Raw genomic sequence first — 57,671 nt, 5'->3', positions numbered from 1 at the left:
AATAAAAAAATTGGGGTGGTCTGATCAATCAGGCAAGCGGGGCGGCGGACCGCCGCCCCGCCCTTGCCTGTTTACTGCGCGAGGTCGCGCGCCGGGGCGAACTGTTTGGCGGTGAGGCCTTTCAGCGTGGCCAGCGGACGGTACGCAGCCGGGCCGAAGGCGCCATCGGCGTCGATCTGCAGGCTGATGCCGCCGGTCACGTCGACCACACGCACGTAGCCGTCGGCCACCGCGTCGCTGCCGCTGTAGCCCAAGCTGGCGAGCAGGCCGCCAAGCTGGATACGGTCGGCATACGGCGTGAAGTCGACAATCGTGTCGCCGGCATCGCGCATTGAGGTGTAGACGAAGGTGTCGCCACCGGCGCCGCCGGTCAGCGTGTCGGCGGACAAGCCGCCGCCGATGATGTCGTCGCCTGCGGTACCAACGATGACATTCCGGGCGGCATTGCCGTTGAAACTCTGGCCGGCGACGATTGCGCTGACGTTGAGGTCGATCAGGCGGCCGTAGCGGTCGAAAGCGTTTTCTTCGCCGTACAGGTTCACCGTGATTTCATCGCCATCGGTTGCGCTCGCGCGCTGCAGACCGCCAATGGATTTGGACGCCTGGATGAAGTTGGACAGTGCTTCCTGATAGGTGATGCTGAAGGGGTCGTTTTCGAACACCACGCCATTGACGGCAAACGGATAGTTGTCGCCGCCGTTGGCGGTGAAGTCGATGGTGGTGAAAGAGAAGCTACGGCTGGGGTTGACCACGACGCCGTTGTCGATCAGCACGGTACCGTCGTCGAGTACCACGCGGCGGATGCGGTCGCCGGTGCCGACATTGCTCACCACGGTGCTGCGCGCGGTCTTGCTGGTGTCGTAGATCACCTGCATGCCGGAGATCTGCGCGAACTTGCCATTGGCCGCGCCGGTCGCACTGGCTGCACCGACGGCGTGTTCGAGGATGTCCTTCAGTTGCGTGGCGTTCATCGCCGGTGCGCGCTTGACCAGATTGGTAAAGGTCAGGATGTTGAACGTGTCGCCTACGGTGACGTTGCCCGGCACGCCGATGCTGGCGCGAATGCCGCCGCCGTTCTGGATGGCGACGTCGGTATGGCCGGCAAAGCGCATCGCGTCGGCGACCAGGTTGCCCATGCCGGTTTCGGCGTTACGCACGCCTTCGCTGAACTGGCAGGTCGTGGCCGGTGCAACCGGGGTGCAGGACGCATGGGTCGGTCCGTTGAGCTTGGTCGCAGTGCTGCCGATGATCTGTGCATTGAGCGCGGTGACATAGTTCAGTACCGGGGTAACCACAGTGGCGTTGAGGGTGGCGTCGGGCGTCACCTTGTCGGCATCGGCGGCAGCGCCCGATACGCGGATCATGCGGGTATTGTCGAGGCTGGTCACCAGGCCGGTGGCATCGTCGAGGGTGAAGCTGACTTCGCCGACGTAGCGGTTGCCGAAGTGGCCGGTGACGACCGGGATGGATTTGCCGTCGAGGTCGGTCGAGTAAACCGGGTGGGTATTGAACGTGGGGGCGATGACCGGCGCGCCGTAGCTCAGGATGTGCGCATCGTCGGGGTCGGACATCAACTCGTGGCCGCCGCCGGAAATCACCAGATCGACGCCGCGCAGGCCGGGCACCAGGGTGTTGATTTCGTTCTGAGCGCCTTGCAAGTGGCTCATGACGACGATCACGCTCACGCCTTCGTTGTTGCGCAGGCGGTCGATCTCGGCCTGCACCAGCGGAATCATGTTGGCGAGGTTTTGCGCTTCGGTATTGAGCGCGCTCCAGTTTTTCATGATGCCGGCGGGCGGCGAAGAAATGCCGGGCAGCAGCGGCGTGGTAGCGCCGACGATGCCGACCTTCTTGCCGCCGGCAGTGGTGATGATCTTGGACGGTGCGACCACACCCTCTGCAACCAGACCGGCCAGCTCGGGCGACACGTTGAAGTCCAGGTTCACCGACAGGTAGGTGGTGCCGGACACTTCGGCGAAACGGGCGGCGACCGGGCCGGTGTTGTCGAGGTCGAATTCGTGGTTGCCGAAGGTCGTGGCGTCGAAGCCGATCTGGCGGCTGGCGATGGCGTCGTAGAAATCCTGGCCGCCGTCGGGGTGGGCCGTGGCGAGATTGACGAAGCTGGCGTTGAGGCGCGGCCCCGGCAAAAACGAATCGCCGGCGTTGAGGGTGATCACGGTACCGGGCGCGGCGGCCTTGCGGGCGGCAATCACGCTGGCCAGGCGGTCGACGCCGCCGTAGAACGAAATGCCCTGGCTGGCGTTGTCGCGCAGGTTGCCCTGGGCCGAAATCAGCCAGGATTCCTGGTCGCCGATGTGCAACACGGTCAGGCTTTCCGCCCATGCCGGGTTGAAGCTCAGAACCGAAAACGATACCGCGAGCGAGAGAGACTTGAGTGCGAACTTCATTGCTGAAACTCCATTGAATTAACCGGCAACAGGACAGCCACACAAGCGGGGCTGGACGAAACATTCGACGCACAAGTCGCGCCATCACGCCAGCAATGTACGGATCGCGCGTGACATTTCGTACCGGTCAAAATGGAATTCACATGAGCCGTTCGGCGCAGAAAAAACGGGCGACCCGCAGGTCGCCCGTTCTTACTGTTCACGACTTACCGCTCACCGATTCGTCTTGCGGCGCGCAGCAGCAAAGCCCACCAACCCCAGGCCCGCCAGCATCATGGCGTAGGTCTCGGCTTCGGGAACGGCCTGCACATACAGGCCCGACGCGCTCTGCAGGCTCACCCCCAGCGGCAACACCAGGCTGTGGCTCAGGGTATCGAAACTGACATCCGCCAGGCTGCCGTTGGACGCGCCGACATTCAGCGAAGCCGTCAGCCGGAACGGCGTGTCATAGGCAAAAGTGAACTCGCCTTCGATGCCCTGCGACAGCGTGGTCTTGCTTTTGCCCGACAGGCTGGTGCTCTGGCTGACCAGAGTCTGGTTCTGATCGGCCGCGGTACAGGTGTTGTACCAGTAGTAGCAATAGGTATTCGTCGAATAACCGACGGTCAGGCCGAAATTGGCTGAGCCGTTCGCGGTCGATTGCAGCGTGCCGTTCAACTGCGCCATGAAGCTGGCGGTGCCGAGGCCGGTGCCGCCCGAGATCACGAACCAGTCGCTCCAGTTCGATGTGGCGGACGCCGAGCTGCTGCCGTAACCGGTGCTGTTGCCATTGCTGTCGGTGTTTTGCGTCCACTGCGTTTCGGCGTGCGCCTTGAGCCGGGTGCCGGTTGATGCGGCCTCGGACTGGTAACCAAAGCCCTTGCGGCTCAGCGCCAGCGCCACGGTCGAACCGTCCGCACTCTGGTCGCTTTCACTGAAATTTCCGTAGCTCGAACCCACCGAATAATTCATGTTGCCGCTGACCTGCGACGAAGCCGAGGCATTGCCGAGCGAGGCGGCGGGCGGGGTGACCGTGGTCGGGAGGCTCGGCTGTCGAATGACGATATTGCCGCCAATCTGGATGACCCCCGAATCATTTCTGAGCGTCACGCTCGCCTGCGCACCGGTGCTGGCCATAGCCAGCACCGCCAGCAGCAAAGCGGAACGAAGAGGGAATGACTGGATTGCTTTCACGCGCTTCATGGAACGATTCCTTTAATAATTGTGATGGCGGTGGACAAGACAAACGCTGCCGCTCCGCCCACCTGCGACGCGGCGCGACACTGGAAATCGAATGGCGACCGTTGCGGTCCGACCGGCTTGCCGGGAGAAAACCCGGCAAACAAATTCCCGCGCTCGCCAGAATGGAAACTGCAATAGGTAATGCCGCGCAGCACCGTTCCGGCGAGCGCGTGAGATGTCGTTGAGCGAATCAACGACGACAGGAGTGAGCAGCCTTGCGGCTGTTCTGGCTTCGGGGAACCCGAGGCCGACTGCTTTTCACGCGCACTATGTGTTGCTTTATTTTGTAAGGCTTTTTATGGTCGTGGCGGCACTGAATCTATGCCCGGTTGCTCTGCCCGACTGTGATGCATCGTAGCGGGTGAATATGTCAGGGCTTCGCGCTGAAATGGCGCACCCGATAAGCCGGTTGGCTCATACCCCCACGCTGGGACAAAAAAAAGCGGCCGTCTGCAGACGGCCGCCCTTTCTAGCCGGGCCCCTGCCCGGCTGCCGCATCGCGCTTACAAGCCGAGATCGCGCTCCGGATCAACCGCCGCCGCGCTCACGCCCCTGAGCGTGGCCAGCGGACGATAGGCACCCGTACCGACTGCGCCGTCAGCATCGATCTGCACGCTGGCGCCACCGCTGACGCTGACCACGCGCACATGGCCGTTAGCGAACGCCGTGGCCTGGCTGATGCCGAGGCTGGCCAGCAGGGCCGACAGATCGAGGCGATCGAGGCTGGGAGCGAAGTCGGTGACGCTGTCGCCGGCATCGCGCATCGAGGCATAGACGATCACGTCGTTGCCCGCGCCGCTGCTGATCGTGTCGGCGCCGATGCCGCCGCTGATGACGTCGTCGCCCGGCGTGCCGCTGATGACATCACGGCCGGCGGTGCCGGTCAGCGATTTCAGCAAGCTGAGGCCGACCACCACCGGGTCGTGATCGGACGAGCGGTACGCCGTGGCGGTGTAGTAGTCGGGGCCGCAGGTGGGGCACGCGGGCTGCTTGTACTCGGTGTTGTAGTCGATGATCGAGGGCTCGTCGGCGTTGATGTGCCAGCCGGCCGTGCCACTGATCAGCAATGCCAGATTCGGCGTCGCCAGCGCGTGGTCGAGGTAGCCCGACTCGCCATCGAATACGTAGGAATAACCGGCGTTGCCGCTGAAGCGCGAGACCTGGTCGGCGTAGCCGCTGTTCAGCAATTCGATCACCGGTTCTTCGCGGCCGTAGGCATTGAGGTCGCCCATGATCAGGACGCGCGACTCGCTGCTGGCGCCGACGCTGGCGGCGAAGCCATGCAGGGCCTGCGCCTGCTGCACGCGCAGATCGTTCCAGCAACCCTGGCCGTCGCCCTGGTCGGCATCGGCCCCGCCGCCGCTCGGGCAGCTGCCCTTGGACTTGAAGTGATTGACGATGAGGGTGAACTTTTCGCCGTTCGCCGCCGCAAAAGTCTGCGCCAGCGGCGGACGGTTGTGGATCGCCGCGGTATCGCTCTGCGCGCCGCCGACCGGAGCCAGTTTTGCCGGCTTGTAGATCATGGCCATGCGGATGGCGTCGGTGCCGGTGCCGCCCGTCGGCAAGCCCACGCTGGCGTACGTGCCTGCGCCCAGAACCGCGTTGAGTGCCGCCACCAGATTGGCGACCGCTGTCTCGCCGTTGTTCTCGATTTCGATCAGGCCCACGGCGTCGGCATTGATTGCCGCCATCGCCGCGACGATCTTGTCGCGCTGGCGGATGAATTCCGCAGCGTTGTTGGCGCCGCGGCAATTGCCGGCCGACACTGCGCCGCCGAGCGAGCAGCCCTGCCCGCTCTGGCCGTCGGCGGTGGTGCCGTCGATGAACGTGGTGAAGTAGTTGAGCACGTTGAAGCTCGCGACCCGCAGGTTGCCGCCCACGGCCGGCGGGGTGGCGGTACGCGGATTGGAACGGGTGAAGTTCAGCGCACCCACCGGATGGATGCGGTAATCGGCGATGCCGGTGTTGCTGCTGGTGGCCAGGCCGTAGTCGACCACGCCGACCAGGCCGGGCAGCGTGTCGCCCGCGCGCAGCGTGTTGTCGTCGCCGATGTAGGGCGTGGGGTTGGGATTCTGCAGGCTGGTGCCGTCGTCGAGCAGGATGCGGCGGCGCGCGTTGTCGTCAGCCAAGTTCTGCGCATCGACGCTGCCGGCCGGATACAGATTGGTCGGCTTGATCAGGCGGCCTTCGGCGGCGAGCGTGATCTGGCCATAACGGCCCTGGAAGTAATTCTGCGAAGCGGTGAGCGGCGTGGCGATTTCCACCAGCATGCCTTCGACGCGTTCGAGATCGCCTTCGCTCGCTTCCGGGAACACGATCGGCGTCGGCGCAATGGCGAGGCCGCTGGCGAGCACGGTGAGCCCGCTCACGTTGGACAGTTCGGTCAGCGGGTTGGCCAGCGTCTTCGCATTGCTGGCCGCACCGGTGTTGAATTCCACCACTTTGGCGGTCAGGCGCACGCGGTCGCCCACGCTCACGGTCGGCGCCGTGCTGGTGAACACGAACACGCCGTCCGAGGTGGCGGCGTCGCTGTCGCCCGTTTCGTCCTGCAGGTAGAAACCGTTGTTGTTGAGTTTGGTGACCAGGCCTTCGGTCGTCACGGTCTGCCCGGCCAGCGGACTGGAGCTGCCGCTACCCTGGATCGCCGGGATGCGGGTGAGGCCGGTGGCGGTCACCGTCACGGTGCAGGTGGTGGTTTGCGCTTCGTTGTTGGCAAAGCTGATCTGCACCGGATAGCTGCCGGCGGCCAGCCCCGACACGTCGAGCGACACGCTGGCCGCTTCGCCGTCCGCCGTCGCGGCGGAGAAGCTGCCGAGCGAAATCCCGGCCAGCGCACCGGCACTGATGCTTGCGCTGTCGACCACGCTGTCGGCGTCGCTGGCGGCGAGCATGACGCTACCCGATCCCGCTGCCACCACCGACAAGCCGGCTGGGCAGGATGCCACGATGGGCAGGTTGACCGCGCCGCCGCTGGGCGTGCCGGTGACGCTCAGGTTGTCGACCCCCACCCATTCGTCGTTGCCGCCGGCGTTGCTGGTGATCACGCGCAGCTGCAGCAGCGGCTGGTTCTCAGCTGCCGCCGGCAAAACCACGCTGACCGGTGTGGTCTGCGTGGCGAGGCTGGGGCCGCTGGTCGCATCGGCCACGTAAGCGGCCGGCACATCGGTGAAGTTGCCGCTGGCGCCGACGCGATATTGCAGTGCCACCGGCTGGATGGCGTTGTCGGCCGAGCCGTCCAGATCGCGCAACAGATAGCCGACCTGGATCGCCTGCCAGCCGCTGGTGTTGAGGTTCAGCAGGATGAAAGGCGCATCGGCGGTGCCGGAACCCGTCAGCGCAATGCTCGGATCGGCCAGCTCGAATTCGGCGACACCGCCAGTATTGAAGGTATTGGGCGCAGTCTGGTTGGCGTTGATATCCAGCACGCCGGTGCCGTCAGCCAGGATCGTTTGCGGGTTGGCGCCGGTTGCGCCGGTGAGCGTATCGCCGCGATAGCCCATCACGCCCGGCACGCCGCTCCAGTCGTCGGTCGTGGTGATCAGGCCGGTATTCGACCAGTCCTGCGCATACGGCAGCAACTGCGGCGTGACGTCCGCCAGCGCTGCATTCGAAACCAGCGCGCCCGACAGGAACAGACTTCCCAGCGCAACAGACAACGGAACACGTTTGAAACGATGCATGGCACAACCCTTGATCAAGTGGAAGGAATCCACGAAGACTAAGCGCCGCATGTTGTCGCATCATGTCGCCAGCATGCTCGCCAGCTGACCCGTTCGGCTCATGGAACAGAATCCTGAATCTTGCTAACAGGGTCCCGCCTCGCATTACAATTTCGCTAAATCCCAACCGAGCCGCCATGCCGCCGATCACCTTCACCCTCATCCTGCTGAATGTCCTGATCTATGCATTGGGGATCTTCACCGGCCCCGACATCGTCCGCACCTTCGGCCTGTGGCCGCCGGGCTCGGGCGGCGCGTTCCATTACTGGCAGCTGATCACCTACAGTTTCCTGCACGGCTCGCTGCTGCATCTGGGATTCAACATGGCGGCGATCTGGATGTTCGGCGCCGAGCTGGAAAAACGCTGGAACGACCTGCGCTATCTGCTGACCTACCTGCTCAGCGTGGCGGTCGCCGCGATGACGCAAATCGCCGTCAGTGGCTTTTTCCTGCACGCGACCGGGCCGGTGATCGGTGCGTCCGGCGGCGTGTTCGGGCTGCTGCTGGCCTACGCGCTGTACTTTCCCAACCGCGTCATCAGCATCATCTTTCTGCCCTTCATCCAGATCCCCGCGCGCACCTTCGTGTTCGGCTACGGCCTGATCGAACTGTTTCTCGGGGTCACCAACACCGCAGCGGGCGTCGCCCATTTCGCCCACCTGGGCGGGCTGTTCGGCGGCTGGCTGGGGGTACAGTATTTCCGCGGACGCGGCATTTTCGGCAAGCGCTAAGCGCTCACCGCTCACCTTTTTTCAAGCGTAGCCGTCCGGATTACCCGCCTGCCAGCGCCAGGCATCGGCGCACATCCGCGGCAAATCGTATTCCGCACGCCAGCCCAGTTCCTGCGCAGCACGTGCCGGGTCGGCCCAGCACTGCGCCACGTCGCCGGCGCGGCGCGCCCCGATCTGATACGGCACCGGTTTGCCGCTGGCTGCTTCGAATGCACGCACCATGTCGAGCACGCTGACGCCACAGCCGGTGCCCAGATTCCAGATTTTTACCCCGCCCAACCCAAGCAGCTTGTTCAGCGCCGCCACGTGCCCGCGCGCCAGATCGACCACGTGAATGTAGTCGCGTACCCCGGTGCCGTCCGGCGTCGGATAGTCGCCGCCGAACACGTTCAGATGCGCGCGACGTCCCACCGCCACCTGCGCCACAAACGGCATCAGGTTGTTGGGGATACCCTGCGGATCTTCGCCGATCAAGCCTGATTCATGCGCGCCCACCGGGTTGAAGTAACGCAGCAAGGCCACATTCCAGGCCTTGTCCGACAGCGCGATATCGCCAAGGATTTCCTCGATGAACAGTTTGGAGCGGCCATACGGATTGGTGGCCGACAGCGGGAAATCCTCGGTGATCGGCACCGTCGCCGGATCGCCGTACACCGTGGCCGACGACGAGAACACCACCGCCTTCACGCCCGCCTCCGCCATCACCTCGAACAGCGCGATGCTGCCGGCGATGTTGTTGTCGTAGTACAGCAGCGGTTTTTCGACCGACTCGCCCACCGCCTTCAACCCGGCGAAATGCACCACCGCGTCAATGGCGTGCTCGGCGAACAACTTGCGCAAAGCCGCGCGGTCGCGAATATCGCCCTGCACAAAGGCCACCGGCTTGCCGCTGATCTGCGCCACGCGGTCGAGCGATTTCACGCTGCTGTTCGACAGGTTGTCGAACACCACCACCTCGTGTCCCGCCGCCAGGCATTCCACTGCAGTGTGCGAACCGATATAGCCGGCGCCGCCGGTCAGCAAGACTTTCAATTCAATTTCTCCTGATTTCTTGTGGGCGGGTGTCTGATCAATTCATCACCAAACAAACATCCTGATCCCATAACGTTGCAGTTTGATTCCGGCGTTTGACGGACTCACGATTCGCCAGACTCGAACGGGAACATCAGGCCGCCTCAAGTTCAACATGCACCCGACGGCCAATCGCAGTGGCGATATTCACCAGCGCATCCAACGAAAAACGCGACACACGTCCGCGTAAAAGATCGTTCATACGCGGTTGGGTCACACCGCAGCGCGTAGCTGCCTCCACCTGAGTCCAGCCGCTTTCCTGCACGATGGCCGCGATTTTTTGCATGAGTTCGGCCCTGGCGCGCAAATTCGCTGCCTGCTCAGGGGTATCGACGATGGCATCCCATACACTCGCGTACGTTTCTGACTTGCTCATTTTCGGCCTTTCACTAATTGGGTGAAGCGCTCCCTGGCAGTTTCCAGATCTCGCTTCGACGTCGTCTGCGTCTTCTTCTGAAAAGCATGCAATACAACTACGGCATCAGCCATACGCGCCGTGTAGATCACTCGATAAGTGCCCGCATCGTCCCATATCCTGATTTCCTCAACGCCCTTGCCTATCGATGGCATAGGCTTGAAATCATCCGGCTGCCCACCCCGCTGCAGCTTATCCAACTGATAGCCCGCGTCCTGCCTCGCATCGTCTGGAAAATCCCGCAGACATTTGAGCGCGTTACCCAGAAATCGAATGGGCTTCATGTGGCAAATATACTGATATGGATATATTCAGGCAATAGGTACGCAAACAGACGTGCCCATCAATTTGCCATGCACAGCGCCAGCGCCGCCCGCCAGTCCTGCAAGCGCAAGCCGAACACCTGCGCCAGCCGGTCGTTGTTCAAACGCGAATTGAGTGGCCGCCGGGCCGGGGTCGGGTAGTCGCTGCTGGGGATGGGTAGCAAGCGGGCCGGCGCACAGGTTTCGTCGAATTCATCAAGCGCCTGGATCGCCTCGGCAAAGCCGTGCCAGCTGGTCTCGCCGCCATTGCTCATGTGGTACACGCCCCATCGATCGAAGCCACACGCCGAAACCTGGCTCAGGATCAGCGCGGTGGCTTCGGCCAGATCGCGACACCAGGTCGGCGCGCCAATCTGGTCAGAGACGATTTTCAGCTCGGGCCGTTCGCGCATCAGGCGACGCATGGTGAGCAGGAAATTGCTGCCGCGCGCGCCATACACCCACGAGGTGCGGAAGATCAGATGGCGGCAGCCGCTGGCGGCAATCGCGCGCTCGCCGGCGAGCTTGCTCGCGCCGTAGACGTTGAGCGGGTCGCAGGCATCGTCTTCACGCCACGCGGTGGCACCACTGCCATTGAACACGTAATCGGTGGAGTAATGCACCAGCAGTGCGTCGAGCCGCGCCGCTTCCTCGGCGAGGATGCCGGGGGCGATGGCGTTGACGGCATGCGCCAGATCCTGCTCGCTCTCGGCCTTGTCCACGGCCGTATGCGCGGCCGGGTTGACGATGATGGCCGGCGCGATCTCGCGCACCGTGCGACGCACCGCGTCGGCGTCGGCCAGATTCAGGGTTCGGGAATCCAGCGCGACCACCTCGCCCAGACTGGCGAGCGTGCGGCGCAGCTCCCAGCCCACCTGGCCCCTGGCGCCGGTGAGGAGTATGCGGGGAGCGGTAGTCATGGGTAGACTTCCGCATCCTTGAGCAGCGGCAGCACCTGGTCCTTGGCCGACAACGTCGGCGCGCCATCGAGCTGCCATTCCACCCCGATGGCCGGGTCGTCCCAGCGCACGCCGCGATCCCACTGCGGCGCGTAGTAGGCCGTGGTCTTGTAGAGGAAGTCCGCGCTGTCGGACAGCACCTGAAAGCCATGGCCGAAGCCGGGCGGAATCCACATCATGCGCTGGTTGTCGGCCGACAGTTCATAGCCCACCCACTGCCCGAAATGCGGCGAGGATTTGCGCAAATCCACCGCCACATCGAACACCGATCCGCTCAGCACCCGTACGAGCTTGCCCTGCGGTTCATTGAGCTGATAGTGCAGGCCACGCAGCACGCCCTTGCTCGAACGTGAGTGGTTGTCCTGCACAAAATCCAGATTGAGCCCCAGCTCGGCAAAAGTCTGGCGGTTCCAGCTTTCCAGAAAAAAACCGCGCGCGTCGCCGAATACCTTGGGCTCCAGCAGCAGCACGCCGGGGAGACGGGTTTCAATCGCTTTCATCAGAACACCTGCTCGTTCAACATGTTCAACAGATACTGCCCATACGCATTCTTCTTCAACGGCTCGGCCAGCCGGGCCACCTGCTCAGCCGAGATGTAATTCTGGCGATAGGCGATTTCTTCGGGACAGGCAATTTTCAGGCCCTGACGCTTTTCGATCGTCTCGATGAACATCGAGGCTTCCAGCAGCGATTCATGGGTACCAGTATCGAGCCAGGCATGGCCGCGGCCCATGATCGACACCTTGAGCGCGCCGGCGTCGAGATACATCCGGTTGATGTCGGTGATCTCCAGCTCGCCGCGCGGCGACGGCTTCAGGTTGCGCGCCATGTCCACCACCTCGTTGTCGTAGAAATACAGGCCAGTGACGGCGTAATGCGACTTCGGCTGCGCCGGTTTTTCTTCCAGGCTGATCGCGCGGCCATTGGCATCAAACTCCACCACGCCGTAGCGCTCCGGGTCGTGCACCCGGTAGGCAAACACGGTGGCGCCTGCTTCCTCTGCGCTGGCGGCAAGCAGGTCTTCGGTCATCTCGTGGCCGTAAAAAATGTTGTCGCCCAGCACCAGTGCACTCGGGCCGTTGCCGACAAAGTCCGCACCGATCACAAAAGCCTGTGCCAGCCCATCCGGACTCGGCTGCACCGCGTACTGCAGATTGATCCCCCACTGGCTGCCGTCGCCCAGCAGCTGCGTAAAGCGCGGCGTATCCTGCGGCGTCGAAATGATCAGGATGTCGCGGATCCCCGCCAGCATCAGCGTGGTGAGCGGGTGGTAAATCATCGGCTTGTCGTAAATCGGCAGCAGCTGCTTGGATACGGCGAGCGTGGCCGGATACAGGCGGGTACCGGAACCGCCAGCCAGAATAATTCCCTTGCGACTCATTGCGCCCCCCTTTCGGCGTAATTCGTATCCAGCCACTTGCGGTATTCACCGCTGGCCACATTTTCCACCCAAGTCATATTGTCCAGATACCAGCGCACCGTCTTGCGAATACCCGTCTCAAAGGTTTCAGCCGGCTTCCAGCCCAGTTCGCGGTGAACCTTGCTGGCGTCGATGGCGTAGCGGCGGTCGTGCCCGGGGCGGTCCTTCACATAGGTCAGCAGCCGCGCATACGGCCCGGCGGAATCGGGGCGCATCTCGTCGAGCAGCGCACACACGATTTTCACGATCTCGATATTCGGCATCTCGTTCCAGCCGCCGATGTTGTAGGTCTCGCCGAGTGCGCCGTTCTGCAGCACGGTGCGGATCGCCGAGCAATGGTCGGTGACGTACAGCCAGTCACGCACGTTCATGCCGTCGCCGTAAATCGGCAGCGGCTTGCCGCGCGTGGCGTTGAGGATCATCAGCGGAATCAGCTTTTCCGGGAACTGGTACGGCCCGTAATTGTTCGAGCAGTTCGTCGTCAGCACCGGCAGGCCGTAGGTGTGGTGATAGGCCCGCACCAGATGATCGGACGACGCCTTGCTCGCCGAATAAGGGCTGTTGGGTGCGAACGGCGTGGTCTCGGTGAACGGCGCATCGCCCGGCTCCAGCGATCCGTATACCTCGTCGGTAGACACATGCAGAAAGCGAAACGCGGCCTTCTCGTCATCAGGCAAATTCGTCCAGTGCCCGCGCACCGCTTCCAGCAAATGGAAGGTGCCCACCACGTTGGTCTGGATGAAATCCTCCGGCCCGTGGATCGAACGATCCACATGCGACTCCGCCGCAAAATTGACGATCGCGCGCGGGCGATGCTCGGCCAGCAGTTTGTCCAGCAGCGCGCGGTCGCCGATGTCGCCCTGCACGAACACATGGCGCGTATCGCCTTTCAGGCTGGCCAGGTTTTCCAGATTGCCCGCGTAAGTGAGCTTGTCCAGATTGAGCACCGCCTCATCGTTGACGCGTAGCCAGTCGAGAATGAAATTTGCGCCGATGAAGCCGGCGCCGCCGGTGACTAAAATCACACTCGTTTCCTATTCAAAAGAAATTCTTTCGCAATTGCGTTCGCTTACATCCAGGCCACGTTTGCTGCCACAAAGCCAGCGCCTATAAACGCCACAAGTTGAAGCCAGCCGCCTTGATTGCGGCTGGGTCGTAGGCCGACTTCACATCGGTGAAGACACCGCCCTTGCGCAGCCGGGAAGTCAGCTCGGCCAGCGACATGGCCTTATATTCCTTGTGCGATACCGCCGCAACAATCGCATCGGCATTGCTGGGCAACTGGTCCCAAGGGGTCAGGCTGATGCCGTATTCGTGTTCGGCTTCCGCCGATTCGGCAATGGGGTCATGCACGGCAACATCGCAACCAAACTCTCTCAACTCCTTAACCAGATCGGCGACCTTGGAATTACGCAAATCAGAACAGTCCTCCTTGAAAGTCAGCCCCAACACAATGACCTTGGCCCCCTTCACCGTGCCGCCGTTGTTAATCATGCCCTTGATCGTCTGTTGCGCCACGTAGGCCGCCATGCCGTCGTTGATGCGGCGCCCGGCCAAAATCACCTGCGGGTGGTAGCCGAGCATGTCGGCCTTGTGGGTGAGGTAGTAGGGATCGACGCCGATGCAGTGGCCGCCGACCAGGCCCGGGCGGAACGGCAGGAAGTTCCATTTGGTGCCGGCGGCTTTCAGCACCTCGAGGGTGTCGATGCCGAGGCGGTGAAAGATCAGCGAGAGTTCGTTCATCAGCGCGATGTTGAGGTCGCGCTGGGTGTTTTCGATCACCTTGGCGGCTTCGGCCACCTTGATCGAGCTGGCGCGATGCACGCCCGCGGTGATGACGCTGCTGTACAACTCGGCCACTTTATCCAGCGTGGCGGCATCGTCGCCCGACACCACTTTCATGATTTTGGTGATGGTGCGTTCCTTGTCGCCGGGGTTGACGCGCTCGGGCGAGTAGCCAACGTGGAAGTCCTGCAGCCATTTCATGCCCGACAGTTTTTCCAGGATCGGGATACAGACCTCTTCGGTGGCGCCGGGGTAGACTGTGGATTCGTAGATGACCGTCGCGCCTTTCTTCATGTATTTGCCGACGGTGGTGCTGGAGCCGACCAGCGGCGAGAAGTCGGGGATATGAGCCTCATCAACCGGCGTAGGAACGGCGATGATGATGAAGTCCGCTTTTGAGATCGTGCTGGGGTCGGTGCTCACGCTCAACCCGGTCGCCGCCTTCAGGTCTTCGGTGCTGACTTCTCCAGTCGGATCGCAATAGTTTTTGTAACTGGCGATTTTGGAATCCGACAGATCGAAACCGATCGTCTCGAATTTTTTGCCAAATTCAACCGCCAAGGGAAGGCCAACGTAGCCCAGGCCGACAACCGCAACAACCGTCATGATCACTCCATCAACACATTTAAAAACCTTCGTTAGGAACGCTACCCAGCCTACTTGAAACTTGTGACTCGAAACCTGGATTTCGCCTCTACCGCGATGGCGTCTGATCCATGTGTCGCCAGATTGCGTGGCTCATCGCAATCCCGACCATCACGCCCAGTGCATCCGCCACCCAATCATCGACACCGGGGAAACGTCCCGGCAGGGCGAACTGATGCCATTCATCCCATCCACCCAGCAACAACGTGCCCACCAGCACCCATGGCCAGGCACGACGCCCAAGGCCCATCGAGAGCAGACTGGCAAGAATCGCATACCAGGCCATATGCGCGAGCTTGTCCCATGGTGGCGGAATCAATCCAGCCGCCTCGGGCTGGCTATTGCCCCACACATATGCCGCCAGCAAAACCAGCGCTGCCAACAACGCAAGGCGTGAGTGCGACATTCAATCACGTCCCAGTAAAAACTGCCGCGCTGCGCCAAGGATAAACAGCGTATTCGTCACCAAATACCGCTTCCACAAGCGTCCCGGTTCTGACGCAAGGCGGTGCAGCCATTCCATGCCGTTGTCACGCATCCAGGCCGGTGCACGCTGCACCGTACCGGCATGGAAATCGAAGGCCGCGCCCACCCCGATCATCACCGCGTTCACCCGCCCGCGATGCTCCGCCATCCAGCGTTCCTGCTTGGGGCAGCCGAGGCCGACGAACAAGATACCCGCATCACTAGCGTTGATCCGGTCCACTGCCGCCGCATCTTCCTCAGCAGTCAGCGTGCGGAACGGCGGCGACTCAGTCGTCACACGTAACGCCGGAAACGCTACCCGCAAACGCGCCTCCAGCAATCCTAGTGTCGCGTCGGTGCTGCCGTAGCAATAAATCGGCAGGTCTTCACTTGCCGCGCGCTCGCATAGCGCCCACATCAGATCTGGTCCGCTGACACGCGACTGGTTGGCAAACCCCTGCCGCCGCAACATCCACGCCACTGGTGCGCCATCCGGCGTCGCCATGTCTGAGCCATTGATGATGTCGCGATATGCCGCATCGCGCGACGCGCTCACCACCACGTGCACGTTGCAGATCGTCACATAGCGACTTTCGTGCGCATGTGCCCAGCCGAGCAGGCGAGACATCGCGGTGTCCCACGACAACGCATCGATATTCGCCCCGAGTACTGAGCCAGTTGTCCGCACAAGCTGCATCGCTCAGTTTTTTTCCAAATCGGCAGCCAAAATCGCCACGATCCGTTCTGCTGCCTTGCCATCCCACAACTCGGGTCGGCGGCCTACCTTGCCTTCACCCAGCTCCGCATAAGCGTCCAGAATGTTTTGTGGCTGCGTTCCAACCAGCACATTGGTGCCCTCATCCACCGTCACCGGTCGCTCGGTATTTTCGCGCAGAGTGAAGCAGGGCACGCCCAGTGCCGTGGTTTCCTCCTGCAGCCCGCCGCTGTCAGTCATCACCACCGCTGCGTCTTTCCACAGGTTTAGAAACTCCATATAGGCCAATGGGCCGGTCAGCGTAATCCGGTCGCCCAGGTCGATGCCGAATTTTTCCAGATTGGCGCGCGTGCGCGGATGCACTGGAAAAATAAGCGGCAGCGTTTCACTGATCTTTCGAAGTGCACCGCCGATCCCAGCGAACGCCTCTGCCTCGTCCACATTCGACGGCCGATGCAGCGTCACCACGCCATATTGTGGCTGCGCAGCCTTGTAGGCCGCCGTTGCGAAAGCACCTGCATCCACATGCTCAAGCTTGTCATGCTGATACAAAAGGTTGTCCACCATCACATGACCGACAAAGTGAATCTTCTCTTGCGCCTGCCCTTCGCGCAGCAGGTTCGCCACCCCGGCAGGCTCGGTCACGAAGAACCAGTCCGAAATCGAATCGGTGACCAGACGATTAATCTCCTCCGGCATCGTCCGGTCACCGCTGCGCAACCCGGCTTCCACATGCGCCACTGGGATATGCAGCTTTTTCGCCACGATTGAACAAGCAATGGTCGAATTTACATCGCCCACCACCAGCACAACGTCCGGCGGTGCAGCCTGACACAACTGCTCAAAGCCCAGCATGATCTTTGCCGTTTGCTCCGAATGCGAGCCACCACCCGCGCCCATGAATACATCAGGCGCAGGAATCCCCAGCTCCTCGAAAAACACTTCGTTCATTTCGCGGTCGTAATGCTGGCCGGTATGCACAATTTTGTATTCCAACCCGCCATGCGCCTGCAACGCACGCACAATCGGCGCTATCTTCATGAAATTTGGGCGCGCACCCGCCACCAGGTAGATCGTTTTCATCGGGCCAGTCTCGTCAGTTCAGTCACAATTCGGTTGATAAATTCGCGGAAGGCAAACTTGCCGGTAATCATTTCGCGCGAGCATTCGCCCATGCGATGAGCAAGTACCGGGTCATCCAGGATCGCCGCCATCTTGGCCGCCAGTTCCTGCGGCGTGCTCTCGCGCAAGCGAAACCCGTTTTCCCCATCCACCACCAGATCGTCTGCGCTGCCATCGGCAAAGCCCGAGACAATCGGCAAACGGTGTGCCATCGCCTCATTGATTCCCAGCCCGCCAGTACCCGGCAGCACATACAGCTCGGCCGCATCGAAATACGGGCCCACACCTTCCACAATCGAGCCGGTCAGCACCACATCGTCGCGCCCCGCGCATGCCTGCCGCACTGCAGGCAAATGTTCGCCATCACCCACCAACACCAGCACCGCATCCTTGCGGTGCATCAAGTCAAGCGCCTGCAAGATCACCTCGATGCGCTTTTCCGCCAGCACCGCGCCCACAAACAGAATGATCTTGCGATCACCGATTTCGGGATGCCTGCCCACCACCAGCGCCCGCGCTTCGGCCTTGGGCAGGGTCGTAATCTTTTCCTCGTTGATCGTGTTGTGCATCACAGTAACCTGATCCGCACGTGCGCCATGGCTTAGTGCGTAATCGCGCGCGTTGGAGTGGTAGGCGAGGTGATAATCAAATTGAGGAATAAATTTCCCCAGCAAAAAATCTTTCAAAGTACCGGGGTTGTATTCATAACCACACTGCCAAGCAACCAACTTGAAGCCCATCTTTTTCTTCAAGCCCATTAGTTGCCAGTGCGATACATTTCCTATGTGGCTCAAAACAACGACGATGTCGGGTTGTATCTCACGAACTTTATCCATTACTCCAAAGTGGCGGCGCAAAATAAAGCTACCAATTTTGTATTCACGGAATGTGAACTTCGATTCTTTCGCGATAACGGATTTCCCCAACCCAACGCGCCCTTTATTGGATTGATTCGTTTCGCCAGATAGCAGATAAAGCTCCAGCCCAACAGTTGGAAGCGTCTTTTCCAAACCCTTGAATAACTCTTGGTGGTAGTGCGCTACTCGGTCAAATATGAACAGTATTTTTTTCATGATAGTTATTGATCCAGGTTGCCAGGTTGAACAATCCAGTCGTCATACCCTCTCTCGGAAAACACAAATTTTCCATTACGGATACGCTGCTCGTGTTCTGCTATTAGCGACTCATCTGAAAATCTTCGTCCAATCTGACGCGCGGGGTTCCCGCCCACGATGGCATAAGGCTCCACACTCTTGGTTACAACCGCACCAGCAGCCACAATAGCTCCGCGCCCAACACACACCCCTGAAAGCACAACAGCACCAAAACCAAGCCAGACATCTGACTCAATCGACACTTTTTCATCACGGTATGGGCTGGGCGGATTGGTACTACCCACCCACGGTGAAAAACGCACCGGCACCCCAACGGTACGAAAGTCATGGTCATGCCGACCCACCAAAGCCACACGGTTGGCAATCATCACAAAATCACCAATATCAGCGTTGCACTCGATGTGAACATCCTTGCCGACATATACATTGTCGCCGATGGTTACCCGGCCGGACGCCCAAATTCTGGTCCGTGCCCCCAAGTGCAAACCATGGCCATGCCTCAGCACCTTCCGGAAAGTGAATGCCTTGATACGCGTTTGCAACCTGCGAGCAGCCGCCAATACCAACGCTTTAATCTCCATGCTGTGGCAGTCCCATGAGTGGAAAAACTCCATAAGCACGATTTCCCCAAGACATAGCTCCTCGAACATGATCTAAAGATGCTTGGCTCATCGCCAAACGGCCAGGTTCATTATCAGCAAGTCTCTTAACCGCATCAGCAAGATGCTGTATCACCCCCTGCTCGTTCTGATTCCGGGTTGACACAACGACAGCCGTCTCAGAAGTAACCAAGGTCACAGGCCCACCAATATCCAGACAAATCACCGGCAAACCAAATGCCTGTGCCTCCAGCACCACATTACCGCTGGAGTCGTGCAAGCTAGGAAACAAAAAACAGTGCATGGTTCGATACAGCGCAAACAACTCCTGCTGCGGCATCTGGCTTATCCAGCGAATACGATCATGGATGCCCTCCGCCATAGCCACCTTACGAAGCTCAGCCTCGAATGGCCCACGGCCCAGAAGCGTGAATTCAACCGGCACACCCCGCTCCATTGCATGAGCCACCGCGCGTATCGCCAGGTGCGCCCCCTTCCAGCCCAGCAGGCGACCAGCAAACAAAACACGCAAGGGCTCCCCGTCATGACGAGGACATGGATGGATGCCTTTTGGCGCATCGATACCGATTTCCGGATACACAACGGCGCGCCTTCGAAACGGCCACGGCAGCGCCCGGCGCGTGTCTTCCGTCTTGGTGAGGATCAACGTGGTTTTGGCAAAAGCCATCCACAAGAACGGGTCAAACAAGGCTGCCTTGTTGAGTAGTGAGCGCAACAGCTCCTTGAGCTTTTCGCGGCCTCGTATGGAACGCTTTAATGCCAGTGGCGCATCCTCACCACCACCCAGCGGGCCGAAGATGAACGGAATGCCGAGATACCCCAAAAACGAAGGATGACGAAATACCCCGTAAGTGATGTGGATCGCCAAATCGAAGCCATGGTTGCGATGCAGACGCCGAGCGAGACCCAACAGGCCGAATTGCCACAGTGTGTAGAGCACCTGGGCAGTCGTCGAATTCAGCGGCATGGCACGCAGCCATGTGGGCCGGTAGTACACCACTTCCATATTGGCCGGCAGTTGTACGCCGGCTGCCTCCACTAACGGCCGGCGGGTCGCGTCTGTCACCACCGTCACTTCATGCTGCTTCGCCAGTTCCGCCGCCCAACGCCAGCCCACGCCGGGCTCGCTGCCGACATTGGGTGCAAATGCGAAGGCAGATAGAAGAATTTTCATGCGCCGCCCCCAACCATCAGAACGACAGCCTGTCCGGGAGCCAAATCAAGCGGCCATCCGACCACCGCTCCATCAGCTTGTCGCAGGTTGCCGCAAAAGGCTTTCGCCAATGGACAAGTGTAAGTTTGGCGCGCACCCGATGTATTGCTAAAGGAAAGCGACTGTCTGATCTTACCCACGTCCAATATTGGCGGAGCAGGTTGTCTGGTGGTGCCAATCCAGAACTGGGATGCGTGCGCCCCAGCCTCTGACCGTACCCGGTTATGCCGCACTTCCGCCACCGCCCCTGAATGTTCCGTGCTGACCAGCAACGGCATTTGTTTATTTTTGCTCACAACAAGATTGTTCAGGATATGCGTTGCATCTTTCCCGCTTCCTATTGCACCGGTTCGACTCAGCATTAAGCCAAATTCGTTGTCGAACAGCACATTGTCGGAAACGTGTGAAGCGGTGGCCTTGCTGAAGATCCCCCGCTGCGCTTTCTCGACAAAATTGCGCCTGACATAAATGCCGCGCGATTCATCATCCAGATAAATCCCCGCAGTCAAAGTATTGCGACTCGTACTCCCCTCAAGATCGCCCGGCACAGCGCTGATCAGATTGTCTTCCACCCGCGCGTTGTAATAGCCCTGATTTTTTTGGGCGCCTGATGTGTAGATCGCACCGCAATCCGCTAGTTTCAGACACGACTTCTCAATGATGTTTTTTTCAACTATTGCATCCTTGCCGAACATGATGGCCGCATACCCAGTACGGTATATGCGGTTGCGTGCAATCAGGGATGCAGGGGCATCATCGACGCGTATCGCGGCAACGCTCTTGCGCGGATTGGCTGATACGCCCACGTCTTCGAGCAGGCAATCGGTTATTTGGGCACCCATGCCGCGCTTCACAATCACACCGTCACGCTGGGAACGCTGCCCGTGCAGGCCACTCACAACCAGATTGTCTGCTTGCTCCGATAAAACATAAGCAGCGCCGACATCGCTCACGTCCAGGCTGTCTAGCACGATGTTGCTGCTATCTGCCACTTCGACACCCACACCCGTGACAAAGCGGATCGCCAGCCCTTGCAGCCGAACATATGCTGACTGGTCCAATTTCACGCCAAACTGCTGGTTGTTAACGTACACGGACGCATCGGGCTTTTTGTGAAGAATCAACATGGCCGACTGCGGGTCGTAAGCCCAACCGCCAGACACAGGCAGCATCCAGGGCTGCCCCTCAAGGTAGTATCCCGCGCCGTCAGCTGGTTTCATGGCGAATGGTTTGGCAAAGGCAACCGCGCCGTAGGGGTCAACGCCATAGATTCGCCGCTCTTCGATGGTGTAATCGTTTGTACGCACGATCCAATCGGCGCCACGCAAACTGTCAGGCGCGCCCGGCAAGGTTTTCAACTGCACTTGAATTTTTCCATTAGCCCAGTTAAGCGGAAGTGTGCGGGTTGCCGGAAATCGGGCTCTGGGCATGACAGCGTCCCGTGTGTAAACCATGCCGGGCACTTGGCCCAGCGATGCCGCCCAACCAAACTCTGTTGGTTTGAAGTCAGCCTTAAACAACTCCATACCACCTGGCCGAATTTCGGGGCGGCGCCCCGCACATTCACCATAAGACCCTATGACGATAGGCGCTGTCACCGTGCCCTTGAACCGCAACGTCAGAGACTCGAACCATACGCCATTACAACGCAGCGACACCCGGTCACCCGGCTCCAGGTTGGCACGCTCTACTCGTGCAAGCGTGCGCCAAGGACCATTGCCATTACCCGCGTCGCCTTGCATACCCGATGAATCGTCGTTTCCCCCAACAATGTCGACAAAATAATCAGTGGCGTATGAGGTCGGTATCAGTGCGAGTAGCAGACACAGACGCATCAGCGCCCAAGGAATAATGCGGCAGCAAAACACCGACTGTGTTCTCCCATAAATGGTGGCGCGCGATGTCGCGCACCTTTTCCCGGTCAAACTGACCAAGCCGCTCTCGCAGCATACGCATTCCATGTTGCAAACCGGTGGCGGTGCGTTCCGAGACCACGATGCCAGTTTCGGGCGTCACGTAATGTGCGAACGAACCCACATCAAATGCCAGAACCGGTATGCCGAAACGATAGGCCGTCAGCAACACGCCACTTTGATCAATGTGTCGGTAGGGCAGGAGAACGGCGTCTGCGCTCTCGAAAATCCCTTGCACGGCACATTCTTCCACGTAGTCCCGACTCCAAGCGGCACGGTGCGGCGCAGGGACTTCCGCAACAAGTTTGTCCAGTTCGGCAGCCAGTCTGGAATCCTTGCAGGCGCCGACTATCGACAGGGCAACGGGAAAGTCCGGAAAATCATCCAGCGCCTCCAGTGCGATATCGATCCCTTTATAACGGGATACCGCGCCAAACATCAGCAGCCGTAACCTGCCTTCGGCATCGGGTTGCCAGGGTTGCGGGTGTTCGGGAAGTGTATCCACGCCATGTTCCATCACCACCACTTTGTGAGGTTGTATGGCCCATTCCGTTAACAGGGTTTCGCGCATCTTTTCAGTGTGCACGACCAATCGATCAGGGATCCGGTACACAAGCCGCATGATCTGTTTGTTCAACCAGGTATGCTGGTCGTGCGGCAACAGATTATGCACAGTCAGAAGCAGGCGACGGCTGAGCACGCGGTATCCAAGGATTTCCAGTAGCCCGAGCGGCACGCTTGCCGTGATAAACATGCCGGTCAGATGGAGCGCCCGCCGCGGGCACATAGCGAGAAAGGCATAGAGCCTTGCCGTGTAGGCCAACAACCCCCACGCTTTTCTAGACCGGGAGCGTTGGGGATCTTGCGAGCCGCGCAATGGAACGGTGCGGATGCCTGAGTCGAGTTCCTTCACGAGCGACCGGCGGGATGTGACCATCGTGACAGGCACGCCATTGCGCGCCAATCCGTTGGCAAACGCTTTTTCGTAATTGGGCTGAAAGCCATGCGACACCAGCAACACGGGGCGATTCACGGCGCTTCCCCGCCACAATGTTCCACTACGCGGGCATTGGCGGAACACCCAAACGCAATGGGTGTTGCATGACAACAAGGCGGCATGGTTTTAGCGGTGTTCATGCGCTCGATTTTAGCCGATCACGCAGCGGGATAAGCGTCAGCGTGACAACTTCCCGACAACGCGCCTTATGCGCGTCAATACCCGCCATGGTCGCAAGACGCCCATTGCAAAACAAACAGCAGCATTTACAACTATCAATTCAGACGCTGTCGCTATCCGGCAGCATCCCGTTGATTCAAAGCTGCTTGCTTATACAAGTCAGGGTATGTAGACGACTTGACCGCTCCGGGGAGGCATGTACATCGGCCATACCGCCGGTGATTGATCAAGCAGGCGTGCGCCCGCGCAAGATTGTGTATCCGCAAAAGGGCATCCCAGGTTCGCCGATTCATCGCCTGGATTGATCAACGAGGCAAAACGTTTCGTTGGCGGCTGGTACGTCGCTTCCTTGAAACCGACAAAATTGATTTTGATGTCGTCGGTCGGCTTCAGGTGGATATCCAGGCGAGCAGATGACTCGGACGTATGCGGCTTGAATACCGTACACACATTGAAGTTGCCCAGGGCATCTGGATAAACATAAAGTACGGCGGCCCGATTTGTGTACGGGTAAGCTGACTGACGGAGCACGACCGGCACACGGGTCTGCCCACCACTGAAGTTGCCAGACAGCGATAGCACATGGTCCTTGCCAGCCTGTTCGGCAAACAAGGGCGAACTGACAATCGTCTCACCCGTGGTGCCAGCCTGTACATGCAGCGGCCCATCGGTCAAGCGCCTGGCATCGCTCTGGGTTGACCAAAGTTTCCATAGCGATCGATTCGCCGGATCGACTTTGGTGATCGCACTTGTCCAGTAAAGACTACTGGTGTTGCAAGCTGACTGATTGGCCACGAGCAGCGTATCTTTAGACCAGTGCGTCGAGCTCAGATCGGGCAGCACCCGGGTGATCAAGCTACCGAACCAGTTTTCCTGCGTTGGGCCATACTCGGTGGCAGCGAAATTATTGCCTGAAATATCGGCGATCCCTTCAATACCCAGTGAACTGTCCAACAGTATCGACGGGATATTGGTCGGGGCAACAAGGGTGTTGTCAAAGACGATATTGTTGATCGTGACACTACTGGACAGCGCGCCGCGTTCGGACAACATGAGATTTCGCACTTTGGCATCGAACACCGTGTTGAGATGTATCCATGTATCACGCGTGTTATGCAAGTAGATACCGCGTTCTGTGCCCTCGACATAGTTTCCGATAACACCGATTCCAGCTGCAAAATCATCTAAATAGATTCCAGCAACCAGCTTCTGCCTGGTACCAGCGATAGTGCCGCCCTTGTCGCTTAGCAGATTGTCCGTAACCTTCGCACTAAAATACGCCCCACCCTTGTTAATGCCTGATGTATAGATATACCCACAATCCTCCAGAACCTGACAGGCACTCAAAACGACATTGTTGGCCACCAATGACCCGACATCGAACATGATGCCCACGTAGGCAGCATTCTCGATATAGTTGAGCTCGACCGTTGCCTGCGGCGAATCAAGCAAAGCAATTGCTGCAATCGATTTTTTCGGATTGGGCTGGGTACCGATATTGCGCAGGTCATTTCCACGGATCACCGCGGAGGGTGATTGCGTGACATACACACCGTCATACTGCGTTGTATCCGCATTGACCCCCGAAATTGTGATATTCGGACTGTTCGCGACGCGTACAAACGCACTCCTGACGTTGCGGATTTCAAGATTGTTCAGGCTGACATATTTACTGCCTGCGACACTAACACCCTGACCGCCGGCATTGGTAATTTTCAAATCTGAAATTGACGTGTAGTGCGCCGATGCAAGCGTGATGCCATTTATCTCGCCCGACACTTCGACCGTGCCTGTAGTACCGCCATGCATCACCAGCTGGGTGCGCGCATCATTGCCCCAGGCCCAGTCACCCGCCTTGGCCATCATCCAAGACTTTCCTTCGAGATAATAAGCCACCCCAGGCGCCGGCAGGTACTTGAAGCTCTTGTCGAGTTGCGCAACCCCCACCAGCGGAACGTCGGTCAAGCTCCGCTCTTCAGCATCGTGCGGATTGACCCGGGCAGTCAGCACGGAGCCTGCCAATTGGCTCTTGGTAAAACTTTTGATCGCATCGGGCAAATCGAAGCGCGCGCTGCTGGAAACATATCCCGTTAATAACGCATCGCTTGCCGGATAACGTGCCATGCTTTTACTCTGGCCATTTACGAATGCCATGGCAATCGGCTGCGTATGAGTGCCAACCCATTGCGTGTTGACTGAACTCAGGCTCAGTGGTTTTGAAAGACGTAATTCCGGCTTATTGTTCCCGGTGCAACTGCCATACGAGAGGACATGAATGGGGGAAGCCGCAGTACCCGCAGCCGTCAGCATGAGCGGCTCGCGCCAGACTTCACCACATTTAAGGAGCCCACGGTCGCCTGCTTGAAGCTGGGCAACAAGCCGCGTCAGGGTCTTGAATGGGCCGTTACTGCCACTCGGCGCGGCCAGTTTTCCAGTAAAAACATCGTTCCCCTGTGTGGCATCGACATAGTAGTCCGTTGCCCAGGAGACGGTTGTGGAAAAAGCGAACAGAGCGACGCATAGCGTTCCCTGTCCCATTCTTTTGCTCGAATATTGCATGGCTGCTTCCCCATCAAAATGTCATTTCAAATTTGCTTGCACTGAGTCGAGACCATACGAGTCCGCTTCAGCTAAACAAGCCGAGCTCCCTGTTAGTTGTTGATATGAAAAATTTGAGGCAATCGTACGAGAAGGCAATACGCGTTACGCGCGCACTTTGCTCAGTTGAGACGCCGAGTGGGCATCTTTGAAAGAAGCCACTACCCAATTACGGCGGTGCGATGCCTAACTTTAGACATGAAATGACACAATCAAGGAAATCGCAGCAGCATCGTCAGATGCCATCCATGCAATGCACGCTTTAAACGGGATCGTGTAGTTACAGCTTTTCTTTCCCGGTCAGGATTCTTCCCAACCGCTGTGCCTTGTGGCGCAGATTGTGGGCCAGCGCACCGATTCGATAGTGCAGCGGATGGATGTATTGCATCCGTACCGCATGGCGTTCGTCACGCAGTTTCTGGATGTTGCGGGCATGGGCACCACCTGTGTGGAAGCGAGCGATGTCGATGTCTTCATACCGCCAGGCTGCCCCTGATCCCAGCACGCGCAGAAACCAGTCGTAATCGGCATTGATACGGAAATCGGTATTGAACACGCCAACGCGCTCGAACAGTTGTCTACGGGCAAACGCCCCCTGATGGTTGAGGTCGAGAAACACCAGATTTTGCGGATGGATATGGCCAAAAGTGCGGTGGTCTGACGTACCGTCCGGCCGGTCGTACACGACATTCCCCCACACCAGATCGACCTCTGGATGCTGCGCGAAAACCCGCTTTACCTGCGCCAGCACTTCAGGGTTATGCAGCCGATCATCGGCGTTCAGGAAATACAGCACTTCGCCGCATGCCTTCGCGATGCCCTTGTTCATTGCGTCGTAAATGCCCTTGTCGGGTTCGCTGGACAGCACGACCGGCAAGTCGTCGAACAGGCGCACCACATCGAGCGTGCCGTCGCTGGAAGCGCCGTCCACGACTACGTTCTCGAAATCGCGGCAGGTCTGCTCGCGCGCCGATTGCAGGGTATTTTCAATGCTGCCCTCGGCGTTGTAACACACGGTGACAAGCGAAAAGAACGGCGTGCTCACAAGGCATATACCCGCAAGAACTCAGGGAGCAAGGTTTCGATGTCGGCGCCGAAGGGTTTGACTTCCATTCTGTTCGGCATGATCGCGTCGGCCTGCATCAACCCCTTTGCCAGCGCTGTCATGTCATCGAACAAATGCAACTGGCCCGGCCAGCGTTCGTAGCATTTCAGCTCGGGCGTGCCGCCACGCGCCAGCGCATAAACGGGTTTATAAAGCGCCAAGCCTTCCAAGATCGTGGTACCGCATGATTCTTCACAAATCGACGGCACGACGATGCGCCCAGCCCTGGCCGTTTCGGCCAGCGCATCGGACTGCAACTTCCAGCCATGAAAGCGGATATGCCGCGCAGCATGACGCGCTTCGCAGGCCGCGCGGTCGGGGCCGTCGCCGATCAGGTCAATGCGGTACGCCTGGTCGTCGAATACGCGCAAGGCATCCAGCAAATCCATGACGCCCTTGGCCGCATCGATGCGGCCGACGAAGAGAATGTGCGCCGGATCGCCCGACTGCGGCGCTGGCAGTGTTCGGGTATCTATGAAGTTATGGATGACGCTGCATTTGCGAATATCGGCACTGGGCACATGGCTCAGAAATGCCCGCCGCAAAAAGTCCGACACAAACAGGGTCTTGTGCCGTGCAAAAGCATCGGCAGTCTGCGTCCGATATTGCTTGACAGCCCAAGCCGCCAGTTGTCGACGCCATGCGCCCGGCTGCGCATTCAGCGCACAGGCCGCGCAATCATGCGGATCGCTGCTGGTGCACACCGCGCCTTGCTTGAAACGCACATGGATCAGGCATTCGCTGCCCTGGTCGTGCCGGGTTTGTACGAAGTTGATCGACGCGGGTATCTGGCGGCCAATCAAAGGGTAGTGGCCGTGATAGTGAATTACATCGTAGTCGCTGGCATGCTCCAGGATGGCGAGAGCGATGCGCCCAGCAATGGCGGGACGCTTGTACGGGACAAAGGTGCCCAGCGTAGCTTCCTTCCACCCCGTTCCGGAAAGATCGAACCCCGCGATAAACGGACCATCGAACCCGACTTCCGCACGGCAGGATTCATAGTCATGATGCCGGGTCCCCATCAGCGTGACCTGATGGCCAGCCTGAATAAGCGCATTGCCCAGTCTGACCGTGTGCTTGCCAAGGCCACCGAGGATCGGCGCCGGGATATCTTCACTGACCAGCAGAATTTTCATGCGCAATCAAACGCTTGGGCGAGGCGCCCGCAAGCGCCCAAGCAGTGCACGCCGGTCGGCACTGCGGAAAATAAAAATCATGGCATAAGCTGCCAGCGCCAAACCTTCCACCAACAGCACCAGGAAAGTCTGTGACATGGGCAGCGGAGGACTGCCAAGGCGTATAGCGACCATGCCCAGCGCAATGGCCAGGATGGGCAGGCTGGGCGCGACTACCACGCGTACATAATCCCGAAGCCGCACCGGCACGCTGCGGCCATGTACATAACCCAGAAACAGAACCGTCATCAGAACGGAGACGACGAGTTGCGCCCAGGCAGCCCCCATCATGCCAAACTCCTTGACCAACAGCAGCGTCAAGGCCACGCCCAGCAAGGCACGGCTGACTGCGAAACCACCGGTGATATGTGGCTGCCCCAAGCCGTCGTTGACGAGTGAGGGTGCGTTGGTGAGGGAATCGATCAGAGACGCAAAAGTGATGAGCGTCAGCACGGCGGCGCCGCCTGTCGCGAGCGTGGGGCCTATCCAGTAGAGCAGGATCTCGTGGGCCAGTGTCGTCAGCATCAGCGCCAGGCTCACGTTAATGAAGAACACGTAACGCGCGGCATATAAATACAGCTCGCGCAGGCGGTCGATTTCCCGGTTGGCCGCCAACGCGCTGGCCACGGGAAACAGCACCCCGCCGAGACGGTAGCTCAAGGCGAATACCCGGTTGACGAGCATGAAGGGTACGGCGTAATGCGTGAGTGCGCTCATGCTGGTGAGCGCACCCAGTATGAGTTTGTCGCCCTGCGCATAGGCCACCGTAGCCAGGCGGCTGAGATAGGCGAATCCACTGAATTTACCCAGTACGATCAACGTCTGCTGATCGGGTTTCACCAAGACGAAATCCGGCAGCAAGCGGCGAATCATCCCCAGCAGCACGGCATTGTTCACCACACTGATGAGCACCCGGACCGCGACGATTTCGACCAGGCCATAACCCAGCCACAGGGTCAGCACCATGGCCAGCGGGGTAAGCACGCCAAATATCGACTCGAGCAACGCAGACTGGTCGTAGCGACGTATCGACTGCGGCACGCTGTTGAGATAAATCTGCAACTGACCGAACAGAAATCCAAAAGCGGCGAAGACGAGTGCCTGTTCTGCCTCGCCTCTAAGGTGAGCGGGTATGGCGAACACGCTATCCAGCAAGGCATCGGTGAACAGCAAGACCAGGCCGCACCCTGCCAGGCCGATGATCAGATACAAGGCCATGCCGCTGGTGAGCGTTTGATTGCGCCGCAATACATTGCCGGTTGCATGATGCTCGGCGACATACTTGACTGAACCGGCCGTGACGTTGAGATCGAGAAACGCGAAATAGCCGACGATGGCGGTGATCAACGTCAATACGCCGTAGCTGGATTCGCCCAGCGTATTGACGATGAACGGTGTAGTGAAAAGCGTCACCAGCGCGGGCAGTACGCCGCCCATGAAATTGGCCAGCCCGTTACGCAGGGTTTCGAATTTCATTGCTGCGCCGAAAGCCCATTGGCGAGGGTGGGCTTGGCCGCCCCCTGTGGCTGACTAGCCTGTTCGCGGGGCGCGCTCATTTTGGCGATTGCCAACGGCACCGCCAGCACCAGCCCGAGCCAGATCATGGTACGGAATTCGGCAACCGGCGTGCCGGTCAGCAGATTCGGGATGAAGAAGACAAAGCCCGCCCGGAAACTTTCGAAAATTGCCAAACGGTTCTCGGGTATCCAGCGTCGCATCCGGCTGGCAAAGCGCCACACGGCCACAAGGATGCCGGTAAACAGCACCAAGCCCACCAAGCCGGACTTGAGCAGCACATGGCCAAATCCGGAGTGGACAAAGTCATAACGCCCTTGGTGAAACAGCAGGGCCAGATGCTCGCTCGCCCCCACTTTGAACGAGCCCCATGTACCCACTCCAAAGAGGGGTTTCTCTTTCACTGTTTGCAAGGCTGCGTACAACTCGAAAAACCGGCTCTCCTTGTCTGTGAGGCTTTTGGCTTTAGCCGAATCCGGGGCGATCCGCTCGATGAAAGTCAGGTCCGTTCGATTCAAGGTCTCCTCGGCACGATACGTGCCCACTGCCAGCAAGGATGGCAAAACGACCGCCACGCCCAGCACGAAATAAATCCAGCGTCTGTTTGGCGGTTGCCAGTACAGGAAGAAAGCGCCAGCTAACAACAAGCCAAACCAGTTGGTACGCCGGAAAGAAAAAACGATCACCAGGATTTCAGCTGCCAGACAAACCAGGAACAACCATTTTGCGCCCGTGCTCAACTGCTTCCACTCGTGCGTCAGTCGCCATGCAAAGTAGAACGCCGAGACGGTCGCGATCAGGCCTTCGTTGATATCCCAATAGGTAATCTTGATGTTCAGACCGCCGAGATTTTCGTAGGCATTCTGCGGATCGCCACCGAACAGAAAAAAACGTCCCAAGCCATATAGGGCATGGTAAACAGCCACACCCAGAAATATCTTGGTCAAGCCTGCCAAGTCTTTATCGTCCTTTAGAACCGTGGCGACAATATAAATCACCATGATCATGTGAATAACATTCATCAGACCACGTTGCGATAAAAGGGTTTGCCAATGTTCGCCCTCGAACAACCCCACCGTGATGTGCCCGGCGAACATCACGACGAATAGCAACATCCATACGCCGCCCGATTGCTTGAGCGGGCGATATCCACTGAACTGATTTCCTAGCCATGTAGCCAGTAGCAGGCCGTAAAGATAGAACTGGATGATCGGAAAAGGTAGGTAGCGCCCCCCCTTGGAGTACACGCTAAATCCCCCCCCAATGTCCTCGACCCTGATTCCGTAAGCCGTGTTGACGAAAATCAATACCGCAGCAAAGAAAGGCAGTGCGCCGTACTTTGGGTACGCGATAAAAAGTCCCAAGGCCAGGATCGAGACAACTGCCATTCCGATGACGACGCCAAACGGAAGGCCGTATCCGAACAGGTAAGCAAAAATCGTGTTCCCCATGCTTAACCCGCCTTTCTGTCCCGCATGGATAGGCATTGGCTTTGATCGTAGGTAGAAGCCAATCCGTCAATAACAGGTGTAATGACACCGAGCACCCTGCTGATCACCACCCGCAAGTAAACTGGCCTATTCAGCATTCGATAAATAATATTCATCACGAAGTGATTCGATCCAATGGTGGCCATTTGACCAGCACCCATTTCTTAAAGGCGATTGGCAGTAACACCCCCGCAGCCGTCAGAAGAGGAAAATAAATCAGGAAATTCAAGCCATCCCAAGGCATCACTTTCAGGCCAATACCTTTCACTAAACCTATGAACAAGGTATTAAGCAAATAGATCACGAAAACATATTTTCCGAAGATCAGTAGCAGCTTGGAATCATTCAGGCCAGGCAGGCGCACCAAGAACATTAGTGCCGGGATGGAAACCAGCCCAAGCACTAATCTTGGGTTCGGCAGCATACGGTAGGAAAGTGATAACGCAACAAATAGTCCTAGTGCCATCCAACCGAATTTATCCAGAAAAACAAAAAGCTTATTGGAATTACGCGCGAGGACAACACCAATCAATAGAAACAGCGCGTATTCGGCAACGCGATCCAAGGCGAAATAGCTGGTCAGATCGAAATGCACTGCGTATGCAGCTACACCAATCGCAAGAAGCGGCCATGCAAGATTTCCGCTCAGCCGCCGCAAGAATGGGAAAACAAGATAGAAGATAAACAGAACGTAGATGTACCAAAGGGAAGATGCACTGCTGTAAATCGGGCGAATCAAGATATCCACCACCCCCTCAACAAGCCCTTGCGGCACATTGTCGACATGCATCAAATGGCTGGCGATTGTTTTCCCGATTACAACTAAAAAAGCGACTGCAAAAAACGCTGGCATCAGGCGCATGAATTTGCCGCGCGCATAGTTGAAATAGCCTCCAGAAACCTCCATGGGCTTGAATGTGTACTCCATGACGAATCCGCTAAGGAACATGAAGAACGGCATATGGAATTGGTAAATCCAGTGCTTCAGCACGCCGTACCAATCAGCACCATACAAGGGCGTGCGCGCCTCGATATGGCCAACCACCACTAACAATATCGCCAGTCCTTTGGCTCTATCGATTTCGAAAATTCGGGGCTTCTTTGGTGTCACGCACATTTCTAATGTACCCAGTGTGACTGCTTGAAACTATGCTTTCGCATAGTCGACGCGCCTGGATAGCGCGGTTCGCCACGCCAAATATAACGAGAAAAAATCGATAAACTTCATGAGGGAAATTGAAATCAATGTGCTCAAGCTGCAACCGATTTCTGCATTTTCACTACAGCATTGACCAGTCTTGGCATCTCTGTGGTGACTACACTCAACTTGCTGGAAGCCAAAATCCTCTCCACGGGTATCCCTGAAAACCTCTCAAGCCGGCGAAAAAATTTGAGCAACAAGCCTGCAAACGGATTCCCGCGTAGCGGCCCCCACTCCAGATAGTCGATTGATGCCAACGAGGGCGACTCGGAAATATATGCAATCTCCGTGTCGGTGAAATCAGCGTGTCCAATCAGGGCTTTTAAACTGGGGGCGCTGTACTCCCTGGCATAAAATTGCTTTTCGTTTGTGGGGCTGTTACGTTCGTACACGCCTCCTTGTACATAAACGACGTTGGGCTTGTCCTTGCACGGTGTCGTTATAACCAGGCTGCCGCCCTGCTTCAGTACCCGCTTGAGTTCGCGTAAAGCAACAATATCGCCGCCCTCTTCCGGGAAAATATGTTCAAGCACGGATATGCTGAAAATTTCATCAAATTGATTATCCGAAAATGAAAGTTGGCGTAAGTCCTCCTTGCTGATAACCAGGTTATCAAGCTGAAGAAGCGTCCTGATTTTCTCAAAGGGCTGGAGTTCATAGTCCGCGAAATTGACATACTGGAATTGCACCTGCGGATGTTTAGCAGCCAGTGCAAATGTCAGCCACTGAGGGCCTCCAGCATCAAGCACCAAACTTCCGGGCTGCAGCTGCAACCGTGCCAATACCGCACCGAATTCGGCATATCGCATGTAATCGATCGGGCGACTCACACGATGCGCGGCTGAACGTCTCAGATCATTTTCAATGCTGGAGTTTGATGCCACCGTACCCGCCAAGCTGCGAATTGTCTCAGCATAGCTATTAACTGCCTTGAGCAAACTTTCATCCAGTGCCATGTCATACCCTTCTAAAAGCCTTCTCGTGAATCCCGTGTGAGGTTTGCCACGCAAGAGCAGTAACGATGATTGAAATAGGAACGTCTAACCCGTGTGCACCAGACGAAACAGAATCAAAAAACCAAGCTTGAAATTACACGCGGTACAAACTAATCACATTGCCGCCATGAAATCCTGATACGCCGTCGCCAACCCGCTACGCATGTCGGTCGTCGCCGTCCACCCCATCGCATTCAGCCGTCCCACATCCATCAGCTTGCGCGGGGTGCCGTCGGGCTTGGTGGCGTCGAATTCGAGCGTGCCCTGATACCCAACTGCGGCCGCCACGGTTTCGGCGAGTTCACGGATGGTGAGGTCGTGGCCCACGCCGATGTTCATCAGCGGCGGCAGGCCATCGTTGCGGTCCTGCCCCAGCAACGGAACGAATTGCGCATCCGACAGGTTCATCAGGTAGACGCAGGCATCGGCCATGTCTTCGCTGTAGAGGAATTCGCGTTTTGGCGTGCCGGTGCCCCACACCGTGACGCTCGGTGCATTCGCCAGCTTCGCTTCGTGGAAGCGGCGGATCAGGGCGGGGATGACGTGGGAGTTTTCCGGATGGTAGTTGTCGCCAGGGCCGTAGAGGTTGGTGGGCATGACGGCCAGATACTGGGTCTTGTACTGACGGTTGTAGCTCCAGCACATTTCGATGCCGGCGATCTTGGCCAGGGCATAGGGGCGGTTGGTGGGCTCGAGTTCGCTGGTGAGCAGGTGCTCTTCCTTCATCGGCTGCGGGGCGAGTTTGGGGTAGATGCAGCTGGAGCCGAGGAACAACAATCGCTTTACATCATTCTTGTACGCGGCGTGGATGATGTTGGTCTGGATGGCGAGGTTGTCGCGGATAAATTCGGCGGGATAGGTATTGTTGGCGTGGATGCCGCCGACCTTGGCCGCGGCGAGGAAGACATAGTCGGGCTTTTCGGCGGCGAAGAAGGCTTCGACGGCGGCCTGGCTGGTGAGATCGAGTTCGGCGTGGGTGCGGGTGACGAAGTTGGCAAAACCCTTGGCACGCAGGTTGCGCATGAGGGCTGTGCCGACCAGACCGCGGTGGCCGGCGATGTAGATTTTGTCGTTTGCGTTCATTTCTTTGTTTTTCCGGAGGCTGCATCCGAGGTAATAAAACCGATGGGGCGCTTGCTTTGCTCAGGTGGGGTCATGAGCTGACGGATCGCATCAATAAGCCCGGCAATCGCTTGATCATGGCTGCCGATCTTTCTCTCCAGGGCTTCCAGCTTGGTTGACAGCTCCTTGTGGGTGGAGAGCATTTCGCGAAGCTTGACGAAGGTGCGCACTACGAGAATGCCAACCTCGGCAGCCACTTCAGAGTTCAGCACACTGGAGAGCATGAGCGCACCATGCTCGGTAAAGGCATAGGGCGCGTAACGACGGCCGCCACGCCCGTTTGAGGTCACAAATTGTGATCTCAAAGCCGCCCACTCTTCATCCGTCAACTGGAACATAAAGTCGGCCGGAAAGCGCTGCGAATTGCGTTTGACAGCCTGTACCAGAACGCGAGTTTCGACGTTGTACATGGAAGCCAGGTCAGCATCCAGCATGACCTTGTGCCCACGTACGAGGTGAATGCGTTGAGCAATCTCCTCCGGAACAAGACTGGTTGGCTTATTCATGAATCACTCGTGGTAATCCATGGCCTTGTAGCCATGCTTCTTCACCAGCTCGTCGCGCTCGGCAGCCTTGAGGTCTTCACGCACCATCTCGGCGACCAGCTCGGCAAAGCTGATCTTCGGGGTCCAGCCGAGTTTGTTCTTGGCTTTGCTGGGGTCGCCGAGCAGGGTTTCAACTTCGGTGGGGCGGAAGTAGCGGGCGTCGACGGCGACGATGCATTTGCCGTTGGCGTCGTAGCCTTTTTCGTCAATGCCCGTCCCTTCCCAGCGAATCTGCATGCCGAGCTCTTTGGCGGCGGCGTCGACGAAGTCACGAACCGAGAATTGCACGCCGGTGGCGATGACGAAGTCTTCGGCCTGGTCTTGCTGCAGCATGAGCCACTGCATTTCGACGTAGTCTTTGGCGTGGCCCCAGTCGCGCTTGGCGTCCATGTTGCCGAGGAACAAACAGTCCTGCAGGCCGAGCTTGATGCGGGCGAGTGCACGGGTGATTTTGCGGGTGACGAAGGTTTCGCCGCGGATGGGGGATTCGTGGTTGAACAGGATGCCGTTGCAGGCGTACATGCCGTAGGCTTCGCGATAGTTGATGGTGATCCAGTAGGCGTAGAGCTTGGCGCAGGCGTAGGGGCTGCGCGGGTAGAAGGGGGTGGTTTCCTTTTGGGGGATTTCCTGGACGAGGCCGAAGAGTTCAGAAGTGCTGGCCTGGTAGAAGCGGGTTTTCTTTTCGAGACCGAGGATGCGGATGGCTTCGAGGATACGCAGGGCGCCTAACGCATCAGAGTTGGCGGTGTATTCGGGCTCTTCGAAGCTGACGGCGACGTGGCTCTGCGCGGCGAGGTTGTAGATTTCGTCGGGCTGGACCTGCTGGATGATGCGGATGAGGCTGGAGCTGTCGGTGAGGTCGCCGTGGTGCAGGATGAACTTGCGCTTGGTGACTTCGGGGCCTTCGTACAGGTGGTCGATGCGGTCGGTGTTGAACAATGAGGTGCGGCGTTTGATGCCGTGGACTTCGTAGCCTTTGCCCAGCAGAAACTCGGCGAGGTAGGCGCCGTCCTGGCCGGTTACGCCGGTTATTAGGGCTTTTTTAGTCATGGTGATTTCGCTATCAAGTAAGGTTGTGGAATAAAAAGGCTAACAATTCGCTTACAGGTCCGCGCTAGTATTGCCGACGATGCGCTGACGACCTGCCGGAGACATCGCCTTAAGCATATCGCGTGTAAAGTTATCCTGTATTACGTAAGCTTTGGTATCGTCGGTTTGGATGCTCGACACACGAAAAAGCAGGCCGTCCGGAATTTTTCCGGTAAGACCAAACTTGAGTTGCTGAAGCTTCCATTTCAGGCCATTCACGGCGACAACGTCACCCACAGTGGTCCAGTACGTGATCGGCTCAATACGCGGCCCTTGGGTGGCCACCAACCGCTTGACCGGAATCACACCTTCGCCTGTAGCAAAAGTATCCATCGCGTTTTTGATAATCTGGAATCCCTGCCCGGGGTAACAGACCTCGGGCTTGTGCACGGCCATGTTGTCGCTTTGGTCGCCGCCATAGGCGATCGACAGCATGATGCGTTCGTTACGCGAATTGATATAGGTGCGCGTAAGCGTCTGGTTGTAAATTTTGTTGATAAGTGCTTCTTGCTCAGGGTTTGCGATGAGCGGAGCGACGGTTTCGTCGATTTTCCAGTCGCCAAAGACTTTGGGGATCATCACTTCCAGATCAATCTTGGGTCCGGAATCCGCAACCTTGACGGTGGGTTTGAGTGCTAGCGCCATACCCGCGGCAGCAAACATGCAGAGGCCAATAACGAGATGCTTAAAGCTGATGAGTTTCATGTCGAACCCCTAGAATTCCGGTGATCAGGCCTGTGCCCGGGTGCGCGGCCGGTCGGGGAAAATAAAGCCAAGAATGCCGTCCAGTGCAAACAGGAACAGCAGGCCGATGATGAACAGCATGATGCCGGCAAAGCCGTGCAAGAAGCCCTGTCCGGCTTCGTCGCCCATGTGATAAGTCACCAGCACCAGCACCATGACGCGCACAATGTTCGCAAAAAATGCGATCGGCAGAATCGCGGCCATGATGATGAGGTTGCGGGTGGTGCTGGTGTGCTGCATCAGATATAGATACAGCAAGCCCATGGCCGACAGACTGAACATGGAATGCAGACCGGAGCAGGCATCGGCCACCAGCAGCTGATAGGGGCCGACAGTGAGCGTGACGCCGCTGCGCCCGATGGGATACCCGGCCGCGTACAAAACCTGTTCTGCGATGACCGAGATATATTGCTTGAGCGGGCCGGTGGCGGCATCGACGACGAAACCGGGCAGTGGAATGATGAACAGCAGGAAAAACAGGGCAAACCACAGGGCACGGACTGATTTCATGCCCAGCGTAATCAACAGCGCTCCCAGAATGACCGGGATCTGCGAACCGATTTCAAATAGCAGAATATCCTGCGACCGCCCCAGCGCATAGGCCAGCAAACCGATGACCAATACAGTCCAGCCGATTGCCGCTTCAACCCGCGTGGGTTTGTCTGCCGCTGTAAATACATCGCGCCGCTGCCAGATCAGATACAGGGCAACCACCAGCACGATGGGGCCGTGCGCATGATCGTCCTCGTTCCACATGCCATGCGCCAGCATCCAGTAGGTGGGCACATACAGCACCAGCAGACCGAGCACTACCGGCCACCAGGATTTCAGCGGGGCCAGGGCATCGAGCATTGAGGCTCGTTGGGCAATTGCGGTCATGGCATTAGTCCAGTACGACGGCACCAACCACTTGTGCGCCGGTGAAGGTGATTTTCTCTTTCAGCTCGGCCAGCGGCACCAGACGGCTGACGTTGCGGCGGGTAGCGATGAGCATGCCACCAACGCGTGCAACGATTTGCTGGAAATCAGAGCTCAGCTTCGACGGTGCAACATCAATTAGGATGATGTCGTAACTGGCTTCCAGACTGGACAACAAGGTATCGAACGTGGGGCGCGCCAACAGCTCGGCCGGGTTGGGCGGTGGAGAACCGGCGGTCAGCACGCTCAGGGTGGGAAAGGCCTTGACGGCACGCACCTGCACGGAAGCTACGCGCTCGGCCAGCACCTCGGACAAACCTGCATTGTTGGCCAGGCTGAAAACCGTGTGCTGCTGCGGCTGCCGCATATTGGCATCGACCAGCAAGACCTTGCGCCCCATTTGAGCAAACAGAACTGCCAGGTTGGCGGCCAGGTAGCTGGCGCCCTCGTCGGCGCTGGCGCTGCCCACGGCCAAGGTTTTGCGACCATCGCGGAACCAGCGCAGCATCAGTTCGGATCGAACCGAACGTAGTGCTTCGGCTTCCTTGCTATAGGGTGCGGTGGCGGCGGTGAGCTCGGGGCTCAAGCTGGCCTCGGCTGCCGACATGGTTGGGTATTCGAACTGATGCGACAGTGCCTGCTGAATATCAGCCTCAGTCACCAAGCCAAGTTTTAGTGCGGCCTCGCCAAAACGCAGGTTTTGTTCCTGCTGTAGCTTGAGAACTCGCTCCATGTCTTGTGGTTTTAGCTTGCCGGCATCCTGCAGCAGCTTGCCCATGTTGGCTTCAGCACGAATACTGAGCGCCGCCTCGACGATGCTGCCCTGCTCGCTGCTATTTGTGGGTGAATTCATGTGAATCTCGGCTTGTTTGTTAAGGTGGCTGAATGTCTGGATAACGCTCAGGCCATGGCGGGGCGATTGCGGATTAACAGGCGACGCCACTTTTCCAAGCGGCGACCTTTTTTGGTCACCTCGGCCAACACTGTTATATCCAGGCCGGCGATATCCTGCCCGGAACGTACCCGGCGATCCAGCAATTCGACCAAGAAACCTATACCCACACCCAGCAAGGCGCCGAGGAAAACTGACATCAGAATGTTCAGGATCACGCGTGGTTTGGACGCTTGGGTAGGTGGCACAGCCGGATTCAATACGGCGATATCGTTTTGCGTGGATTGCGCTTCCATGCGGCTCTGACCATAACGCTGCAAGGCGGAATCATAAACTTGCTGAGCGTTTGCCACGTCGCGTGCCAGCAAGGTGGCCTCCTCACGCTGCTGCTTCAGCGCCAGCACTTTGGATTTTTGCTGTTCAAATGCAGCGCTCAACTCGTTGAGACGTTGACGCGCTGCGCCTGCTGTGGCTCCGATACCACGTGTCGCGGTATTGAGTTCCGTTGCCAGCTTGGTTTTGTAGCTATTCACCTCAGCCTGGGTGCGCAGGTATTCGGGATGGTTTACTCCCACACGTTTGGCCAGGTCGGCCAGTCTGCCTTCGCCTTGCGCGACTTGCGCTTTAAGGCCTTGCACCACAGGATTGTTGATCACTTCAGGCTGGCTACTACCATCACGCGTGCGCGAAGTGGCGTCGAACGATGCCGATTGCGCGGCCACTATTTGCCCAGCGAGGTCGCCCATGCGACGGGTTTCGACGTCAAGCCGCTCCTCAGACTCAACAATGCCTTTTTCGCGTTGATAGGCAGTGAGCTTTTGCTGGGCCTGATCCAGGTCACTCCGTAATTGAACAATCTGTTGATCGAACCATGCGGCGGTAAGTTTGGCGGGAACCAGACGAAGTTCAAGGCTGGTATCAATATAAGATTTGGCGAACGCGTTGGCCACAATGGCAGAGAATTGTGGATCAGCACCGCTGAAACTAATGGAAATGATGCTGGATTCGCGCGAAGGTTCAGCCGTCACTTTTTGCAACAACAAATCACCCAGCCATTGGTTGATATTGCCTTTGCCTTCGGTGGCCTGCATGAACTGTTCTCGGGTACCTGGACTCTCAGCCAGCTTCAGATCAGCTACGACCCTGCTCGCCACTTTGCTACTGTTGATGACGTCGATCTGGGTAGCCATATAACCAGGAAACATCTGCGACGGAAACATCTGGCCTGTGAAAGGATCCTTGCTCTTGGAATCAATGATCAATGTAGCTGTTGCAGTGTATTCCTTGGGCAGCAGCAAACTCACGGCTGCAGTGACAACAACCGTGAAGAGCAGTACGCCCAGGATGATCCACTTGCGCGCGTTCAGAATGAGCAGAAATTGGGTGAAGTTCATGATTTGCGTCTCTTAAAACAGGCTTTCCTTGACGTAAATCACGTCGTCTTTTTTGACCAGGTCGGCCAGTTCGGCGTCCAGTTCCTGCAACGTGCCATCGGCGGCGCGGCGCAGGATCAGGATGCCGCGCTGGGTGCCACGCGAATTCACGCCGCCCCCCATCGACAGCGCCTGCACCACGCTCATGCCCTGCTCAAGGCGAAACGAGCCGGGGCGCTGCACTTCGCCGTAGATGTAGAACATCGGCTGGCGTGAGACGTTGAGCACGTCGCCGTCCTGCACCAGTACATTGCTGGCTTCGCCACCCTGCTTGAACAGGGCCACCAGATCGATGTCGCGATACTCGGTTTTGCCGTCCTGGGTGCGCACCAGGGTCACGGCATCGGCGCCATCGGCACTGATGCCGCTGGCGAGCGCCAGTGCATCGGTTACCCGGCTGACTTTTTCGAGCGTGAACTTGCCCGGCCGGTTGACGCGTCCCAGCACCGAAATCTGCTGGCCGCGAAACTGGACGATGTTCAGGTTGACGTTGGGGTCGACGATAAAGCCGCCTTTGGACAGGCGGCTGGCGATATCCTTTTCGACAGCGGAGGGCGTCAAGCCAGACGCCTTGACCGCGCCGATCAGCGGAAACGTCAGCCCGCCATCCTCGCCCACGCGCGCCTCGGTGGTGAGGTCTGGGTTACCGTACACGGTGATGCGCAACACGTCGCCCGTACCCATTCGGTAATCATCGTCCGCACTCCAGGCGGGCGCTGCCAGCAGCAACGCACACATCATCAAAAGACTACGCCACACTTTGTTCATGCTTCTCTCCAATGACAGCTGCCAAAAAGACAGTCCGTTTTCCTGCTTGATTTTTACCGAGACAACCTCTGAGCCCGGCCTGTCACGTTGATTCCATCTGCTTGCCAAGCTTATCCGCGGATGATTACGGTTGACACCAGCACGTCTGCATTTTTCAGCAAAATTCATACCCAATTATTACCAGCCCCCATCCGTCAAAAATCCGCCCGAAAACTGACAAATACTGAATGAAAGCTGTAATCGTTGACAGATATGTTGGAATCCCGACTTCCTGCCTGCAAACCCAGATCAATCGTGGCCATACGTACTGGCATATAACTTACCGACAACGTACCGCTCAGCGTATCTTCATTGCGCGTGGTACCAACGATCACCACGCCTGGGTCGCCCTGATAATCGCGATTCTCAAAACTGCCATTGGCACGCAAGGTGATTTTATCGGTGACCAACCAAGCTGCGCCCAACGAGGTACCGGTATTCAGCGAATACGTGGCATTGGTATCGTCCGAGTTTCCGATCTCGCGATATACCGCGAGGTTAAACAGGGTTTTCCCGGATGCAGAATAATCCGCCGAAACACGCCCATTCCAACCCGCGTAACTCCGGGCGGAAACAACGGGGTAGTCACGCTGCACATATCCCAATCTGCCCCGAGCGGTAAGCTTGCCCGTAGAACGCCAGTCACCCAGAAAATTGTATTCGGTCTGGCTGTAGCTGTTGTCGATAAGCCCCAGCGTGCGGTTGGGGTACTCAGCCTCCACCTTGCGTAGCTGGCCTGACAAACGGCTGCCCTTGGGGGTGATGTAAGTCATGGTGGCACCCATGCCCTGATCCTCGTAATCCGAGACAAGTTGCGCCGGGGCACTATTGGCGACGTCTGCTTGATCCACGTTCAGGCCGATCTGCCAACGCGGATGAAACAGCCAATTGGCACTGGCAAACTGACGATTTCGCGTGACTTCGTTCGGCACAAAACCGACCGAAACGTCGCTGTAACTACTTTGAGACTGGGTGTTTGTCGCGCCCACCTGACCCGACCAGTGATTACCCAACAGCCAGTTCCATCTCAGCTGATAGTCATAACCGTCGTTATCCTGCGAGCTGTAACGTGAATAACGTGTCTGACTCAGGCTGGCGCTGGCCAGAACACGCTGACGGCCGGGCTGCCAGTCCACATTCAGCCCGGCACTCAGCACGCCATATTGGTCTGTCGTCTCAGAAAACGCTTGCGAAGCCCCAGCAATTTCGGCCTCTGACAGGCGAAACAGGTTGCTGTCGTAATACCGCGTATACGAAACAAACGGCCGGAAGGTGTCGCCCTCCTTGGCCAGGCTTGGCAGCGCCAGCATCATCATCACGCCGGCCAGCAGCCACTTCACCAAAACCTCCAGTGGCCCGTCGCCACCACGTACGCGCCCAGCATGCCGTTGGTGACGGCATGCGCAATGATCGGCGCCCACAGGTTGCGCGTGCGGATATAGAGCCAGCCATAGGCCAGACCGGCAATCAGGCCGGCCAGCCATTGCAGGTGCTCAACGGCAAACAGCGCACTGGCGATGAACAAAGCCTTGAGGCCGATCTGCGCCGGGTTGAGGATCATGAAATCGGGCTGCTGCACCCAGCGCTGCAGGAACGAGCGCCAGAACAGCTCTTCCATCAGCGGCACCACCAGGGCCGCGCCCGCAATGCGGAACGCAACCAGCAGCCAGTCGATCTGGCCATTGGCATCGGTGGGGTTGTAGCCTTTGCCCATCTCGCCCATCAGCATCCAGCCGGCGTCGAGGTTGACCCACAACACCAGCACCACGATGCCGACGGCCAGCGACAGCAACACGTGCTTGAATGGCAGGCGCGATTTCAGTTCGGTGTAGTGGCGCCACAGCACGGCCAGCGCCAGCGCAACCAGCACGGCTTTCACCGGATACAGCCAGCGCACGTCGAAGCCGGGCGCCCAGTCGGGCAGCAGCCCTTCCAGCGCAAGCAGCGCGATATACAGCCCGAACGGCAGGCTGCGGACGAATATGGGGGACATAACGAAAATGGGCGCGGCTTGTCGCCGCGCCCACCCGATTAGTTCAGACCTGAAACGCCTTTGCTGATCGCATCGGCGTCAGCAGCAGGCGCTGCGTCCGCTGCCGGCACCGCAGCGGCGGGCGCGGCAGGCGCTGCCGCTTCAGCCGGTTTGGCCGCCGCGGGCTCCTTGCCGGCATCGACAAATTCGCCCACATATTCGATCTTGGCGGCCGCTTTCAGCGCATCCACTTCAGCCTTGGCAGCCTTCTGGCGCGCCTGCTGCTGCAGCAAGCGACTGATTGCGGGTTTGGCCTGCTCCAGCGTTACTGGCTGTGCCTGCGAACCGGCCAGCACGATGACCATCAAGCCATCCGGCGTGTTGACCAGCATGGCCTGACCGTCCGGCATCGCGGCCAGCTTGGGCAGCATTTCGAGCGGCAACTGTTCGGCTGGCTTGACGCCCTGCGCGGCCTTGACTTCGTATTTCTCGGCTTTCAGCCAGGCGCCAAAGTCATTCAGGGTCTTGGATGCGGCCAGCTGGGTACGAATCGCTTCCACCTTGTCTTTCGGCGCCTTGATGGAGATTTCCTGCAGGCGGTAGATCTTGCGGTTGGCAAACAGTTCGGGGTGGGCGTTGAAGTAATCGTTGACTTCGGTGTCGCTCGGCTCAACCGGTGCGCCCAGTTTGCGGCTCATGTAGGCCTCGGCCAGAATCTGCATGCGCGCGGCCGCCAGGGCCTGCACCACAGCGGGGTCGCGATCCAGCTTGTCGGCTTCGGCTTTCGCCACCAGAACCTGCTGGTCGACCAGATTGCGCACCACTTGCAGCGATGCGGCCTTGGACTTCTCTTTATCGAGATTGGGAATGCGTTGCAGGGCGAAATTGACTTGATGCACCGTGATTTCGGTGTCGTTGACCTTGGCCGCGACCTGGGTCGGGGCTTTTTCTTCGCTTGCAGCTTCTTCTTTCTTGTCGCCGCAACCTGCTGCCAGCGCAGCGATCAGCAACGGCAGAACCAGCTTTTTGAAACCTTGCATGTTGTCTTCCTCAAATCCGGGTTTTAGAAATTATGTGGGTCGAATGTTACACCAAGCCTACAGTCTGGTTACAGAGGCAGAATGCGTGCCAGCTGCCGGGCGGGTTGCCCCGCCCTCGCGCGCACCAAAACTCAATCGCCCGAAGCCAGATTCAGGTCGAGTTGCTGGGTGGACAGCGCCGAAGGCGGCGGCGTTTCGCCGTTGCGGATGGCTTCAACGGACTGCAGGTAGGCCGGCGTCACGTCGCCGGTGATGTAGCGGCCGTCGAAACACGAGGTATCGAAATCGACGATGGCCGGGTTGCCCGATCGAACCGCCTCCACCATGGCGTCCAGATCCTGGTAGATCAGCGCATCGCAGCCGATTTCACGGGCGATTTCATCGTCGCTGCGGTCGCTGGCGATCAGCTCGTTGCGCGTCGGCATGTCGATGCCGTAGACGTTGGAAAAGCGCACGGGGGGCGAGGCGGAGGCGAAATAGACCTTGGTTGCCCCGGCGTCGCGCGCCATTTGCACGATTTCGCGGCTGGTGGTGCCGCGCACGATGGAATCGTCGACCAGCAGCACGTTCTTGCCTTTGAATTCTTCGCCAATAGCGTTGAGTTTTTGACGCACGGACTTCTTGCGCAACGCCTGCCCCGGCATGATGAAGGTGCGGCCGATGTAGCGGTTCTTGATGAAGCCTTCGCGATACGTCACGTTCAACTGATTGGCCAGCTGCAGCGCCGAGGGTCGGCTGGTGTCCGGGATCGGGATGACCACGTCGATCTCGAGGTCGCCATGGTCGCGCAGAATCTTCTTGGCGAGCGACACACCCATGGCCAGGCGCGTACTGTAGACCGACACGCCGTCGATGACCGAATCCGGGCGCGCGAGGTAGACGTATTCGAAAATGCAGGGGTTGAGCACGGGCTTGTCGCTGCACTGGCGGCTGTGCATCTGGCGCTGGTAGTCGATGAAGACCGCTTCGCCCGGCGCCACGTCGCGCAGCAGGCGAAAACCAAGCGCATCGATAGCCACGCTTTCCGAGGCGACGATGTATTCGTGCGGGGTGACCTGCTCGTTGATGCCGATCACCAGCGGGCGAATGCCGAAGGGATCGCGAAACGCCAGCAGGCCATGGCCGGCGATGAAGGCGACGACAGCATAGGCACCCTTGCAGCGCGCATGCACGCCGGCAACTGCACCGAAAATGGTGTCCAGACTGAGCTGTTGCCCGGCGCCGCGCACCTGCAGCTCGTGCGCCAGCACGTTCAGCAGCACTTCGGAATCCGAATTGGTGTTGACGTGGCGCAGGTCGGAGCGGAACAGCGACTCTTTCAGTTCGTCCGTGTTGGTGAGGTTGCCGTTGTGCCCGAGCACGATGCCATAGGGCGAATTCACATAGAACGGCTGCGACTCGGCCGACGACGACGCGCTGCCCGCGGTGGGATAGCGCACATGCGCGACGCCCATGTCCCCCAGCAGGTTGCGCATGTCGCGGGTGCGGAACACGTCGCGCGCCAGCCCCTGGCCCTTGTGCATATGGAAGCGGTTGCCTTCCGCGGTCACGATGCCGGCAGCATCCTGGCCACGATGCTGCAGCACCATCAGGCCGTCATACAAAAACTGATTGGCCGGCGTGTTGGAAACGACTCCGATTACCCCGCACATACTGCGCACCTATTCACAAGATTATTCAAATCAAACGCGTTTGCCGCACCGGCCTGGCCGCTCATTTCGCCACGACCTGGCCTGGAATGCCGCTATTCGCAAGTTTCACGCCAGCGGCTACGGCAGCGTCATGCGTGGGAAAAGGCCCGACACGCACCCGCGTCAGTTTGCCCACGGTGTCGGTATACGTCGGCAGGCCCGTTTCGGCGGCGCGTGCCTGCAGGGCCTGCGCCTTGGCGGCATCGGCCAGCGCGGCCAGCTGGACGACGTAGGTTTTGCCCGTGGCAGCGGGTTTGGCCTCGGCCGCAACGGGCGCGGGCGTGGGTTTGGCTTCGGGTTTGGCGACAGGTTTGGGTTCGGGCTTTGCCGCGGGCTTGGCTGGCTGCGCAGCGGCAGACTTGGTCTCGGCTGGAGCGGGCTTCGGCGGCTCCGGTTTGACGACTTCAGGCTCGGGTTCTTCGGCCTGCGCGGGTGCGGCGGTTGCAACAACGGGCGCTGCTTCTGCATCCGTCGGATCGGGCGTTTCGGCTACTTTGGGCTCGGGCACCACAGCCATTTTCACTGCCAGCGAACTGGCCGGTGGCGGCTCGTCCTCGAGCAGCAGCGGCAGCACGATCACTGCCAGCAGGATCAATACGACTGCACCGATCAGGCGCCGCCGGGCACGGCGTTTAAGTTCAGATTCAGGGCTGGGAGGCGGCATGGTCGAGCACGGCGGCAACGGTATAAAACGAACCGAAGGCCAAGATTCTATCACCTTCACGCGCCGCGCTTCGCGCCGCGGCAAGCGCCGTTTTTACATCGGGCTCGATGCTGACCGGCACGCCCTGCACGTGCCTCTGCAGTTCGGCGGCCAGTGCGGCGGCATCGCGCGCGCGCGGCGAATTGGGCGTGCAGACCCACCAGCCGTCGATCTCGCCCGACAAGGCGTCGAACACGCCTGCCGCGTCCTTGTCGGCCAGCATGCCCACCACCGCCAGGGTGCGCCCCGCCACCGGCTGTTCGCGCAGGGTGGCCGCTAGCGCGCGCGCCGCTTCCGGGTTATGCGCCACGTCCAGAATAAGTTCGGGTGCGCGGGCGATGCGCTGGAAGCGGCCCGACACCTGCGCCCGCGCGAGGCCTGCATGGATCGCCGCCGCGTCGACCGGCAGGCGGGCTTGCAAGCAGTCCAGCGCCGCCAGTGCGCCGGCGGCGTTGCGCAATTGATAGGCGCCGGCCATCGCGGGCAGCGGCAAATCGGGCCAATACGTGTCCGCGCTGCGGTAGGCCCAGTGGTCGCCTGCGCGCTGCGCCGTGAAGTCCTGCCCGATACGCCGCAGATCGGCGCCGATCTGGCGGGCATGGTCGAGCAGGCTGGCGGGCGGGTTCAAATCGGCACAAATGGCGGGACGTGCCGCGCGGTAAATACCGGCTTTTTCATACCCGATCAGTTCGCGGGTGTCGCCGAGATAGTCCATGTGATCGAGGTCGACGCTGGTGACGATGGCCGCATCGGCGTCGAACACGTTCACCGCGTCGAGACGGCCGCCGAGGCCGACTTCGAGGAGGGCCACGTCCACCCCGGCGTCGACGAATTGCAGCATGGCGCCGAGGGTGCCGAACTCGAAATAGGTCAGGGAGATGTCGCCGCGCGCGGCTTCGATGCGCTCGAACGCGGCGACCAGGCCGGCATCGTCTGCCTCCTGGCCGGCGATGCGCACCCGCTCGTTGTAGCGCAAGAGGTGCGGCGAAGTGTAGAGACCGGTCTTGTAACCGGCCGCGCCGAGGATGGCTTCCAGATAGGCGCAGGTGGAACCTTTGCCGTTGGTGCCGCCGACCGTAATGATCGGAAATGCCGGCACCAGCCCCATCGCATCCTTGACCCGACGTACCCGCTCCAGCCCCAGATCGATCGCGCTGGGATGCAACTGCTCCAGCCGTGCCAGCCAGCCGGCCAGCGTCAAGTCCGACACGCCAGGCTTCTAGGCAGCAAGCGCGGGGCGTCCCATCATCATCGCCAGCGTGGTTGCGAGCTCGTCGCGCATCTGGCGGCGATCGATGATGCGGTCGACCGCGCCTTTTTCCTGCAGGAACTCGGCGCGCTGAAAACCTTCCGGCAGAGTTTCGCGCACGGTCTGCTCGATCACGCGCGGGCCGGCAAAACCGATTAGCGCATTCGGCTCGGCGACGATCAGGTCGCCCAGCATGGCAAAGCTGGCCGACACGCCGCCCATGGTCGGATCGGTCAACACCGAAACGAAGGGCAGGTGATGACGCGACAACTGGGTCAGCGCGGCCGAGGTTTTGGCCATCTGCATCAGGGAAAACAGGCCTTCCTGCATGCGCGCGCCGCCGCTGGCGGCAAAGCAGATGAAGGCGGAATTCGATTCGATCGCGGCTTCCACGCCCAGCACGAAACGCTCGCCCACCACCGAACCCATCGAACCGCCCATGAACTTGAATTCAAACGCCGCCACCACCACCGGCACGGCCTTGATGCTGCCGCCCATCACCACCAGCGCGTCGGTTTCCGAGGTAGCGGTCTGGGCTTCTTTCAGGCGCTCCGGATATTTCTTGCTGTCCTTGAATTTGAGCGGGTCGAGTGGTGTGACGCGCGCGCCGATTTCGGTCTGGCCATCGCCATCCAGCAGCATCGCCAGCCGGGCGCGGGCGCCGACGCGGTGATGGTGGCCGCACTTGGGACACACTTCGAGATTGCTTTCGAGGTCGGCGCGATACAGCACTTCGTTGCATGCCGGGCATTTCGACCACAAACCCTCGGGCATGGATTTTTTGTCCGACTGGACACGCCGCTTGATCTTCGGCGGCAGGATTTTCTGGAACCAGCTCATAGTTTTCTCCGCTTGCTTGTTCTGACTTTATTTCGACGCTGCGTCCACCCCGCGGCGCAAATCCTGCACCAGGGTTTTGACGCGGCTGACCACTTCGCTTTCGGGCGAGGTTTCAATTTCGTTCACGATGCGGCTGCCCACCACCACCGCATCGGCGATGCGCGCCACCGCCTCGGCGGTCGCCGCGTCGCGGATACCGAAGCCCACGCCGACAGGCAGGGTGCAGTGGCGGCGGATGGTGGCGATTTTCTGCGCGACTTCGTCCATGTCGAGATTGGCCGAGCCGGTGACGCCCTTGAGCGACACGTAGTAGATAAACCCGCCTGCTGCTGCTGCGACCAATTCCACCCGCGACTCCGGGGTGGTCGGCGACAGCAGAAAAATCGGATCCAGCCCGGCTGCCTTGAACACGTCTGCCACGCCGACCGACTCTTCCGGCGGGATGTCCACCGTCAGCACGCCATCGACGCCCGCCGCCTTTGCGGCTTCGGCAAAGACTGCGTAGCCCATGCGCTCGACCGGATTGGCATAACCCATCAACACCACCGGCGTCGTCGTATTGATTTTGCGGAATTCCGCAGTCATCGCCAGCACGTCCTTCAAACCGATCTTGTTTGCCAGCGCACGCTCCGAGGCACGCTGGATCACCGGGCCATCCGCCATCGGATCGGAAAACGGCACCCCCAGCTCGATGATGTCGGCGCCGGCCTCGACCAGCGCGTGCATCAGCGGCACCGTCATCCCCCGACCGGGGTCGCCCGCGGTAATGAAGGGGATCAGGGCTTTCTTGTTTTGCGCTTTCAGCGCGGCAAATGTCTGGCCAATACGGCTCATGGTCTACTCAATCTAAAGTCGGTCTTGGGTGAAGCGTTCATCAGAGCGTGATTCCCGACAGCTTCGCGACGGTGTTGATGTCCTTGTCGCCGCGACCCGAAAGGTTCACCAGAATGATCTGGTCCTTCTTCATGGTCGGCGCGAGCTTCTTCGCCTGGGCCACGGCGTGGCTGGATTCCAGCGCGGGAATGATGCCTTCGTACTTGCACAGGTCGTGGAATGCCGCCATGGCTTCATCGTCGTTGATGGCGACGTATTCGGCCTTGTGTTCGTCTTTGAGCCAGCTGTGTTCGGGGCCGACGCCGGGATAGTCGAGGCCGGCCGACACTGAATGGGTTTCGATGATCTGGCCGTTTTCGTCCTGCATCAGATAGCTGCGGAAGCCGTGCAGAATGCCGGGGCTGCCTGCGGACAGGGGCGCTGCGTGTTTGCCCGAAGCGATGCCGGAACCGCCCGCCTCGACGCCGATCAGCTTGACGCCGGGATGCGCCAGATAGGGATAGAAAATGCCGATGGCATTGGAGCCGCCGCCGACGCAGGCAACCACGCAATCGGGCTGGCGATTGGCCTGTTCCTGCATCTGCACGATGGCTTCGCGGCCGATGACGCACTGGAAGTCGCGCACCAGCATCGGATAGGGATGCGGACCGGCCGCGGTGCCGAGGATGTAGAAAGTCGACTCGACGTTGGTAACCCAGTCGCGCATCGCTTCGTTCAGCGCATCTTTCAGGGTTTTCGATCCGGAGGACACCGGCACCACGGTCGCGCCAAGCAGCTTCATGCGGTAGACGTTGGGCGACTGCCGGGCGACGTCTTCGGCGCCCATGTAGACCACGCATTCCATGCCGTAGCGCGCGGCGACGGTGGCCGAGGCCACGCCGTGCTGGCCGGCGCCGGTTTCGGCGATGACGCGCTTTTTGCCCATGCGCCGCGCCAGCAAGGCCTGGCCGATGGTGTTGTTGATCTTGTGCGCACCGGTGTGGTTGAGGTCTTCGCGCTTGAGGTAGATCTGCGCGCCGCCGTATTGCTCGGACAGGCGCTTGGCGTGATAGACCGGACTGGGGCGGCCGACGTAGTGTTTCAGTTCATACTCGAACTCGGCGATGAAGGCCGGATCGTTGCGCGCCTTTTCGTATTCGACGCGCAATTCGTCGAGCGCCGCCATCAGGGTTTCGGCGACGAATACGCCGCCGTAAGGGCCGAAGTGGCCGTGGGAATCGGGAAAATCTGTCAGCTTCATGATGCTTTCGCTTTCGCTATGAATTGCGCAAGCTTCTGCGCGTCCTTGATGCCTTTGCTTATTTCTACGCCGGATGACACGTCGACGGCCCAGGGGCGCACCTGTTGCACCGCTGCGGCGACGTTGTCCGGAGTCAAACCGCCCGACAGAATGACCGGGCCCGGAAGTTCTGCCGGGATCAGGTTCCAGTCGAAGCGCTCGCCGGTGCCACCTGCCACGCCCGCCACCCAGGCGTCGAGCAACAAGCCTCGGGCCGAACCGAAGTCAGCCGCGCATTTTAACAAATCCGTGTCCTGATTGACCCGTACTGCCTTGATATAGGGTCGGCCGTGGCGTTCGCAGTCGGCTGGCGTCTCATCGCCGTGAAACTGCAACATATCCAGCGGTACGGCTTTGAGCACCGCAGCAATGAAAGCGGGCTCGGCGTTGACGAACAATCCCACCGATTGCACGAAGGGCGGCAGCGCGCGCAGCAGGGCGGCGGCGGTCTCGGCCGATACGTTGCGCGGGCTTTTTTCGTAAAACACGAATCCCAGCGCATCCGCCCCGGCCGCGCAGGCGGCGTGCAAATCCTGTAACCGGGTAATGCCGCAGATTTTTACGCGAACAGCCATCGCTCAGAGGTTTCCGGTAGGGCAAAGTGCGCAGGATAGCGGATATGGGTGAGATACAGCCCGGCTGCGTCAAATGTGGGCGCGGCGCGCGTGCGATCGCGGCCGTCCAGAATTTCGCGTATCCATGCAGGCGGATGGGCGCCCGCGCCCACCTGGATCAGGCTGCCCATCAGATTGCGCACCATGTGGTGCAAAAAACCGTCGGCGCGGAAATCACACAATAGATAGTCGCCGCGCCGTTCGATCTGCAGCAACCGCAAATCCTTGACCGGCGACTTGGCCTGGCATTCGGCGGCGCGAAAAGCGGTGAAATCGTGCTGGCCGATCAGTAGCGCAGCCGCTGCATTCATCGCCGCCGCATCGAGCGGGTTGTGGTGCCAGCCGATCAGGCCCTGATTCAGGCCCGGGCGCACCGCGTGATTCAGCAGCACATAACGATAGCCCCGCTGCATGGCGCCGAACCGCGCGTGGAAATCCTCTCCGACTTCGCGCGCCCACAATACCGCCACGCCTGCGGGCAAGTGACTGTTGACGCCGCGCACCCAGGCGCTCAACGGCCGCTTCACGTCCGTATCGAAATGCACCACCTGAAACGCCGCATGAACGCCAGTATCGGTGCGGCCAGCCGTGGTGACCCGGATCTTTTCTCCGGCAATCGCCGCCATGGCGGCTTCCAGTGCATCCTGCACGCCGCAGCCCTGCTGCTGCGACTGCCAGCCGCAAAAGCCGACGCCGCAATATTCCAGACCCAAAACAATACGCATATGAAGTTGATCAACCCAACACGGCAAGCAACAAGGCCGCGAGTATGACGGCGACGTCACAGCTTTGCCAGCGTGCGGCATGCAGGGTGTAGGTGGTGGGCGTTGCTTCGTCCGGCATGGGCTCGCGCAATGCATCCAGCCAGCGTGCCGGTTTCGGCGCCTGCTCGACATATTCCAGCGTCAATCCCAGGCGCACGGCGAACGCGCGGCGGTCAAACCCCAGCCAGGCCAATGGCCGTGCCAGAACATACAAGCCGTAAATCAGCTGCGGCCGCGTTGTATAGGCCAGCATAACCGCCAGGCCGGCCAGCAGCAGCACCAGCCGCCCGGCGCGCAAGCCGCCCTGCTGCAGGCCTTCGATGGCGGGACTCGCCCAGGACAACGCAGGCCACAGCACCGTACCCGGCACCGCATAGGCGTAAGTCAGCACCAATACCGCCAGCAACCAGCGGGTGCGCCGCAGCAGTCGCAGCAATTGCAAACGGACGGGCGCAAACAGAAAGGCCGTCGCTATCGCGACGGCCAGTAATCCCAGCTCGGGCAAGGCAGCGCGTTCTACCGCGACTGCCCACCCGCACCACAGCAGGATGCGGGCTACCGGATGGGGACAGTTATGCAAGCGAACTCATCAGGCCTTTCGCATCGGCTTTTTGCTTGTCGCTGCCTTCGGCCAATACTTCGGTCAGGATCTCGCGCGCGCCTTCCTTGTCACCCATTTCGACATAGGCCCGGGCCAGATCCAGTTTGGTACCGACTTCGTCGAGTTCGAGTTCGTTGCCGCCCGAATCGCCCAGATCCAGATCGAGGCCGCTGAAATCGAATTTGCTGACGGGGCCGTTGTCTTCTTCCAGTCCCAGATCCAGATCGAGCTTCATGTCGTCCGCGGCGGCGGCAGGCAAATCCAGATCGGGCAGATCGAAGTCCAGGCCCTGCGTGTCAGGCTCCTGATAAGCAGGCGCTGCAGCAGCAGGCGCGTCGAAATTCAGGACATGCCCGGCCGATTCAAATTCCATCGGCGCGTTGGTCACCGGATCGGCTTCCATCTCGGGTTCCAGTTCAGGCTCGGCCACCATTACGGCTGACGATTCGAACGACGCTTCGGCGACTGCCGGAGCAGACTCGCTCCCCACGGCTCCGCCTGCGATGACATCGGTCGCCGCCACGGTGCCCAGCGCCACGGCCGGGGCCGTGGACTGCACGCCACCGTAAAGCGGGTTGGTTGGGTCGATGCTGCGCCCCATTTCGCAGGCTTTATCCCACAGCGGGCTTTGCTTGTTGCCCAGCGCGGCATACAACTCGCCGGCAACCGATTCGAAAGCCGCGGTGTTGCGACGGGCGGCATACACTTCGAGCAGCTTGACGCGAACTTCGGGGCGATCCGGGTTCTTGTTGATCGCTTCCTTGAGAATTTCTTCGGCCTGGGCATCACGTCCATACGCCATGTAGACCTCGGCCTCGGCTATCGGATCGACATCATGGGTGTCGATCGTGCCCAGCCCGGCCTGGCTGAAGTCGGTGAGGAAAGAGGTGTCGCCGGTATTGATGCTGCCGCCCGATGCCGCCCCGCCGATCACGGAAGTCGGACGCACATCGCCACCGCTCATGATGCTGTCGTCCAGCGCCGTGCCGGTTTTGCGACGGCGACTGCCGCCCGCCATCATCCACCACAGCGCGCCACCCAGGCCCAGCGCGGCCAGACTGCCGCCCCAATACATGGGGTTGGCCAGCAGCGGGTCGAACCAGTTTCCAGCAGGCTCGGCGGGCGTTTCGACCACTGGCGCGGGAGCGGGTTTCTTCGGTGCAGGTGCTGGCACAGGGGCCGGCTTCGGCACCACGGGCGCAACCGTGGGGGCGACGGGGGCTGGGGCAGGCGCTGCGGCCTTGGCCTTCTCTTTCATTTCGATCAGTTTCTGCGCATCCTGAATCTGTTTTTCCAGCATGGCTGCACGCTGTTCGGATTCTTTAAGCGCCTTCTGCCGCGCGATTGCGTCTTCTTCCTGCGCGCGCTGTTTTTCCTGCTGGGCGCGCTTTTCGTCAGCCTTGCCCGGGACTGCCGGCGGCGTGACCTTGGACAGTTTCAGCACGTCCTTCTGTGCTTCGGGCGCGGGCTTGGCACGGTCTTCCACCTTGGGCGTGACCTTGCCGCTGCTCGCCTGAGTCGGTGCAGGCTTGGCTGCCGGTGCTTCCTTGACTGCGCCGGCGAGGCTCTGGCGATAGGCACGCCAGTCGTCAGACTGCAGTTTGATTTCACGCACGGCTTCCTGCTGCGGAATGCCGGCGACAGTTTCTGCCGAAGGCACCGCCAGCTTCGCGCCGGCTTTCATGCGGTTCATGTTGCCGTCGAATGCCTTGGGGTTTTCGCGATACAGCCCGACCAGGGTTTGCTCGAGGCTCACCCCCGACGGGCTCACCCGTTTTGCGATTCCGCTCAGCGTTTCGCCGCGTTTGACCGTAATTTGGTCCGGCGTGGCTGTCGGTTCAGCGGGGCGCGGTGCAGGCGCTGCTGTCTTGGGCGCCGGCGCGGGTGCAGGCGGCTTGGCTGCGGCGGGTGCCGGCGCTTTGCTGGGCGCGGGCTCGGCAACCGGTGCCGGTGCTTTTGCAGCGGGTGCTGGCTTGGCGGCCGGCGCCCGGGTCGGCGTCACGGTCACAGGGGCCACGGATTCCTGAGGGGACATGCCGGGTGGATCGAGCAACACCGTGTATTCGCGCACCAGGCGGCCGGATGCCCAGTTCAGTTCGATCAGCATGTCCACAAAGGGATCATTCACCGGACGATTTGAAGTCACCTTCAAGACCGATTTGCCGTTGGACTTGGTCTCGACGGAGAAACGCAGGGAAGAAAGCACCGGCGCGAAATCAACTTTCGCATCCCGGAAAGCCTGGTCCGAAGCGAGGCTGGCCGTCAAACTGTCCAGCTCAGCCTTGTCTGCCGCAAAAATCTCGATCTCGGCAGCCAGCGGTTGTCCCAGCGCCGAACTGACGGACATTTTTCCGAGCCCGGCAGCATGCGCCATCAGCGGCACGGTGATCAGTCCTGCGGCCACCAGTTGGGTGGTGAAGCGCTTCAATTTCATCCCGTTTCTCCATTTTCGCCCTGCTTAGCGGGGCTGTTGAATCCTTGACGCCATTATTGACGGCTCATCGCGCGCAATCTTTAATGCAACAATCGCACCAGGCCTGCACTGGCCGGTTTCCGGCCCGATACGGTCAAGCTTCCAGCAGGATACGCAACATGCGGCGCAACGGTTCTGCCGCGCCCCACAGCAACTGGTCGCCCACGGTAAATGCGGTCAGGTATTGCGGGCCGAGATTGAGCTTGCGCATGCGTCCGATCGGCACCGTCAGGGTGCCGGTCACTGCCGCCGGGGTGAGTTCGCGCATGGTGATCTCACGGTCGTTCGGCACCACTTTCACCCAGTCGTTGTGCGCGGCCAGCAGGCCGTGGATGTCGTCGAGCGGGACGTCTTTGGTCAGTTTGATGGTGAGCGCCTGCGAGTGGCAGCGCATCGCACCGACGCGCACGCAGAGGCCGTCGATCGGGATCGGGTTCGCGCTGCGGCCCATGATCTTGTTGGCTTCGACCTGCGCTTTCCATTCTTCCTTCGACTGGCCGGACTCCAGCGCGACGTCGATCCACGGAATCAGGTTGCCGGCCAGCGGCACCGGCCACGCGTCGGTCGGATAGCGGTCGGAGCGGATGAAATCGGCCACCTTGCGGTCGATATCGAGAATCGCCGAGGCCGGGTCGTCGAGCAGGGTCTTCACTTCGCTGTTGATCGCGCCCATCTGCTGGATCAGCTCGCGCATGTTGCGCGCGCCGGCGCCGGACGCCGCCTGATAAGTCATCGGCGACACCCATTCGACCAGCCCGGCGTCGAACAGACCACCCATCGCCATCAGCATCAGCGAGACCGTGCAGTTACCGCCGACATAGGTTTTGGTGCCGTTGGCGATGCCGTCCTGAATCACCTGCTTGTTGACCGGGTCGAGGATGATGATGGCATCGTCCTTCATCCGCAGCGTCGACGCTGCGTCGATCCAGTAGCCGTTCCAGCCCGCCGCACGCAGCTTCGGGTAGATTTCCTTGGTGTAATCGCCGCCCTGCGCGGTGATGATGGCGTCGCACTGTTTCAGCTCGTCGACGGATAGGGCATCCTTGAGCGCGGGCACGTCCTTGCCGATATCGGGGCCTTTGCCGCCCACATTGGAGGTGGTGAAAAACACCGGATCGATCAGATCAAAGTCGCGCTCCTCTTTCATCCGTCCCATCAGCACGGAACCCACCATGCCGCGCCAGCCGATCAGTCCAACCTTCATCATGTTCATCTCCAATTAAATCGGGGTCAGGCGTAAGGGGCGAAGCGTGAGGATTCCGTCCTCACCCCTACCCCCTCACCCCTCACAAACTTTTAACCACCGCGTCGCCCATTTCGCTGCACGACACCTTTTGCGTGCCTTCTGTCCAGATATCGCCAGTACGCAGACCTTGCGCAATCACTTTCTTCACCGCGCCCTCGATGCGGTCAGCGGTGGCCAGATCGGCAAAGGTATAGCGGTACATCATCGCCACCGACAGGATGGTCGCCAGCGGATTCGCCAGGTTCTTGCCCGAAATATCGGGGGCAGAGCCGTGGATCGGTTCGTACATGCCCTTGTTGTTTTGATCCAGCGAGGCCGACGGCAGCATGCCGATGGAGCCCGACAGCATCGAGGCCGCGTCGGACAGGATGTCGCCGAAAATGTTGCCGGTGACCATGGTGTCGAACTGCTTCGGTGCGCGAATCAACTGCATCGCCGCGTTGTCGACGTACATGTGCGAGAGCGCGACCTCGGGGTAGTCCTTCGACACCTCGATCATCACTTCCTTCCACAGCTCGGAGCATTCCAGCACGTTGGCTTTTTCGACCGAGCAGAGTTTCTTGCCGCGCTTCATCGCGATGCCGAACGCCACATGCGCCACGCGGCGCACTTCGGATTCGGAATACAGCATGGTGTTGAAGCCAACGCGTTCTCCATTCCTGATTTCAATCCCGCGCGGCTGGCCGAAATACACATCGCCGGTGAGTTCGCGCACGATCATCAGGTCGAGGCCGGACACCACTTCGGGCTTCAGCGAAGAGGCGCTGGCCAGTTCGGGATAAAGCAGTGCCGGGCGCAAGTTGGCGAACAGATTGAGTTCCTTGCGGATGCGCAGCAAGCCGCGCTCGGGACGCAGCGGACGGTCGAGCGCATCGTACTGCGGGCCGCCGACGGCGCCGAGCAGCACCGCATCGGCCGCACGCGCGAGGCTCAGCGTGGCTTCCGGCAGTGGATCGCCCGCTGCGTCATAGCCAGCGCCGCCGATGGGCGCGGTTTCCATTTCGATTTTCGCGCCGTCGCTTTTCAGGACATCGAGCACCTTGACCGCCTGGGCGACAATTTCCGGGCCGATCCCGTCGCCGGGCAGAACTGCAATTTTCATAAGTAAACCTTCGTCACCGCCTGCTGCGGTGCATTCACGTTAAGCAAACAACCACGGCGCGTCGATTTTGCGCCGTTCCTCGTACGCCTTGATCTTGTCGCCCTGCAACAGCGTCAGGCCGATATCGTCCAGACCATTGAACAAGCGATGCTTGCGCCCTGCATCCACCTCGAACGGAATCCTTGCGCCGGTGGGGGTGGTGACGGTCTGCGTATCCAGATCGACTGTCAGCGCATAACCCTCGTTGGCTTCGCAGTCCTTGAACAGGCTGTCCACAATGGCGGCATCCAGCACGATGGGCAGGATGCCGTTCTTGAAACAGTTGTTGAAGAAGATATCGGCAAACGACGGCGCAATGATGGCGCGAAAGCCTGCATCTTCGAGCGCCCAGGGCGCATGCTCGCGACTCGAGCCGCAACCGAAATTGTCGCGCGCCAGCAGCACGGAGGCGCCCTGGTAGCGCGGCTGGTTCAACACGAAATCGGGGTTCAGCGGGCGGTCGTGATTCGACTTGCCCGGCTCGCCGTGGTCCAGGTAACGCCACTCGTCGAACAGGTTGGGGCCGAAACCGCTGCGCTTGATCGATTTCAGGAACTGCTTGGGAATGATCGCATCGGT

51 protein-coding genes are annotated in these 57,671 nt (G+C 59.6%); 1 reads left to right on the top strand and 50 read right to left on the bottom strand.

Annotation, left to right across the window (positions count from 1 at the left end):
* Positions 1-71 precede the first annotated feature (71 nt).
* The 3 genes from IV098_RS00255 to IV098_RS00245 all read right to left on the bottom strand — a co-directional run bounded on the left by IV098_RS00255 (position 72) and on the right by IV098_RS00245 (position 7,309).
* Positions 72-2,408: a 5'-nucleotidase C-terminal domain-containing protein gene (locus tag IV098_RS00255; protein WP_296885269.1), complete on the bottom strand. Its 2,337-nt coding sequence runs from the start codon at positions 2,406-2,408 to the stop codon at positions 72-74.
* 213 nt (positions 2,409-2,621) lie between these two features.
* On the bottom strand, positions 2,622-3,590 hold the full coding sequence (locus IV098_RS00250) for a PEP-CTERM sorting domain-containing protein (protein WP_296885267.1): 969 nt from the start codon (positions 3,588-3,590) through the stop codon (positions 2,622-2,624).
* A 542-nt stretch (positions 3,591-4,132) separates the two neighbouring features.
* The gene (locus IV098_RS00245; RefSeq protein WP_296885265.1) at positions 4,133-7,309 is read right to left on the bottom strand and encodes an ExeM/NucH family extracellular endonuclease; all 3,177 of its coding nucleotides are present in this window, start codon (positions 7,307-7,309) and stop codon (positions 4,133-4,135) included.
* Between the two features lie 176 nt (positions 7,310-7,485).
* Here IV098_RS00245 and IV098_RS00240 point away from each other — a divergent pair, with 176 nt between their 5' ends.
* Positions 7,486-8,079 (top strand): rhomboid family intramembrane serine protease, encoded by a 594-nt coding sequence (locus IV098_RS00240; protein ID WP_296885262.1) that lies wholly within the window; start codon positions 7,486-7,488, stop codon positions 8,077-8,079.
* 21 nt (positions 8,080-8,100) lie between these two features.
* On the opposite strand, the gene galE is transcribed toward IV098_RS00240, so the two are convergent.
* The 47 genes from galE to leuD form a co-directional block, all read right to left on the bottom strand.
* Positions 8,101-9,111: a UDP-glucose 4-epimerase GalE gene (galE, locus tag IV098_RS00235; protein ID WP_296885260.1), complete on the bottom strand. Its 1,011-nt coding sequence runs from the start codon at positions 9,109-9,111 to the stop codon at positions 8,101-8,103.
* Positions 9,112-9,244: 133 nt separating this feature from the next.
* Entirely contained in the window at positions 9,245-9,526 is a 282-nt protein-coding gene (locus tag IV098_RS00230; RefSeq protein WP_296885258.1) for an XRE family transcriptional regulator, read from the bottom strand.
* Positions 9,523-9,849 carry a type II toxin-antitoxin system RelE/ParE family toxin gene (locus tag IV098_RS00225; RefSeq protein ID WP_296885256.1) on the bottom strand — a complete coding sequence of 109 codons (327 nt, stop codon included), beginning with the start codon at positions 9,847-9,849 and terminating at the stop codon, positions 9,523-9,525. Before IV098_RS00225 ends, IV098_RS00230 begins: the two co-directional genes overlap by 4 nt.
* Positions 9,850-9,908: 59 nt before the next feature.
* A complete protein-coding gene (gene rfbD, locus IV098_RS00220; RefSeq protein WP_296885255.1) occupies positions 9,909-10,787 on the bottom strand; it encodes a dTDP-4-dehydrorhamnose reductase in 879 nt (292 codons plus the stop codon).
* Positions 10,784-11,326: a dTDP-4-dehydrorhamnose 3,5-epimerase gene (gene rfbC, locus IV098_RS00215; RefSeq protein ID WP_296885253.1), complete on the bottom strand. Its 543-nt coding sequence runs from the start codon at positions 11,324-11,326 to the stop codon at positions 10,784-10,786. Before rfbC ends, rfbD begins: the two co-directional genes overlap by 4 nt.
* Entirely contained in the window at positions 11,326-12,207 is an 882-nt protein-coding gene (gene rfbA, locus IV098_RS00210; protein ID WP_296885250.1) for a glucose-1-phosphate thymidylyltransferase RfbA, read from the bottom strand. Before rfbA ends, rfbC begins: the two co-directional genes overlap by 1 nt.
* Positions 12,204-13,271: a dTDP-glucose 4,6-dehydratase gene (rfbB, locus tag IV098_RS00205; protein ID WP_296885248.1), complete on the bottom strand. Its 1,068-nt coding sequence runs from the start codon at positions 13,269-13,271 to the stop codon at positions 12,204-12,206. Before rfbB ends, rfbA begins: the two co-directional genes overlap by 4 nt.
* Before the next feature lie 82 nt (positions 13,272-13,353).
* Complete coding sequence (locus IV098_RS00200; protein ID WP_296885246.1) at positions 13,354-14,637, bottom strand: nucleotide sugar dehydrogenase; 1,284 nt, start codon at positions 14,635-14,637, stop codon at positions 13,354-13,356.
* Positions 14,638-14,725: 88 nt separating this feature from the next.
* Positions 14,726-15,082, bottom strand: coding sequence for a VanZ family protein (locus tag IV098_RS00195; protein WP_296885244.1), 357 nt, complete (start codon positions 15,080-15,082; stop codon positions 14,726-14,728).
* Positions 15,083-15,769, bottom strand: a complete 687-nt coding sequence (locus IV098_RS00190) for a WecB/TagA/CpsF family glycosyltransferase (RefSeq protein ID WP_296885242.1) — start codon at positions 15,767-15,769, stop codon at positions 15,083-15,085.
* Between the two features lie 72 nt (positions 15,770-15,841).
* Positions 15,842-16,939 (bottom strand): non-hydrolyzing UDP-N-acetylglucosamine 2-epimerase, encoded by a 1,098-nt coding sequence (wecB, locus tag IV098_RS00185; protein WP_296885240.1) that lies wholly within the window; start codon positions 16,937-16,939, stop codon positions 15,842-15,844.
* Complete coding sequence (locus IV098_RS00180) at positions 16,936-18,051, bottom strand: glycosyltransferase family 4 protein (RefSeq protein ID WP_296885238.1); 1,116 nt, start codon at positions 18,049-18,051, stop codon at positions 16,936-16,938. Before IV098_RS00180 ends, wecB begins: the two co-directional genes overlap by 4 nt.
* Positions 18,052-18,056: 5 nt before the next feature.
* Positions 18,057-18,674 carry a DapH/DapD/GlmU-related protein gene (locus IV098_RS00175; RefSeq protein WP_296885236.1) on the bottom strand — a complete coding sequence of 206 codons (618 nt, stop codon included), beginning with the start codon at positions 18,672-18,674 and terminating at the stop codon, positions 18,057-18,059.
* Positions 18,664-19,887, bottom strand: coding sequence for a glycosyltransferase family 4 protein (locus IV098_RS00170; protein ID WP_296885234.1), 1,224 nt, complete (start codon positions 19,885-19,887; stop codon positions 18,664-18,666). The genes IV098_RS00175 and IV098_RS00170 overlap by 11 nt, the downstream gene beginning before the upstream one ends.
* A complete protein-coding gene (locus tag IV098_RS00165; protein ID WP_296885232.1) occupies positions 19,884-21,761 on the bottom strand; it encodes a right-handed parallel beta-helix repeat-containing protein in 1,878 nt (625 codons plus the stop codon). Before IV098_RS00165 ends, IV098_RS00170 begins: the two co-directional genes overlap by 4 nt.
* Positions 21,712-22,872 (bottom strand): glycosyltransferase, encoded by a 1,161-nt coding sequence (locus tag IV098_RS00160; protein WP_296885230.1) that lies wholly within the window; start codon positions 22,870-22,872, stop codon positions 21,712-21,714. Before IV098_RS00160 ends, IV098_RS00165 begins: the two co-directional genes overlap by 50 nt.
* A gap of 303 nt (positions 22,873-23,175) precedes the next feature.
* Positions 23,176-25,575, bottom strand: coding sequence for a right-handed parallel beta-helix repeat-containing protein (locus tag IV098_RS00155; protein WP_296885228.1), 2,400 nt, complete (start codon positions 25,573-25,575; stop codon positions 23,176-23,178).
* 319 nt (positions 25,576-25,894) lie between these two features.
* Positions 25,895-26,659 carry a glycosyltransferase family 2 protein gene (locus tag IV098_RS00150; RefSeq protein WP_296885226.1) on the bottom strand — a complete coding sequence of 255 codons (765 nt, stop codon included), beginning with the start codon at positions 26,657-26,659 and terminating at the stop codon, positions 25,895-25,897.
* Positions 26,656-27,855 (bottom strand): glycosyltransferase family 4 protein, encoded by a 1,200-nt coding sequence (locus IV098_RS00145; RefSeq protein ID WP_296885223.1) that lies wholly within the window; start codon positions 27,853-27,855, stop codon positions 26,656-26,658. Before IV098_RS00145 ends, IV098_RS00150 begins: the two co-directional genes overlap by 4 nt.
* Positions 27,856-27,861: 6 nt before the next feature.
* On the bottom strand, positions 27,862-29,370 hold the full coding sequence (locus tag IV098_RS00140; protein WP_296885221.1) for an oligosaccharide flippase family protein: 1,509 nt from the start codon (positions 29,368-29,370) through the stop codon (positions 27,862-27,864).
* Complete coding sequence (locus IV098_RS00135) at positions 29,367-30,860, bottom strand: O-antigen ligase (RefSeq protein ID WP_296885219.1); 1,494 nt, start codon at positions 30,858-30,860, stop codon at positions 29,367-29,369. The genes IV098_RS00140 and IV098_RS00135 overlap by 4 nt, the downstream gene beginning before the upstream one ends.
* A gap of 154 nt (positions 30,861-31,014) precedes the next feature.
* Complete coding sequence (locus IV098_RS00130) at positions 31,015-32,010, bottom strand: acyltransferase (RefSeq protein WP_296885217.1); 996 nt, start codon at positions 32,008-32,010, stop codon at positions 31,015-31,017.
* A gap of 140 nt (positions 32,011-32,150) precedes the next feature.
* Positions 32,151-33,056 (bottom strand): class I SAM-dependent methyltransferase, encoded by a 906-nt coding sequence (locus tag IV098_RS00125; protein ID WP_296885215.1) that lies wholly within the window; start codon positions 33,054-33,056, stop codon positions 32,151-32,153.
* A 153-nt stretch (positions 33,057-33,209) separates the two neighbouring features.
* Positions 33,210-34,178: a GDP-L-fucose synthase gene (locus IV098_RS00120; RefSeq protein ID WP_296885213.1), complete on the bottom strand. Its 969-nt coding sequence runs from the start codon at positions 34,176-34,178 to the stop codon at positions 33,210-33,212.
* Entirely contained in the window at positions 34,175-34,723 is a 549-nt protein-coding gene (locus IV098_RS00115; protein WP_296885212.1) for an ORF6N domain-containing protein, read from the bottom strand. The genes IV098_RS00120 and IV098_RS00115 overlap by 4 nt, the downstream gene beginning before the upstream one ends.
* A 3-nt stretch (positions 34,724-34,726) precedes the next feature.
* A complete protein-coding gene (gene gmd / locus IV098_RS00110; protein ID WP_296885210.1) occupies positions 34,727-35,812 on the bottom strand; it encodes a GDP-mannose 4,6-dehydratase in 1,086 nt (361 codons plus the stop codon).
* A 51-nt stretch (positions 35,813-35,863) separates the two neighbouring features.
* A complete protein-coding gene (gene epsI, locus IV098_RS00105; protein WP_296885208.1) occupies positions 35,864-36,556 on the bottom strand; it encodes an exosortase-associated protein EpsI, B-type in 693 nt (230 codons plus the stop codon).
* A gap of 24 nt (positions 36,557-36,580) precedes the next feature.
* Positions 36,581-37,474, bottom strand: coding sequence for an exosortase B (gene xrtB, locus IV098_RS00100; protein WP_296885207.1), 894 nt, complete (start codon positions 37,472-37,474; stop codon positions 36,581-36,583).
* Positions 37,475-37,478: 4 nt separating this feature from the next.
* A complete protein-coding gene (gene epsG, locus IV098_RS00095) occupies positions 37,479-38,456 on the bottom strand; it encodes a chain length determinant protein tyrosine kinase EpsG (protein WP_296885204.1) in 978 nt (325 codons plus the stop codon).
* A complete protein-coding gene (epsF, locus tag IV098_RS00090) occupies positions 38,414-39,799 on the bottom strand; it encodes a chain length determinant protein EpsF (RefSeq protein WP_296885202.1) in 1,386 nt (461 codons plus the stop codon). The genes epsG and epsF overlap by 43 nt, the downstream gene beginning before the upstream one ends.
* Before the next feature lie 12 nt (positions 39,800-39,811).
* Entirely contained in the window at positions 39,812-40,606 is a 795-nt protein-coding gene (epsE, locus tag IV098_RS00085; protein ID WP_296885200.1) for a polysaccharide export protein EpsE, read from the bottom strand.
* A gap of 194 nt (positions 40,607-40,800) precedes the next feature.
* Positions 40,801-41,985, bottom strand: coding sequence for an XrtB/PEP-CTERM-associated polysaccharide biosynthesis outer membrane protein EpsL (gene epsL, locus IV098_RS00080; protein ID WP_296885198.1), 1,185 nt, complete (start codon positions 41,983-41,985; stop codon positions 40,801-40,803).
* The gene (locus IV098_RS00075) at positions 41,982-42,638 is read right to left on the bottom strand and encodes a CAAX prenyl protease-related protein (RefSeq protein ID WP_296885195.1); all 657 of its coding nucleotides are present in this window, start codon (positions 42,636-42,638) and stop codon (positions 41,982-41,984) included. The genes epsL and IV098_RS00075 overlap by 4 nt, the downstream gene beginning before the upstream one ends.
* A gap of 38 nt (positions 42,639-42,676) precedes the next feature.
* Positions 42,677-43,657, bottom strand: a complete 981-nt coding sequence (locus IV098_RS00070) for an EpsD family peptidyl-prolyl cis-trans isomerase (RefSeq protein WP_296885193.1) — start codon at positions 43,655-43,657, stop codon at positions 42,677-42,679.
* A gap of 131 nt (positions 43,658-43,788) precedes the next feature.
* Positions 43,789-45,309 carry an amidophosphoribosyltransferase gene (purF, locus tag IV098_RS00065; RefSeq protein WP_296885190.1) on the bottom strand — a complete coding sequence of 507 codons (1,521 nt, stop codon included), beginning with the start codon at positions 45,307-45,309 and terminating at the stop codon, positions 43,789-43,791.
* Positions 45,310-45,370: 61 nt separating this feature from the next.
* Positions 45,371-46,012: an SPOR domain-containing protein gene (locus IV098_RS00060; protein ID WP_296885188.1), complete on the bottom strand. Its 642-nt coding sequence runs from the start codon at positions 46,010-46,012 to the stop codon at positions 45,371-45,373.
* Positions 45,993-47,261, bottom strand: coding sequence for a bifunctional tetrahydrofolate synthase/dihydrofolate synthase (gene folC / locus IV098_RS00055; RefSeq protein WP_296885186.1), 1,269 nt, complete (start codon positions 47,259-47,261; stop codon positions 45,993-45,995). Before folC ends, IV098_RS00060 begins: the two co-directional genes overlap by 20 nt.
* A gap of 9 nt (positions 47,262-47,270) precedes the next feature.
* Complete coding sequence (gene accD / locus IV098_RS00050; protein ID WP_296885184.1) at positions 47,271-48,140, bottom strand: acetyl-CoA carboxylase, carboxyltransferase subunit beta; 870 nt, start codon at positions 48,138-48,140, stop codon at positions 47,271-47,273.
* Between the two features lie 27 nt (positions 48,141-48,167).
* Positions 48,168-48,974, bottom strand: a complete 807-nt coding sequence (gene trpA / locus IV098_RS00045) for a tryptophan synthase subunit alpha (protein WP_296885182.1) — start codon at positions 48,972-48,974, stop codon at positions 48,168-48,170.
* A 40-nt stretch (positions 48,975-49,014) separates the two neighbouring features.
* Complete coding sequence (gene trpB, locus IV098_RS00040) at positions 49,015-50,214, bottom strand: tryptophan synthase subunit beta (RefSeq protein WP_296885180.1); 1,200 nt, start codon at positions 50,212-50,214, stop codon at positions 49,015-49,017.
* Positions 50,211-50,828, bottom strand: a complete 618-nt coding sequence (locus IV098_RS00035) for a phosphoribosylanthranilate isomerase (RefSeq protein ID WP_296885177.1) — start codon at positions 50,826-50,828, stop codon at positions 50,211-50,213. Before IV098_RS00035 ends, trpB begins: the two co-directional genes overlap by 4 nt.
* A complete protein-coding gene (gene truA / locus IV098_RS00030; protein WP_296885175.1) occupies positions 50,813-51,592 on the bottom strand; it encodes a tRNA pseudouridine(38-40) synthase TruA in 780 nt (259 codons plus the stop codon). The genes IV098_RS00035 and truA overlap by 16 nt, the downstream gene beginning before the upstream one ends.
* Before the next feature lie 10 nt (positions 51,593-51,602).
* Entirely contained in the window at positions 51,603-52,211 is a 609-nt protein-coding gene (locus tag IV098_RS00025; protein WP_296885172.1) for a CbiQ family ECF transporter T component, read from the bottom strand.
* Positions 52,204-54,666, bottom strand: a complete 2,463-nt coding sequence (locus IV098_RS00020) for a FimV/HubP family polar landmark protein (protein ID WP_296885170.1) — start codon at positions 54,664-54,666, stop codon at positions 52,204-52,206. The genes IV098_RS00025 and IV098_RS00020 overlap by 8 nt, the downstream gene beginning before the upstream one ends.
* Positions 54,667-54,799: 133 nt before the next feature.
* The gene (gene asd / locus IV098_RS00015) at positions 54,800-55,912 is read right to left on the bottom strand and encodes an aspartate-semialdehyde dehydrogenase (protein ID WP_296885168.1); all 1,113 of its coding nucleotides are present in this window, start codon (positions 55,910-55,912) and stop codon (positions 54,800-54,802) included.
* A gap of 79 nt (positions 55,913-55,991) precedes the next feature.
* Complete coding sequence (gene leuB, locus IV098_RS00010; RefSeq protein ID WP_296885166.1) at positions 55,992-57,053, bottom strand: 3-isopropylmalate dehydrogenase; 1,062 nt, start codon at positions 57,051-57,053, stop codon at positions 55,992-55,994.
* A gap of 39 nt (positions 57,054-57,092) precedes the next feature.
* Positions 57,093-57,671, bottom strand: a 579-nt coding sequence (leuD, locus tag IV098_RS00005; RefSeq protein WP_296885164.1) for a 3-isopropylmalate dehydratase small subunit, incomplete at its 5' end; no start/stop codon positions are given.

The organism is Thiobacillus sp. (assembly GCF_018780105.1).
Classification (GTDB): domain Bacteria; phylum Pseudomonadota; class Gammaproteobacteria; order Burkholderiales; family Thiobacillaceae; genus Thiobacillus.
This window is presented reverse-complemented; position numbering and strand designations above follow the sequence as displayed.

Coding starts and splice junctions, on each gene's coding strand:
- IV098_RS00255 (WP_296885269.1), bottom strand. CDS start 2,408: ATGAAGTTCGCACTCAAGTCTCTCTCGCTCGCGGTATCGTTTTCGGTT.
- IV098_RS00250 (WP_296885267.1), bottom strand. CDS start 3,590: ATGAAGCGCGTGAAAGCAATCCAGTCATTCCCTCTTCGTTCCGCTTTG.
- IV098_RS00245 (WP_296885265.1), bottom strand. CDS start 7,309: ATGCATCGTTTCAAACGTGTTCCGTTGTCTGTTGCGCTGGGAAGTCTG.
- IV098_RS00240 (WP_296885262.1), top strand. CDS start 7,486: ATGCCGCCGATCACCTTCACCCTCATCCTGCTGAATGTCCTGATCTAT.
- IV098_RS00230 (WP_296885258.1), bottom strand. CDS start 9,526: ATGAGCAAGTCAGAAACGTACGCGAGTGTATGGGATGCCATCGTCGAT.
- IV098_RS00225 (WP_296885256.1), bottom strand. CDS start 9,849: ATGAAGCCCATTCGATTTCTGGGTAACGCGCTCAAATGTCTGCGGGAT.
- rfbD (WP_296885255.1), bottom strand. CDS start 10,787: ATGACTACCGCTCCCCGCATACTCCTCACCGGCGCCAGGGGCCAGGTG.
- rfbC (WP_296885253.1), bottom strand. CDS start 11,326: ATGAAAGCGATTGAAACCCGTCTCCCCGGCGTGCTGCTGCTGGAGCCC.
- rfbA (WP_296885250.1), bottom strand. CDS start 12,207: ATGAGTCGCAAGGGAATTATTCTGGCTGGCGGTTCCGGTACCCGCCTG.
- IV098_RS00200 (WP_296885246.1), bottom strand. CDS start 14,637: ATGACGGTTGTTGCGGTTGTCGGCCTGGGCTACGTTGGCCTTCCCTTG.
- IV098_RS00195 (WP_296885244.1), bottom strand. CDS start 15,082: ATGTCGCACTCACGCCTTGCGTTGTTGGCAGCGCTGGTTTTGCTGGCG.
- IV098_RS00190 (WP_296885242.1), bottom strand. CDS start 15,769: ATGTCTCGCCTGCTCGGCTGGGCACATGCGCACGAAAGTCGCTATGTG.
- wecB (WP_296885240.1), bottom strand. CDS start 16,939: ATGAAAACGATCTACCTGGTGGCGGGTGCGCGCCCAAATTTCATGAAG.
- IV098_RS00180 (WP_296885238.1), bottom strand. CDS start 18,051: ATGAAAAAAATACTGTTCATATTTGACCGAGTAGCGCACTACCACCAA.
- IV098_RS00175 (WP_296885236.1), bottom strand. CDS start 18,674: ATGGAGATTAAAGCGTTGGTATTGGCGGCTGCTCGCAGGTTGCAAACG.
- IV098_RS00170 (WP_296885234.1), bottom strand. CDS start 19,887: ATGAAAATTCTTCTATCTGCCTTCGCATTTGCACCCAATGTCGGCAGC.
- IV098_RS00165 (WP_296885232.1), bottom strand. CDS start 21,761: ATGCGTCTGTGTCTGCTACTCGCACTGATACCGACCTCATACGCCACT.
- IV098_RS00155 (WP_296885228.1), bottom strand. CDS start 25,575: ATGCAATATTCGAGCAAAAGAATGGGACAGGGAACGCTATGCGTCGCT.
- IV098_RS00145 (WP_296885223.1), bottom strand. CDS start 27,855: ATGAAAATTCTGCTGGTCAGTGAAGATATCCCGGCGCCGATCCTCGGT.
- IV098_RS00140 (WP_296885221.1), bottom strand. CDS start 29,370: ATGAAATTCGAAACCCTGCGTAACGGGCTGGCCAATTTCATGGGCGGC.
- IV098_RS00135 (WP_296885219.1), bottom strand. CDS start 30,860: ATGGGGAACACGATTTTTGCTTACCTGTTCGGATACGGCCTTCCGTTT.
- IV098_RS00125 (WP_296885215.1), bottom strand. CDS start 33,056: ATGGCACTGGATGAAAGTTTGCTCAAGGCAGTTAATAGCTATGCTGAG.
- IV098_RS00120 (WP_296885213.1), bottom strand. CDS start 34,178: ATGAACGCAAACGACAAAATCTACATCGCCGGCCACCGCGGTCTGGTC.
- IV098_RS00115 (WP_296885212.1), bottom strand. CDS start 34,723: ATGAATAAGCCAACCAGTCTTGTTCCGGAGGAGATTGCTCAACGCATT.
- gmd (WP_296885210.1), bottom strand. CDS start 35,812: ATGACTAAAAAAGCCCTAATAACCGGCGTAACCGGCCAGGACGGCGCC.
- epsI (WP_296885208.1), bottom strand. CDS start 36,556: ATGAAACTCATCAGCTTTAAGCATCTCGTTATTGGCCTCTGCATGTTT.
- xrtB (WP_296885207.1), bottom strand. CDS start 37,474: ATGACCGCAATTGCCCAACGAGCCTCAATGCTCGATGCCCTGGCCCCG.
- epsF (WP_296885202.1), bottom strand. CDS start 39,799: ATGAACTTCACCCAATTTCTGCTCATTCTGAACGCGCGCAAGTGGATC.
- epsE (WP_296885200.1), bottom strand. CDS start 40,606: ATGAACAAAGTGTGGCGTAGTCTTTTGATGATGTGTGCGTTGCTGCTG.
- IV098_RS00075 (WP_296885195.1), bottom strand. CDS start 42,638: ATGTCCCCCATATTCGTCCGCAGCCTGCCGTTCGGGCTGTATATCGCG.
- IV098_RS00070 (WP_296885193.1), bottom strand. CDS start 43,657: ATGCAAGGTTTCAAAAAGCTGGTTCTGCCGTTGCTGATCGCTGCGCTG.
- purF (WP_296885190.1), bottom strand. CDS start 45,309: ATGTGCGGGGTAATCGGAGTCGTTTCCAACACGCCGGCCAATCAGTTT.
- IV098_RS00060 (WP_296885188.1), bottom strand. CDS start 46,012: ATGCCGCCTCCCAGCCCTGAATCTGAACTTAAACGCCGTGCCCGGCGG.
- accD (WP_296885184.1), bottom strand. CDS start 48,140: ATGAGCTGGTTCCAGAAAATCCTGCCGCCGAAGATCAAGCGGCGTGTC.
- trpA (WP_296885182.1), bottom strand. CDS start 48,974: ATGAGCCGTATTGGCCAGACATTTGCCGCGCTGAAAGCGCAAAACAAG.
- trpB (WP_296885180.1), bottom strand. CDS start 50,214: ATGAAGCTGACAGATTTTCCCGATTCCCACGGCCACTTCGGCCCTTAC.
- IV098_RS00035 (WP_296885177.1), bottom strand. CDS start 50,828: ATGGCTGTTCGCGTAAAAATCTGCGGCATTACCCGGTTACAGGATTTG.
- truA (WP_296885175.1), bottom strand. CDS start 51,592: ATGCGTATTGTTTTGGGTCTGGAATATTGCGGCGTCGGCTTTTGCGGC.
- IV098_RS00020 (WP_296885170.1), bottom strand. CDS start 54,666: ATGAAATTGAAGCGCTTCACCACCCAACTGGTGGCCGCAGGACTGATC.
- asd (WP_296885168.1), bottom strand. CDS start 55,912: ATGATGAAGGTTGGACTGATCGGCTGGCGCGGCATGGTGGGTTCCGTG.
- leuB (WP_296885166.1), bottom strand. CDS start 57,053: ATGAAAATTGCAGTTCTGCCCGGCGACGGGATCGGCCCGGAAATTGTC.